We start from the raw sequence: 54,775 nt of genomic DNA, 5'->3' as shown, positions 1-54,775 counted from the left end.
CGCCGGGGTCGTGCCGCAGCGCCTCGTCGAAGGCCGCGATGGCGGGTTCGTCCCGGTGCAGGGTGTACAGCTGGGCGCCCCAGCGGAACCAGAGTTCGCCGCTGCCGGCGGGGGCCGCGGCGGCGAGCAGGGCCTCGGCCTCGGCGGCCCGGTCGGTGTCGCGGAGCAGGGCGGCGCGGGCGAGCACCGGCCAGTCGCGGCCGGGCAGGGCGGCGAGGGCGCGGGCGGTGGCGTCGTCGCGCTGCCCGGGGGCGCCGTCGCGGCACCGGCGCTGCAGCCAGTCGAGGGTGCGGGCGGCGGCGTCGGTCTCCTCGCCGGGCTCGGCGCCGGCGGCGGTGGCCTGGAGGAAGGCGAGCAGCGGTCCCAGGTCGCCGTCCGGGGCCTGTATCCGTTCCTCGGCGAGGAGGCGCAGGCTCCACCGGGGCAGTTGGCGGGCCGGGTCGGGGAGCAGTGGGAAGGCCTCGCGGTGCAGGGCGAGGGTGGCCTGCTGGTCGCCGGTGGGGAGGGTGGCCTCGGCCTGGCCGATCAGCGCGAGGCCGCGCTGCGGGCCCAGTTCCGCGGGCCCGGCGGCCAGTTGTTTCGCCAGCCGGGCGTAGCGGCGCCGGGCCTGGGCGGCCTTGCCGGCGGCGAGCCGTTCGGCGGCCGTGGCCAGGGCTTTCGTCACCGTCGCGGCGTCCAGGGCCCGTCGGCGGCGCGCCAGTACGACGGCGGCCGCTCCGGCCAGTGCCACCACGATCAGCAGCACCGCTAGCAGCGCCATGCACCGTCCCCCTGTGTCAGGATGTCGCCCACTCCATGATCAATGAGGTTCGACCGATCATGAGTTGACGTTGTGTCGTGATGTTGCTCGGGCGCCATCAGAATAGGCCCTCGGTCGGACAGACGAACAGCGAAGAGCACTATCCTGGGCAACGCGTCAGCAGGACGTGAACAAGCGCGTCAACTGCGGTCGGAAGCGGCGGGCGGTCAAAAGCGCCGAGCAGTCGGAAGCGTCGAGCGGTCAGCGTCGAGCGGTCAGCGTCGAGCGGTCAGAAGCGTCGGGGGTCCTGTGTCCGAGTCTCGTTGGGTACCCGGGCTCCGGTTCGGGCCGGAGTTCGACCCCGAGCAGTACGAACTCCTCGAATTCCACCACCGGGGCGGCGAGGCCGAGGTGTGGCGGGCGGTGCGCACCGGCCACAACGGCCGCAAGGAGCTGGTCGCCGCGAAGATCATGCTGGAGCGCGATCCCTCCGAGGTCCGGCGCTGGCTCGGGCGCTGGGACGACGTCTCGCACAACGCGCACCGGCTGGACGTCACCGACCTGGTGGTGCCCAGCTTCCTGCTCGGCCCCTCCCCGCACCGGCCCGGCGCGGTGCCCTCCGGCGCGCTGCTGGGCTACCAGATCTCGCCCTGGGTCGAGGGCGTGCCGCTGCACACCTGGGCCCGCTCCCAGCGCGGCGGTCCGGCGGCGGTGGCCGAGGTCCTGGCCGGGCTCTGCCGGATCGTCGACGAGCTGCACCGCAAGCGCTGGGTGCACCGCGACATCTCCCCCGCCAACGTCCTGGTGGACGGCCAGGGCCACGTCAAGCTGATCGACCTGACCTTCCTCGCCCCGCTCGACCACACCCTGACCGTCGCGGTGTTCACCCCCGGGCACGTCCCGCCGGAGGCCGAACAGGTCGGCGGTTTCCCGACCACCGCCAAGGACCTGTTCGCGGTCGGCACCCTCGCCCGCACCCTGCTGCTGCCCGACCACGGCCGGCTCGACCACCGGCTCGCCGCCGAACAGGCCCGCGCCGAACTGCTCGCGGCCGGTTACCGCGAGGAGCTGGCGCGCTGGGCGTGCGAGCCGCTGGCCCGCGCCCCGGAACGCCGCCCCTCCCCGCTCGGCCCGTGGGCCGGCCGCGGCCGCGAACTGCTCCGCGCCCACCGGCCGGTGGCCCGCACCGCCGGCCTGGCCGTCCTGCCCGACCGGGCCGGGCGCCCCCTGGTGGTCACCGGTGGTGGTGACGGCACCGCGCTGGCCGGCCCCGGCCGCGCCGGGCACCGACTGCCCACCGGCCAGGGGCCGGGCGCCGTACGGGAGTTGATGGCCGGCTGGGCGGGACGCCAGGGCGAGCTGGTGGTCTGCGCCGAGGACCGCGGCAACACCCTGTGGATCGGCACGTCGGCCGGCTGGTGGGAGGCCGCGCGCGGGGTCAACGGGCTGGCCGGAGCGGTCGGTCCGGCCGGGGAGATGACGGTCTGGACGGCCGTCGGCGGCGCGCTGCGCTCCTACCGCTGGGCACCCGGCCTCACCCTCACCGGCCAGGAGCTGCCCGGCTGCCCCGCCGACCGGGTGCTCGCGGCCGTCGAGGAGCGGCCCGGCTGGTGGCTGGTCCTGGTCGAGCACCGCGGCCGGGTCCTGAGCTGGCGGCCCGGTTCCGCCGAACCGCCCGCCCCGCTCGGCCCGAGCGGCGCGCCGCGCGCCGGGGCACTGGCCCGCACCTCCGCCGGATCGCAGGCCGCCACCCTGCGACCCGACGGCTCCGTCCAGTTGCACACCCTCGGCACCGCCGGGCCGGGCACCGAGATCGGCGACGGCGAGCCCTCCCTCGGCATCGCCATGGCGGGCCACCGCGGCGGCCCGACCATCGCGCTGGCCGGTGCGGGCGGCGTACGGCTGCGGCTGCCGGCCGGCGGCGCCTCCCGCCGGCCGCGCTGGTGGCGGCCGACCCTGCGCCCGGCCACCCGCGTCGCGCTCGCGATGGGCGACGACTGGCGGCTCTGCCTGGCGGCGGTGGTGGAGGGCGAGTTGCAGGTGTGGCAGGAGGACGCGGCCTACCGCTGGCAGGCGGTCGAGCTGCCGGAGGAGCCGTAGGGCCGCCCGTCTGCTCAGCGGAGGTCGGCCGCGTCGTTCACCGCGCCGAAGGCGGCCCGGGTCGAGGCCCGATCAGGCCTCCGGCAGGACGTGGACCGGGCCGACCGCACTCACGTACGCCTCGCCGCCGACCGGCCACGGGCGGTCGGCGGAAGCGATCAGCCCGTCCGGCAGGTCGCCAGCCTCGGGTCGCAGTTCGACCCGGTGGTCGTGGCCACGGAAGTCGCTGCCGAGCACCTTGGCCGGGACGGCGCCCGCCACCGGTGTGGCGGTGAGGCGGAGTTGGGCGGGGCGGAGCAGGGCGAGGGCACTTCCGGAGGCGGGGGTGGCGAGCGGGAGGACACCGAAGGCGGTGCGGGCGTCGACTCCCCCGGCCTCGGCGGGGATGAGGTTCGCCTCGCCGAGGACGCCGGCGACGGCGGCGTCGGCCGGGCGGTGGTAGAGCTCGTCGGGGCTGCCGGACTGGGCGATCCGGCCATCCCGCAGCACGGCAATGGTGTCGGCGAAGGAGAGCGCCTCGTCCTGGTCGTGGGTGACCAGGACCGCCGTGGTGCCGGACTGCCGCAGGGTACTGGCGACTTCGCGGCGCAGTTCGGCCCGCAGCGCGGCGTCCAGGGCGGCGAACGGCTCGTCGAGCAGCAGGAGTCGGGGGCGGGGCGCCAACGCTCTTGCCAGGGCGACGCGTTGCTGCTGGCCGCCGGAGAGCTGGTGCGGGCGGCGTTCGCCGAGGCCGGGCAGGCCGACGAGCTCCAGCAGCTCCTCGACCCGGGCACGGCGCTGCGAACGCGGCAGTCCGAAGCCGATGTTGGCGGCGACGCTCAGGTGCGGGAACAGGGCTCCGTCCTGCGGGACGAGGCCGATGCCCCGGCGTTCGGCGGCGAGCCGGCTGCGGCCGTCGTCCAGGACGCGGCCGTGCAGCACGACCTGCCCGGCGGCGGCCGGATGGAAGCCGGCCAGTACGCGCAGCAGGGTGGACTTGCCGCAGCCGGAGGGGCCGAGGACGCAGGCGAGGGCGCCGTCCGGCACGGTCAGGTCGATGCCGTGCAGGACGGGGCTGCGCCCGTGGGCGGCGTGCAGGTCGACGACGGACAACCCGGTCATCGGGTGCTCCCTAGGCTTCGACGGGTCAGCAGCAGGACGGAGGGGACGGACAGTGCCACCATCAGCGCCGCGTACGGCGCGGCCGCCCCGTAGGCGAGGCCGCTGGTGTAGACCCAGAACTGGGTGGCCAGGGTCTGGGTGCCGGTCGGGCGCAGCAGCAGGGTGGCGGTGAGTTCGGTGGAGGCGGTGAGGCCGACCATGGCGACGGCGGCACCGAGGCCGGGCAGGACCAGTGGCAGGGTGACCCGGCCGAGGACGGCGAGGGGCCGGGTGCCGAGCGAGCGGGCGGCTTCCTCGACGCCGGGCGGTACCTGGGCGAGGGCGGCGCGTACCGCGGTCAGGGCGAGGGGGAAGAACAGCAGGACGTACCCGAGGATGAGCATCGGCGGCTGCTGGTACAGGGGTTGGGCCCAGCGGACGGCGAAGAACACCACCGAGAGGGCGACCGCGATGCCGGGCAGCGCCCGGGTGAGGTACGCGATCCGCTCGACGGCGCGGGCGGGCCGGGTGCCGCGCCGCCAGCCGTACAGGGCGACGGGGATGGCGCAGACCGTCGCGACCAGGGCCGCGCCGAGGGCGTACCCGAGGGTGGCGAGGGTGGCACCGAGGACGGAGGCGGAGGGCAGGGTGGTGGAGCTGCCCTTGACCAGCCAGTACGCCAGCGCGTACAGCGGCACGCCGAGCGAGACGCCGACCAGCGTGGCCAGTGCGACCAGGGCCGGGAGCGTCCAGCCGCCGAGGCGTACGGGTACGGCGGGGCGGGCGAGGGCGCCGTGCCGGGTGATCCGGGCCTGGCGGCCGGCCCAGGCCTCGAGGGCGACGAGCAGCAGGGCGAGTCCGACCAGCACCAGGGTGAGCAGGGAGGCGGAGGCCGCGTCGAAGCCGAGCTTGTACTGGGTGAACACGGCGGTGGCGAAGGTGGTGTAGCGCAGCATCGCGAAGGCGCCGTACTCGCCGAGCAGGTAGAGCGAGACGAGCAGGACGCCGCCGGCCAGGGCGGGCCGGGTGAGCGGGAGGGTGACTCGCCACAGGGTGGCGAGCCGGCCGCGGCCGAGCGAGCGGGAGACCTCCTCGGCGGCGGCGTCGCCGTGCCGCAGGGCGGCGGCGACCGGGAGGAAGACCAGGGGGTAGAGCGAGCAGGTCATCACCAGGACCGCGCCCCAGTAGCCGTGGACGGAGCGGAACAGCGAGACCCAGGAGTAGCCGCGGACGAACTCCGGTACGGCGAGCGGCAGGGCGAGCGCGACGGTCCAGGCGCGGCGGCCGGGAATGGTGGTGCGTTCGACCAGGTAGGCGGCGCCGAAGCCGAGGACGGCGGTGGCGAGGGTGACGGCGGCGGCCAGGCCGAGGGTGTGCCCGAGCAGGGTCGCGATCAGCGGGCGGCCGAGCAGCCGCCGGGTCTGACCCCAACCGGCTTGGGCGGCTTGGGCGATGACGAAGCCGAGCGGCGAGGCGACAACCGCGACGACGGCGACGGCGACGGGTGCGAGCAGGCCGGTGGCCCGCCACCGCCGGAGCGGGGACGGGCCCTTGGCGCGAAGCGGGTCGCGGGGGAATGTCACTGGAGCAGTCCGGCGTCCTGCAGCAGGGCCAGGGCCTGCTTGCCGTCGCCGAGCTGGGCCGGGTCGGCGACGGTGCCGAGGCCGTCCAGGGCGGGCAGTTCGGGCTTGCCCTGGACGCCGGGGACCAGCGGGTACTCGTAGCTGGCGGAGTCGGCGATGACGGTCTGGGCCGGGGCGGAGGCGAGGTAGCCGAGGAAGGCCTGGGCGGCGGCCTGGTGCTTGCCGTGCTTGAGGACGCCGGCGCCGGAGACGTCGACCAGCGAGCCCGGGTCGCCCTTGGGGAAGTAGTGCAGGGTCGCGTGGGTCTCGGCGGCGCCCTTCTCGTCGCGCATCCGGTAGAAGTAGTAGTGGTCGATGACGCCGCCCTCGACCTCGCCGCTGTTGATCGCGGCGGAGAGGTCCTCGTTGCTGTCGTAGACCTTGGCGTTGTCCTTGAGGCCCTTGAGCCACTGCTTGGCGGCGTCCTCGCCCTTGGCCTTGAGGACCTGGGTCACGACGGGGGCGAAGTCGGTCTCGCCGGGGGCGATGCCCAGGCGGCCCTTCCACTCGGGCTTGGCCAGGTCGAGCACCGAGGCGGGCGGCGCGGTGTCGGCGCCCTTGCCGGTGCCGGCCAGGAAGGCGGAGGTGCGGGCGGAGATGCCGACCCAGTCGCCGTTGCCGGAACTGTCGGCGGCCGGAACGGACTTGAGGGTGTCGGGGGCGACCTTGGAGAGCAGGCCCTTGTCGCCGAGGACGGTGAGTGCGGGCGGGTTCTCGGCGTAGAAGACGTCGGCCGGGGAGGCGCCGCCCTCCTGGAGGATCTGGTTGGCGAGCTCGGCCTCGTCGCCGGAGCGCAGCTCGACCTTGATGCCGGTGCGCTTGGTGAAGTCCTCGGTGAGGGCCTTGACGGTCTGCTCGTGCTGGCCGCTGTAGACGGTGATGGTCTGGCCGGCCGACGCCGTGCCGGAGTCCGTGGGTGTGTTCCCGGAGCCACTGCTGCCGCAGGCGGTGAGGGAGAGCGCGCAGGCGGCGAGGAGGGACAGGGCCGCGAGGGGTCGGACGGTGCCGGGCAGGGTGGTTCCGGGCATGGTGAGGGTCCTCCGAGGGTGGCGGGGGTCGGCCGTACGGGCCCGCGGTCGACGCGGGGGACCGGGCTGGCGACACCAGAACCTAGGGCAGGGAAGGCTTGCCTAACAAGTGTCGGAGCGTCACATCTCGGTCCGGTCGCGACAGGGTAGGACTTCGGTGAGCGCTACCCCAAGTGAACGCAAAACACCCTTCAAGAACAGGCCGGAACGGGAGGAAGCGCCCACCTGGGAGGAGTCGGCCGGCCATCGCCCCCCGCTACGGTGCGTAACGGCAGCCCCGAGACCCGGCGACCCGGCGACCCGGCGACCCAGGACGCACCGAGGCCCCGGAACCGGTGTCGGTTCCGGGGCCTCGCCCGCAGGAGTCGGACTCAGCGGAAGCGGCGGAGCCGGAGGCTGTTGCCGACCACGAAGACCGAGGAGAAGGCCATGGCCGCCCCCGCGATCATCGGGTTGAGCAGCCCGGCGGCGGCCAGCGGCAGCGCGGCGACGTTGTAGCCGAAGGCCCAGAACAGGTTGCTCTTGATGGTGCCGAGGGTCTTGCGGGAGAGCCGGATGGCGTCCGCCGCGGCCAGCAGGTCGCCGCGGACCAGGGTGAGGTCGCCGGCTTCGATCGCGGCGTCGGTGCCGGTGCCCATCGCCAGGCCCAGGTCGGCCTGGGCGAGGGCCGCGGCGTCGTTGACGCCGTCGCCGACCATCGCGACGACCTTGCCCTCGGCCTGCAGCCGCTTGACGGAGTCGACCTTGTCCTGGGGCATGACCTCGGCGATCACGTGCTCCGGCTTGATGCCGACCTCGGCCGCCACGGCCTCGGCGACCAGCCGGTTGTCGCCGGTCAGCAGCACCGGGGTGAGGCCCAGTTCGCGCAGCTTGCGGATCGCCTCGGCGCTGGTCGGCTTGACCGCGTCGGCGACCTCCAGGACGGCCCGCGCCTCACCGTCCCAGCCGACCGCGATCGCCGTACGGCCGGCGGCCTCGGCGGTGCGCTTGGCCTCGGCCAGGCCCTCCGGCAGGTACTGCGACCACTCGTTGAGCAGCGCCTCCCGGCCGGCCACCACCGCGTGGCCGTCCACCACGCCCTGGACGCCCAGGCCCGGGACGTTCTCGAAGCCCTCGACGGCGGGCAGTTCGCCGGCCTTGGCGGCGGCGTTGGCGACGGCCCGGGCGATCGGGTGCTCGGAGGCGTGCTCCAGGGCGCCGGCCAGGCGCAGCACCTCGGCCTCGGTGGTGGTGCCGGCGGTGTGGACGGCGAGCAGGGTCATCTGGCCGGTGGTGACGGTGCCGGTCTTGTCGAGGACGATGGTGTCGACCTTGCGGGTGGACTCCAGGACCTCCGGGCCCTTGATGAGGATGCCGAGCTGGGCGCCGCGGCCGGTGCCGACCAGCAGCGCGGTCGGGGTGGCCAGGCCGAGGGCGCACGGGCAGGCGATGATCAGCACGGCCACTGCTGCCGTGAAGGCGGCGGTCCAGCCCTCGCCGGTGCCCAGCCAGTAGCCGAGGGTGGCCACCGCGAGGGTGATCACGATCGGTACGAAGACCGCGGAGATCCGGTCCGCGAGGCGCTGCGCGGCGGCCTTTCCGTTCTGCGCGTCCTCGACGAGCTTGGCCATCCGGGACAGCTGGGTGTCCGAGCCGACCCGGGTGGCCTCGACCACCAGTCGGCCGCCCGCGTTGACGGTGGCACCGGTGACGTTGTCGCCGGCCCCGACCTCGACCGGGACGGACTCGCCGGTCAGCATCGAGGCGTCCACCGCGGAGGCGCCCTCGACCACCACGCCGTCGGTGGCTATCTTCTCGCCCGGCCGGACCACGAAGCGGTCGCCCACGGCGAGTTCGGCGATCGGGATGCGAACCTCGGTCGCGCCGCGCAGCACCGTCACGTCCTTGGCGCCCAGTTCCAGCAGCGCCTTGAGCGCGGCGCCGGCGGTGCGCTTGGAGCGGGCCTCGAAGTAGCGGCCCGCCAGGATGAAGGCGGTGACGCCGGCCGCCGCCTCCAGGTAGATGTTGGACGCGCCGTCGCTGCGGGCGATGGTGAATTCGAAGCCGTGGCGCATGCCGGGCATCCCGGCGTCGCCGAAGAACAGGGCCCACAGCGACCACAGGAACGCGGCGCCGGTGCCGAGCGAGACCAGGGTGTCCATCGTCGCGGCGCCGTGCTTCAGGTTGGTCCAGGCGGCGCGGTGGAACGGCCAGGCGGCGTAGGTGACCACCGGGGCGGCCAGGGTCAGGGACAGCCACTGCCAGTTGTCGAACTGCAGGGCCGGCACCATCGCCATCGCGATCACGGGCACGGCGAGCGCCAGCGCGGTGAACAGCCGGGCGCGCAGCGGGGCCAGGTCGTCCGCCGGCTCGGCCGGCTCGCCGGCGTCGGCCCGGCCGTCGGTGGCCGGGGGCTTGGGCAGCGCCGCGGTGTAGCCGGTGGCCTCGACGGTGGCGATCAGGTCGGTGACCTCGACGCCGTCCTCGAAGGAGACCTTCGCCTTCTCGGTGGCGTAGTTGACGCTGGCGGTGACCCCGTCCATCCGGTTGAGCTTCTTCTCGATGCGGGCCGCGCAGGAGGCGCACGTCATTCCGCCGATCGAGAGTTCCACCTCCGCGGAGGCGGGTGCCTGCGTAGTCATCGTCGCTCCTCGTCACAGTCGTCGTGCGGTTCGTTCGGCGGCCGGGCCTTCATACCCAGGAGGGGTAGCGGGCGGTGCCGGGTTCATTTATACCCCCGTGGGGTATCGAGGGCAAGCCCCGGTGGATACCCCTGGCAGGTATTTCTCAAGGCGCCCGACTGCTTGACTTGATACCCCATGGGGGTATTCACTCGAGGGTGTCGAGCCGGGGCCGCGCAGCCCCGCGCCTCCTGCACCCCCGCACACCCCGCCGGAATCCCGAGGAGGACCACATGGCCGGCTACCGCACCGAGAAGGACCAGCTCCTGCGCAGACTGCGCCGCGTCGAGGGCCAGATCCGCGGCCTCCAGCGCATGGTCGACACCGACACCTACTGCATCGACGTACTGACCCAGGTCTCGGCCGCCACCAAAGCCCTCCAGTCCGTCGCACTGCAACTGCTCGACTCCCACCTCGCCCACTGCGTCCACGACGCCATCGCGGGCGGCGGCGACGAAGCCGACGCGAAGGTCGCCGAGGCCTCCCAGGCCATCGCCCGGCTCATGCGCGCCTGAGCCCCTTCCGTTCCGTCCGTACGACCGCCGACACGACCGCCCGAGGAGAACCCGCCATGAACACCGCGCTGCGCATCACCGCCTTCACCGCCGGCCTCGCCGCCGCCTTCGGCCTCGCCCTCGGCGTCGGCAACGCCACCGGCAGCGGCCCCTCCCCCAAGCCCGCCACCGCCGGGCACGCGGGCCACGCGGATCACGACGCCGGTCAGACTGCCGAGCACCTGCCGGGCGGGCTACAGATCTCCGAACGCGGCTACACGCTCAGCGTCGAGAACCCCTTCGTCACCGCCGGCTCCCCCACCGACCTGCGGTTCCGCATCCTCGGCGCCGACGGCAAGCCGGTCACCGCCTACCAGCAGCAGCACGACAAGGAACTGCACCTGATCGTCGCCCCGCGCGACCTGTCCACCTTCCAGCACCTGCACCCGACCCTCGCCGCCGACGGCACCTGGAGCGCCCCGACCGCCGTACCCACCGCCGGGGAGTACCGCGTCTTCGCCGACTTCACCCCGGCCGGCGACGCCGAAGGCCTCACCCTCGGCGCCGACCTGCACGCCGCCGGCGACCTGCGCCCGGCCCCGCTGCCGGAGACCGGACGGACCGTCACCGTCGACGGCTACACCGTCACCCTCGGCGGCGACCTCACCCCCGGGCACAGCGGCCGGCTCACCCTGAACGTCAGCAAGGACGGCACGCCGGTCACCGACCTCCAGCCCTACCTCGGCGCCTACGGCCACCTGGTCGCGCTCCGCGTCGGCGACCTCGCCTACCTCCACGTCCACCCGGACACCACCACCCCGGGCCCGGAGATCGGCTTCACCACCACCGCCCCGAGCACCGGGAGTTACCGCCTCTTCCTGGACTTCCAGCACCAGGACACCGTCCACACGGCGGCCTTCACCGTGACGACGAACGGCACCCCGACCGCCCCCACCCACCCGACCGAGGCGGCCGGCGCCCACCAGCACTGAGCAACACCCGCACGAACAGGGCCGGGCGATCCACACGGGATCGCCCGGCACCGGCGTTTACCCGAACGGGTGTCGGGCGGCTTGCCGGAGCACCGAGCGGAGAAGGGCTTCCGGGTTACCCGGGGTGGCCGCCCAGAGCTGTATCTCGGCGTGGGCGGCCTGGCGGCGGGGGCTGACGGCCCGGACCGGACGGGAGAACTGGGCACTGAGGCACCACCACATCTCGATGCGGGCCCAGATGGGGCGACGGATCACTCGGGGGCCGTCGCGCACAGGCAGATCGGGTGGGCGGACTCGACGCCGATGAAGGCGATCGCACGCACCTCGCCGAACTCGACCAGCTGGTGGGCGATTCGGGCTTCGGAGGCCGGGGAGAAGTAGTCGGCGAGGTAGCCGGCCTGATCGTCGTCCAACGGGAGCCGGGCCAGGCTGGTCCGGATGGCGTCGAGGGCGTCGGCGAGCTTGGCGAAGGTGGCGACCTTCGTGACGCCCTTGATCTCGACGGTGACGGGGAAGGGGAGTTCGACACTCACTGCGCGCCCCCACCGATCAGCGCCCACATCACCTTGCCGACGCCACCCGCACGCGGGCAGCACCCCCAGCCGGACGCCAGCTGGGAGACCAGCCAGAGCCCGCGCCCCGTCTCGTCGTACTCGGCAGCGGGGTGCGGCACGGGCGGCCGGTTGGCGTCGGCGTCGTGCACCTCGATGCGGAGCGAGTCGGGGCACAGCTCGAACCAGATGAAGATGAGCCGCCCCGGCGGGGTCTTGGCGTGGAGGACCGCGTTGGTGACGAGCTCACCGAGCACCAACTCGCCGGCGTCGAGGAACCGTTCACCATCGGGCTGGTTGGTGAGGAAGGTTCGGAGCAGCCGCCGGGCGAAGCCGGCGGACTTGTGGTGCCTGGGCAGCCACCAGGAGTACGGATTGGTGGGAGCGGGCGGCTTCTCCAACGTTCCGGGCATGGCGGGGCCTCCTCCGGGGATGGTGGGAAAGTTCGCGATCCGAAGGGCGGCGAGAGGCATGGGAATGCCCGAGCGATAAGCCGCGAGGATCACGCTGTGTGGTGCATCGCACTACGACGAGTAGCATGCACCCGTATCAGTGCGGCTCGCAACAAGCATTTCTGCATCAGTGCAGATTTACTAGCCTGGATCCAATGCCTCGTCACAAGGCAGACTGGGATGGGCTCAAGAAGGGAACACCGTGACCGACGAATCGAGGCCGACCGTGCGCGGCCGTCGTCTGGGGTCGGAGCTTCGCCGGCTCCGGGAATCGGCGAACAAGACGACCGACGATGCTGCGGGCGCGCTCAAGTGCTCCCGCGCGAAGATCAGTCGGATAGAGACCGGCTCGGTGGGGATCCGGCGCTTGGATCTCGGAATCCTGTTGGACCTCTACGGTGTCACGGAGTCACGCGACAGGGACGCTCTTGAAACGCTCGCCCGGGAAGGCAAGAAGCGTGGCTGGTGGCGTGATTACGGCGACACGGTCCCGCCTGCCTACGCCGACTACCTTGATCTGGAGGGCGACGCCCGGTACATCCGAACGTGGCAACCCCTGGTCATCCCGGGCCTCTTGCAGACCGAGGACTACACCCGGGCTTTGCTGGAGGCGAACCCCGCCGCTGTTCGCCCGGAACGCATCGATCAGCTGGTCAAGGTGCGGATGGAACGCAAGGCGGTTCTGACCAAGCCGGACCCGGCACGCTTCTGGGCAATCATCTGGGAACCGACCCTTCGATGTCCTGTGGGCGGGGCCGAGGTGCACCGAGCACAGTTGCACTCCCTCGCAGAGGCATCGCAACTCCCAAACGTCACGATGCAGGTCGTGCCGCTGGATGTCGGCGCCACGGCCGGAGCCTGCGGTGGGTTTGTGATGCTCGGGTTCACAGACTCGTCGGCCTCGGGCGCGGTGGCTCTCGAAACGCTTACCAGCAGTCACTACCTTGAGAAGGAGGCAGAGCTGGACGGCTACGGGCTCGTCTTCGACTACCTGCGGTCGTCGGCCCTGAACCCGACCCAGTCGCTCGATATGATCACCGCCATCGCGGCAGAGACGTGAGTGCCAGATCAAACAAGAGGGTGAGCGTATGACCATGCCGGAGATCCCCGCCCAGGGCTGGTACAAGAGCAGCTACAGCGCTCAGGCGACGGAGTGCGTAGAAACCGGGCGCGTCGTCAGCAGCGGCATGGCCGTCCGAGACTCGAAGGACCCCCACGGTCCGGCTCTGGCTTTCCCCGCCGACGCCTGGACGGCGTTCATCACCGCCATCAAGGCCGGGAATTTTCCCGGCGCCTGATACATCGTTGCGCGAGAAGTCGAACAGGCCGACTTCTCAGGCAAGCCTCGTCCTCGGTGTTGGACCGTCTTCGAGCAGCGGCCCTCGACGTAGGGCCGTCGCGGCGGCTCGTCACACAGATCGCAAAGGAACTCGAATGATCGACCCGGGTCGGGACAGTCTGAAGCACGCAGCGTGGCGAAAGAGCAGGTTCAGCGCCAACCAGGGGAACTGCGTCGAGGTCGCGGACGGCTTCGTTGACATCGTCCCGGTCCGCGACTCCAAGGACCCCGATGGGCCGGCACTCGCCTTCCCGCCCGAGGCGTGGACGGCATTCGTCACTGCCATCAAGACCGGCGAACTCCCCAACATCTGACCATGCTTGCGCGAGAAGTCGGCCGGGCCGACTTCTCGCGCACACCTCATCAGTGGTGGTTGTGGCCTGCGTGCGCCCCATCGGCCGGGGCGCCGCCCATCATCCGTAGCATCGCGGCGCCGCCGGTGCGGAGGAAGCGGATGAGCAGTCCCAGCGCCAGGAGCAGGAAGGCGATGTTGAGCCAGGTGGTGTAGTTCCACTCCACGCCGGACATCGGGATCTCCGCGTCCCGCTGGTCCGGCACCAGGCCGAGGCCGCCGAAGAGGAACTCGACGGCGTACCCCGCGAGGACCATCGCGACGTAGAAGGTGCCGAGCAGGAAGAGCGCCATCCGGGGGCCGTAGTACTTCCGGTAGATGTTCAGGATCGGCAGGATCAGCAGGTCCGCGAAGATGAACGCGACCACCCCGCCGAAGCTGATGCCGCCGTTCCAGAGCACCACGGCCAGCGGCACGTTGCCGATCGAGCAGACGAACGACGCGATCGCCACCAGCGGGCCGACCAGCGGGCCCCAGAGCTTGCCGGCGAGCGGGTGGTCGACGAAGAAGAAGGCCTGCCAGAAGGAATCCGGCACCCAGGCGGCGATGGCGCCGGCGATGAGCAGACCGATCACCAGGTCCCTGAGGATCGCCGCCCACTCCATCACGAAGACGTGCGAGACCGAGGTCAGCCCCCGGCCGGACAGCAGTCGGCGGGCGAAGGAGCCCTCCCCGGCCACCGACATGTCCATCGCCGCGTGGCCCTCCATCGACCCCGCCCGGCCGTGCTCCGCCTGTTCGCGGGCTTCGCGCAGCAGCCGGTCCCGCAGCAGCAGTCGGAAGAGGACGGCGAGCAGCAGGATCATCACCGGCCCGCCGACGAATTCGGCCGCGGTGAACTGCCAGCCGAGCAACAGGGCCAGGATCACGCCGAGTTCGACGACCAGGTTGGTCGAGGCGATCTCGAAGGCCATCGCGGCGGTGAAGTTCGCGCCCTTGCGGAACAGCGAGCGGGCCAGCGCAACGGCCGCGTACGAGCAGGAGGAGGAGGCCATGCCGAGACCGGCGGCGACGGCGAGGGTGCGCGGGCGGTCGTCGCCGAGCAACCGGACGACGGTGGACTTGCGGACGACGGCCTGGACGACGGCGGAGAGCAGGAAGCCGAGGATCAGGGCCCAGGTGATCTCCCAGGTCATCGACCCGGTGATGGACAGCGCGTGCAGGATCGCGTGCATGGGGGTCCGCCTTCCCGTGGTGCCGGTGCCGGTGCCGGAGCCTGCGGCTGTGCCGTGGGGCTCCGATGGGCGCTGATCACGCTATACCCGCACGGGGTATGGAGAACCCTGGCACGCCCAGCGCCCGGAGCGGCAACGACCAGCCGGGCGTCGCACGGTCTCACCCGACCGTCGCGGACTGCGCCTCAGTAGCCGAGGCGGCCGCAACTCGCTGACCAGGCATGCGGAACGCGCGCTCCGCACGCCGGTCCACGACCCGGCGAGAACGGCGCGAGCATACCCTAGGGGGGTAATGTTTATCCATAGAAGCCCAAGAGCCCAAAGGCGCATCCGGGTAAGGGTATCGCCCCCGCACCCCGGCGGACGGGCGTCTATGCTCGTCGATCGTGCTCGTTCGATCACGGCGAGCAAGGGCCTTCATGGGGGGAGACCAACTGATGACCGGCACCTTGGGGTACACCGTCCAGCCCGGCGCGCTGGATGGCGTAGCGACAGCACTCGAAAACGTCGCGACCGACCTGGCGTCAGCCGACCTTGCCTACACCGGGCTGGTGACCTACGAGTCCAGCGCCTTCGGCGAGTTCGGGATGGACCAGGCGTGGTCGGCCTTCGACGGCAACTGGTCGAAGGAACTGCACGTCACCCAGCGCGCCGTGACCGAGCTGGCGCAGAAGGTGTCCGAGACCAGCGGCAACTACCGCGCCGCCGAAGCCGAGGTCGCCTCGTCGATGACCCCCGAGCACGCCTGATGAGCAAGGTCACCGAGCTCAAACAAGCCCAGCAGGCCATGAAGGCGATTCAACCGCTCAGCGGCGGTGGCGCCGCCGAGCTGATGAAGGCCATCCAGAAGGCGCTGGCCGTGCCCGGGCCGGTCGGCGCTCCGGACACGATCCGTGACCGGGCCAAGGACTACGCGAAGGCCGCCAAGGCATACGAGAAGGCATCCGCCGATCTCGGCACGGTCGCCGACGCCAGACTGCCGAGCGTCTGGACCGGCGCCGTCGCCGAGCACGCAACCGAAGCCGTGCGGGCGCTGGCGAACGAACTGGACGTCTCGAAGAAGACCCTGGAGCTGGCCGTCACCTGGCTGAACTCCTGGGCAGAAGAGCTGAGTACGGCCCGGAACTACGACGAGATCGGCGTGCACGACCTGAATCAGGCGCTGAAGTCGATCGCTTTCAGCCCCTTCGCCGCCGCCGGCCTCACGGACGCCCTGGACGGGGTGTCGTGGCGGCTCATGGGCGCCGAGCGGGCGGAGATGTGCGGCACCCGCACCGCGAGCATGCTCAACCAGTTCGCCGCCCGGGCCCGCGCCGAGCGCGCGGGGCAGGGCAAGACCGATCCGCTCGCCGCGCTGGTCCTGGCCAACGAGAAGGGCCCCGGTGGCACGGACGACGGCGATTACATCCTGACCCCCGACCAACTCTCGCGCGCGAACGGGTTCCTGGCCGGACTCAACGCCGATGACCAGGCCGCGTTCCAGGGCATGCTCTCCGGCGCCAAGTCACCGGAGGAGGCCGCCTACCTCTGGAAGGCCATGGCCGCCGGCCACACACTGGCCGAGGTCCAGCAGTTCGGAGCACTGATCCACCCCCACGGCGACGACCCGACCTGGCTGGCCCAGCACCTGGTCCCGGCCCTCCGTACGGACGACGCCGGCCAGGAGTCCACCACCGACGTCACGGGACTCATCTACCAGGGCAAGGCAGTCCCCACCTCGGGCGTAAGACTCGGCAGCGGCGGCGGCTCGTACAGCCAGGGCGGCGTCGGCGACTGCGTCGCCGCCTCCACCGTTGTCGCCGCCCTCAAGCTGGACCCGGTCACGATGCTCCGGATCACCACCGGCAACACACCCGACGTCCCGGGAGCGGATTCGTCGGCCAACTTCGAGCATCGGCTCCAGCAGCTCTACATCTCGCAGTACCAGCAGTACCAGCAGGGCCAGACGGCCAACGGCGACGAGAAGATCTACCCGCAGTCGAACGCGGGAGTCGGCCCGAAGGGAAACACGTTCCTCGCCAACCAGAACCTCGGAAAGGCGACCGGCGACACGTACGAATACGTCAATCTCAGCACCGAGGACGACCGACGTGCGGCCGTTGCCCGGATCGAGAAGGCCGTGGACGAAGGCAAGCCCGTGCCGTTCTGCGCCCTCGACCCCACCAGCAAGGACGATCCCAAGGCACACCAGATGGTGATCACCGCCCGGGACGGCGACCGGCTCCAGGTCTACAACCCCTGGGGCCAATCCGAATGGATAACGGAAGACCAGTTCATCCACAGTCATGTGAACGACGGACACCTCACGAACAACGCCGCCATCAACATGCCCTACGGTGCGGAGCTGCCGAAATGACGACCGTCCGACTGGATGCCGAGCTGATGACCGGCTACGACGTGGAAGCCGCCGTCACCCGCGGGCTGCTGATCGACGGCACCCCGCGCCGGGTGCTCTTCGACGAGGCCGCGATCGCCGCCTCCTACCAGGCCGAGGCACTGCTCATCGGCCCCCACCGGCTGGGTTTCCTGGCCCAGTACGTCCGCGCCGGCGGCTTCACCGCCGCGCTCGACCTGCCCGAGCCGGTGATCGGCCGGGCGGCGGGCGAGTTGGTCCGTGGCTGGCTGCGCGCGGCCGCCGCCACCGGGGCGGACCTCCAGCGCGAGGTCCTGTTCGCCCGTTGGCTGGCCTCCGTGGCGCTGCTCATCGCCATGCGTCGCCGAGTCCGGGAGGACGGGAACTGATGCGTCGTTTCATCGCCGGTGCGGCGGCCCTCCTGGCCGCCGTGCCGCTGCTCGCCGCCTGCTCCTCCGACGGGCCATCCCTCTGGGCGCCGGTGTCCGGTTCGCCCACCGACCGGCCGACGACGCAGAGTGTCCCATCGGCCGTCCGGCCGGATCAGGAGATCGCCCTCCCCTCCCGGGCCGAGGCCTTCCAAGCCGCCTCCCCGTACCCGCCCAGCACGGTGACGCTGGCCGTCGGGCAGCGGCTCGGCGTTCCTGGAAGTCTGGTCAGCGTCACGGCCGTGACCTGGACGCTCACCTCGCCGGGCGACGGTGCCGTCCTGCGGCGCGGCCCGGACTTCGTCTCCGACCGGTGCCCGGCGGACTCGGTCGGGTGCGACGCGGGGGGCGGCGAGACCTTCCTCGCGCTCGCCCCCGGCAGCACCACGCTGACCTGGGCACTCCACGACCGGGGCCGGTGCCCCGAATCGCGGACGCCGCCGAATCCGGCGTGCGACAGCGTCACCAAGAGCATCCAGGTTACCGTCCGCTGACCCGCTCTCCCCGCGCCGCCACCGGGGAGGCTCAGTCGCCCGCCGGGTGGGGGTGGGGGTGGGGGTGCCGCGTTTCCCGTGAGACCTGCACTGCCCTTCATCCAGAGGCTCGCGCCATCCTGCGATACCCTAGGGGGGTATAGTATATTCAAGCGAAGCAGCCGACCGGGCCAACTCCGGGCGGCATCGGGTACTGACGACAGGAGCACAGCCATGAGCGAGACCACCGTCACCGTCGAGTCGGCCACCACCGAGGGCGCCTCCTGCTGCGGTTCGTGCGGCACCGGCGCCACCGAGGCCCCCGCCGCGTCGGACCTGAACCTGACCTCGGCCTTCCAGGTCAAGGGCATGACCTGCGGCCACTGCGTCACCTCGGTCACCGCCGAGCTGAAGAAGATCGACGGCGTCACCGACGTCGCCGTGGACCTCGCCTCCGGCAAGGTCACCGTCGGCAGCACCCGGCCGCTCGTCGACGCCGACGTGGCCGCCGCCATCGACGAGGCCGGCTACGACCTGGTCGGCCGCCTCGACGGCTGACCTACCGCCATCGGCCCGGACGCCCCCTCGGTCCGGGCCGACTCCCCTGCTACCGCGCCCCGGTAGAGTGAGAGCGCTCCTCACCGCACAGGAACCGGAGACGGCCATGGCCAGCTACAGCCTCCACAAGGACGACTTCCTCAAGCGGCTCCGCCGCGTCGAGGGGCAGATCCGCGGCCTGCAGCGCATGGTCGAACAGGACACCTACTGCATCGACGTCCTCACCCAGGTCTCCGCCGCCAGCCGCGCACTCCAGTCCTTCGCCCTCCAACTCCTGGACGAGCACATCGAATGCTGCGTCCGCGACGCCATCGCCGAGGGCGGCCAGGAGGCGGGCACCAAGATCCGCGAGGCCAATCAGGCCATCGCCCGCCTCGTCCGCTCCTGATCCGGCGAGGACGGCATCCGGAGGACGGCACCCGTTCGACGCGTGGGCCCAGCAGCGAAGTCTGCTGGGCCCCACGCTTGTTCACCACCCGCGGGTAGGGGGTGGGGGTATGCTCAAGGCCCGCCGGACGGGCGGGACGACCGGACACCGACCGGGCAGGACAGACCGAACAAGGGGGGATCCACCGTGTCGACGATCGAATTCGTCCGCCGGCTGGACGGCCTGGTCTACCGCTTCCACGCGGACGGCACCTTCAACGGCAGGCCGTCGTTCAAGCGGACCGACCTCGACATCTGGTGCCGCTGGCTTCCCGAGCGCGGCTGGTGCACGGTCGACGCCGACGGGGTGCCCAACTCCGCGCCGCTGCCCGGCGGAACGGCTGAGGAGCCGTTCCCGCCGCTCTGCCCCTGGCGCAGTTGGAAGGCCGGCAAGTCGTACCTCTACGACCTGCGCCGCAGCGGCCGGGAGCCGTAGCGCCAGCGCGCGGCCCGAAAGTGGCTCGCACCCCCCGGAGCCGTGGCTCCTCAGACCCGGTCGAGCGCCCGGTGCGGCCCGTCCGGCAGCTCGACCGCGATCGCGTCGCCGGGCCGGATCGCGCCGCCCGTACGGACGATGCCCATGATTCCGGCGCGGCGGACGATCGTGCCGTCCTCGGCGCGGCCGACGACCTGCTTGAGCAGGCCCGTGCGGTAGTTGTCGATCTGCGCGCACGGGTTGCGCAGGCCGGTGATCTCCACCTCCGCCCCAGGACCGATCCGCAGCACCGCGCCGACCGGCAGGCCGAGCAGGTCCACGCCCTCGGTGGTGATGTTCTCGCCGAGCGCGCCCGGCGCCACGTCGAAGCCGGACTCGGCGAGTTCGGTGAGGAGTTCGCGGTGGATCAGGTGGACCTGGCGCAGGTTGGGCCGGGTCGGGTCCTGGGCGACGCGCGAGCGGTGCTTGACCGTCACCCCGGCGTGCACGTCGCCCTCCACGCCGAGTCCGGCGAGCAGCGTGATGCCGTCCCGGTTCGGCTTGGTGAACGAGTACTCGGCGTTGCTGCTGACTGCCACCACGATGCCGCTCATAGCTCGGACCTTCCACGCGGACGTACGTTCGATCGGCCCCGAGCATAGGCCCCGCGCGCAAGCCCTGATCACGGCCCCGACCCGGTCAGCCCGTGGTGGGCGCCGTCAGCAGCGGCAGCACGACCTCGTCCAGGATCTCCGCCACCACGCGGTCGGACGGTACGACCCCGCCCACCAGGAACGCGTCCCGCAGCAGGTCGAGCGGGAGCGAGACGACGCGCGGGGTGATCCGGGCCGGGTTGATCTCGCCCCGGTCGGCGGCGCGTCGCATCATCACGCCCAGGCTGCCGACCGGCCCTTCGGCGGTCAGTCCGCCGGTGAAGCCGGCGCGCAGCTCGGGGTCGCGCAGCAGGTCGACCAGGAAGCCGTGGACGGCGTCGGTCGGCAGGTCGTCGAAGCGGTGCAGCAGGCTGCCCAGGAAGCGCGCCAGGTCCGCGCGCAACTCGCCGGTGTCCGGCGGCTCCTGGTAGTCGGGGGCGTTGCGGCCGAGGGCGGCGATGACCAGGGCGGCGCGGTTCGGCCAGCGGCGGTAGAGCACCGGTTTGCTGGTCCGCGCGCGGGCGGCGACGCCCTCCATGGTGAGCCGGTCGTAGCCGTGGTCGGCGAGTTCGGCCCAGACGGCGTCCAGAATCGCCCGCTCCAGTTCGTCGCCGCGCCGCCGCACCGGCTTGTCGCCCACCGCCGAGTCCCCCGCCGAAGCCCGCACCGTGTCTCGCACTGGTCCCGCACCCGACTCTCGTAGATACGTTGCGTTTCTTATCAAGGTCAGTCTACAGTCGAAGGCAAGAAACGCGCCGTATCTTATGGCCGGATGGCCAGGGGGAGATCCGTCATGCGCACTGCTCACACCACCCACACGACTCATGCCACCCAGACGACTCACACCACCCGTACGACCGAGGTCCTGGTGGTCGGCTCCGGCCCGGTGGGCCTCGCACTCGCCATCGGGCTGGCCCGCGCCGGAGTGGGCTGCCGCGTCATCGAGCGGGAGCCGCGGTTCCGCGACCGCGGCGTCCGCGGCAAGGGCATCAACCCGCGCACGCTGGAGGTGTTCGACGACCTCGGCGTCGCGGAAGCGATCCTCGACCGCGGCACACTCGACCTCAAGGTCCGTACGTACGAAGGGAGTCGGCTCCTCGGCGAGGCCGACCCGGCGACCGGCCACCGGCCGACCCCCGACCGCCCGTACGCCGGCATGCTGCTGCTCGGCCAGCACCACACCGAGGAGGTGCTGCGCGGACGGCTCGCCGACCACGGCGTCACCGTCGAGACGGACACCGAGCTGCTCGACTACACCCGGGACGCGGACGGCGTGCTCGCCACCGTCCGGCGCGGCGGCCGGACCGAGCGGCTGAGCGCCCGCTTCCTGGTCGGCTGCGACGGAGGCCGCAGTACCGTCCGCAAGCTGGCCGGTGTCCCCTTCCTCGGCGAGACCTGGGAGGAGGAACGGTTCCTCATGGCCTCGATGGACGTCGACGGCCTGGACACCGACGCCATGCACATCTGGAACGACCCCCGGCTCGGCGTCGGCGCACTGGCGATGATCCCGATGCGGGCGGACACCAACTGGGCCGTACACGCCGCCGTCGACCCGGACGAGCACGGCGAGATCCCCGCCCCGACTGCGGAAACCTTCCGCCACCTGTTCGCCGAACGCGCCGGACTGCCCGGAGTCACGCTGCACGAACCCATCTGGTCCAGCGTCTGGCGGCCGACGGTCCGCATGGTCGAGCGCTACCGCGACGGCCGGGTACTACTCGCCGGGGACGCCGCGCACTGCCAGTCCGCGGCGGGCGGCCAGGGCATGAACACCGGCATCCAGGACGCGCACAACCTGAGCTGGAAGCTGGCCGCCGTCCTGCGCGGCGCGCCCGACGCGCTGCTCGACAGCTACCAGGACGAGCGGCTGCCCGTCGCCCGCGCCGTCCTCGCCGCCACCTCCGCCCAGCACAAGGCGCTGTTCAGCGCCGACGGCGCCCGCGCGCTGACCGACCAGTTCGTCAACCCGGCCGCCACGGGCACCGACTTCACCGGACTCTCCGTCGGCTACCGGGGCGGCCCGCTCGGCCGCGACCTCGACGACACCACCGGCATCCGGGCCGGCGACCGCGCCCCCGACGCGCCCTGCACCACCGCTGACGGCACACCAACCCGGCTGTTCGACCTCTTCCGCGGCCCGCACTTCACCCTGCTGACCATCGGCGAGCACCCGTCACTCACCGGCCTGCCAGGTAACGCCGACCTGCCCGATAGCGCCGGCCTGGCCACCGAAGCCGGCCTGTACGCCGTCCCGGGCCTGCGCCGGTCCGCCGTCCTCGACCCCGACGGCCACGTCGCCCGGGCGTACGGGCTGCGCGGCGACGCCGTCGTCCTGGTCCGGCCGGACGGCTACGTCGCACTCACCGGCGCCACCGCCGACCCGGGCACCATCGCCGGGCAGCTCGGGGGCTACGCCCCGGTGGTGTGAACCCCGCCCGACGCGGACGAGCACGCCCGCTCGTCCGCGTCGGCGAGCCAGAAGTAGACGGCCGGCAGCCCGAGTTCGATCGCCATCAGCACCACCTGGAACCAGTGCGGCCACCCGTCCGCCGCGATGGACAGCACCCGCCCGAGGCCGCCCAGCAGGAACACCGCCGCCAGCCACCGCACCACCCGCGCGGGCACCGGCGTCTGCCGGGCCGTCCAGATCCAGGCCACGCCGTACCCGGCGAAGATCGCGCCCATGAAGCGGCCGAAGCTGTCGACCGTCGGGCCCGCGTGCGCGGCCCCGGGGATCGCGACGTTCCCCAGCAGGAGGTGGAAGAACCCGATCGCCACATCGGCGACCCCCATCATCCATGCGAGCACCCGCAGTGTCCTGGCCATGACCCATCCACCCGTCGTCGGTCCGGTCGGCGCGTGCCCCGATGGACATGCGACCCAGCTGACCCGCGCCTTGGTTGACGCCGCCTTAGTTGACACGCGTCTACTAAGCCAGTGAAAGCCCACAAGTAGACACGTGTCAAGTACCCTGGCGCGCATGTCAGTCCACGAACGGCGCCGCCGGCTCGCCCCCGCCGAGCGACGCGCCCAGCTGCTCTCCGTCGGCGCCCGGCTCTTCGCCGCCCGCCCGTACGAGGAGGTGCTGATGGAGGAGGTCGCCGAGCAGGCCGGGGTCTCGCGCGCCCTGCTCTACCGTCACTTCCCGAGCAAGCACGACCTGTTCGCGGAGGTCTACCGGCAGGCCGCCGACGAGTTGCTCGCCCGGTCCCGGTTCGACCCCGCCGACAGCCTGATCGAGCAGCTGGTCGAGGGCATGGACGCCCACCTGGACTACTTCATCGCCAACCGGCACGCCGTGCTCGCCGCCAACCGCGTCCTGGCCGGCGACCAGGTGATCCAGACGATCATCACCGAGGAGCTCGACGCCCTGCGCGGCCGCCTGCTCGGCGTCCTCCCGCTCGCGGACGAGACGGCGCGGCCGGCCGTGTCGCAGATCCTGCGCAGCTGGCTGGTGTTCGTCCGGGTGCTGGTCATCGACTGGTTGACCGAGGAGAGCTGCACCCGCGACGAGCTGCGCGACGCCTGCATCGGCGCCGTCCTGGGCGCCCTCCGGCCGTTCCTGCCCGCCGGTCCGGCGCCCGACCGGGGGTGGTGACGCATACCATCGGTCCGTAACGGGAAAAACCGCAGAAAGCATCCAACTACGGCCGAAAATATGACAGTTGGATGTGAAGGTCGCACCCACCCCGAAGGGACCCATGGACTCCGCCGCCGACACCCGGACCGCCCTCCCCCCGCTCCACCGGCTCGCCGTCTCCCCCGTCCGACCACCCCACCCGACCACCCTCCCCGACGGCACCCCCGCCTGGCTGGTCACCCGCTACCACGACGTCCGGCAGGTCCTCGGCGACCCCCGGCTCACCCGGTCCGACCTGCACGACGTCGGCACCGCGGGCGCCACCGCCGACGTGGCGGCCAACCCGGCGTCCCTGTTCAACCAGGACGGCCCCGCCCACCGGCGCCTGCGCGGCACCGTCCAGCGCGCCTTCACCCCGCGCGCCATCGCCGGCTGGCAGCCCTGGGTCGCGGCCGCCGTCCAGCAGTCCGTGGACGCGCTGGTCGCCGCCGGACCGCCCGCCGACCTGGTCGCCGCATTCACCCGGCCGGTGCCCTTCGCCGTCACCACCCGGCTGATGGGACTCGACGGCGACGGCCCGGACAGCCTGGACGAGGACCGGCTGCACCGCTGGACGCTTGCACTGCTCGCCCAGGGGGACGGCGGTGAGGCCTCCGGCGACGACGGAGCCGAGAACGGAACCAAGGCCGGGGGCGGGGCCGATACCGGAACCGAAGCCCGGACCGAGGCCGCGGCGCACGCCGAAGCCCTCGCCGAATACGGCGCGTTCACCACGGAGTTGATCGAGCGCCGCCGCCGCGATCCCGGCGACGACCTGGTCAGCCGGCTCGTCCAGGCCGCCGACCACGACGGCGGCATCCCCGAGGAGTCACTCGTCCACCTGGTCGCCGGGCTCACCGCGAGCGGCAACGAGAGCGTCGCCGGCGCCCTCGGCAACGCCCTCGTCTACCTCCTCGGCGAACGCGCCGACCACTGGCCCCGCCTCGCCGACCCGGACACCGCCGAACGCACCGCCGAACGCCTGCTCCACTTCATCCCGCTCGGCGACGACGAGGCCACCATCCGCCGCGCCACCGCCCCGATCGAGCTTGGCGGCGCCACCATCCCGGCCGACGCCGTCGTCGCCATCAGCCTCGGCAGTGCCAACCGGGACCCCGACGTCTACCCCGAGGGCCTCGACGCCGACCTCGACCTCCCCCTCGCCGCTCCCACCCTCGCCTTCAGCGCCGGCCCCCACTACTGCATCGGCGCCTGGCGCGTCCGGCTCGAAATGCGCGAGTCCCTCCACCGCCTGGCCGCCGCCCTGCCCCGCCTCCGCCTCACCACCCCGGTCGCGGACATCGCCTGGCAGCTCGGCAGCACCACCCGGAGCCCGGCCCGCATCCCCGTCGACTGGTGATCAGCGGGCCGTGTCGCTGGTGCCCAGCGGACCGTGCCGCTGATGCCCAGCGAGCCGTGCCAACTGCTGATCAGCGGGCCGTGCCGGGAGGGTTCACCCGAACAACCCCTCCCCCAGCACGCCGCCCTCCGTCACCCCCGGCAGCACGTACACCACCGCCGACGCCGTGTGCTCCAGGAACGGGTTGAGCGCGTCCCGCGCCGCCAGCCGGTTCTGCACCCGGGTGAACTGCGCCGGGTCCCGCACGAAGGCGCAGAACAGCAGGCCCCGGTCGCCCGGTCCGTCGTCGTAGCTGTAGCCGCGCCGCAGCATCCGGGCGCCGCCGTCCAGTCGGGGGCTGGAGAGCCGGACGTGGGCGGTGGCCGGGATGACGTACGAGCCGTCGGGGTTCTTCGCGTAGATGTCCGGCTCGTCGTGCTCGGCCGTGCCGGTGAGCGGGGCGCCGTCGCCTTCCCGGCGTCCCATCGCGAGGTTCCGGCGGTCCTCGGGGAGGGCGGTGAAGGCGGCGGTGTCCATCCGGATCCGCCGGTAGACCAGGGCCGTCCCGTGCTGGTGCGGGCCCGGCGGGCCCCAGACCCACTGCCGGGCGGCGTCCTCGTCGGGGTTCGCCGTGCCGTCCTTGAAGCCGAACAGGTTCCTCGGCGTGGTGCCCGCGGCCGTCCGGGGCAGGAAGCCGGACTGTGTCCACCGCACGGCGGCGCCCGCCGCCGCGGCCGCCGCGCCGACCTGTTCGGCGACGACGGACAGCGGCCACCGGTCCGCCGCGCACAGCTGGACCAGTAGGTCGCCGCCGCCCCGCGCCGGGTCGAGCCGGTCCCCCGGGAAGGCGGGCAGCTCCGCGAGGACCGGCGCCGGAACGTTCAGCCCCAGCCGGGAGGCGAGCCCCGGCCCGACCCCCAGCAGGCTGCTGAGCCGGGCCGGTTCGCCGCCGCGCAGGCGCGCGTCCGCCGACGTGCCGCCGACGGCTTCGGCGAGCACCCGGGTCAACTCTCCGAGCAGGCCCCGCAGGGCGGTCCGGCCGTCCGAGGTCACAGCGGGCGCCAGGTCGAAGGCGAGCAGCTGGGTGGCCGGCTGCTGCGGGGCCGTCACCCCGGACTGCCGCTCGCCGTGGAAGGGGACGGACGGCTCGGGCGGCGGCGCCGCGGCCCGTCCGCCGTCGCCCCCGCGGGCCAGCGCCGTGACCCCGGCGCCGACGCCCGCACCGACCCCGGCGGCCAGCACCGCCCCGCCCGCGAGCAGGGCCCTGCGGTCCACGCCGCTTGGGACAGTTCGGACAGTTCGTGGCCGGTTCTGCGCCTTTCCGTTTTCGGCATGCATGGGCGACATTGGAGACGATAGAACACGCCTTATGCAACTTTTGACCACACGTCAATTTCGCTCGGCCACAACGTCCACCGAAACGCCCGCTACAACGCCCGCCACAACACCCCCACGGGGAACCGCGCTCCGCCACCTCCTCCCCGCCCTGCTCACCGCCGCCGCGCTCGCCGTCTCCGGCTGCTCGTCCACCGGTTCGACCTCGTCCGATGCACAACACCCGGAAGGCACGGTCGTTCGCGTCCCGCAGAACTTCCCGACCATCCAGCAGGCCGTGGACGTGGCCCGCGAGGGCGACACCGTCCTGGTCGAGCCGGGCACCTACCGCGAGAGCGTCCGGATCACCAAGCCCCGGATCGTGCTGCGCGGCACCGACCGCAACACCGTGGTCCTCGACGGCGGCGTGCGGCTCGTCAACGGCGTCACCGTCACCGGCCCGGGTTCGGTGGTCGAGAACCTGACCGTCCACGGCTACCTGGCCAACGGCGTCCTGTTCACCGGCGTCACCGACGAGAAACTGCAGCAGCGCGGCGCCGGCGGCTCCGCCTACGACCCCCTGGACACCGCCCGATTCCCCGTCGTCCAGGGCTTCCGCGCGACCCGCGTCACCGCCTACAACAACGGCCTGTACGGGATCTACGCCTTCGACGCGCGCGGCGGCGTCATCGAGGACTCGTACGCCTCCGGGCAGGCCGACTCCGGCATCTACGTCGGCCAGTGCAAGCCCTGCGACACCCTGGTGCGCGGCAACACCGTCGAGCGCAACGCCGTCGGCATCGAACTCACCAACGCCTCCGACGGGTTGAGCATCCTCGGCAACCGGGTCACCGGCAACCGCGTCGGCGTCACCGTCAACTCCAACGACCTCGAAGCCCTCGCCCCGCAGCACGGCGCGGTCATCGCGGGCAACGCCGTCACCGACAACAACTCCGCCGACACCCCCGAACAGGCCGACGGCGGCTACGGCATCGGGATCGGCATCGGCGGCGGTACGGCGAACCAGGTGCAGCGCAACCTCGTCCAGGGCAACCGCGCCGTCGGCATCGTCATCACCGACCCGCCCGGCCACCCGGCGAGCGGCAACCGCGTCGAAGGCAACCGCGCCACCGGCAACGGCACCGACCTCACCATGGCCTCCGTCGACCCGGGCAACTGCTTCACCGGCAACCAGCCCGCCGTGCAGAGCCCGGAGAACCTGGAGGCCGTGGCCGGCTGCGGAGTCCAGGGTCGCGGCCCGGTACCCGCCGGCCGCACCACCCCGGTCCAGGCGCCGCCCGGCATCCCGTTCAGCCAGGTCCCGGCCCCGCCCGCCCAGCCGTCACTGCCCGACCCGGCCGCCCCCGGCCGCCCCGCGACCGACCTCCCGGGCACCGTCGACCCCGCCGCCTACCCGCTCCCGGACACCGCCGACGCCGTCCCGAAGCACTGACCACCCCCACCCGCACCACCCACCGGGCGGGCCCGCCGCCACCCACACACCCCGGGCCCGCCCCGACAGCCCGCCGCTCTCGGCCGGCCGGGAACGCCGTCAAGAGTTCGCAAACCGGCAGGACAGTCCGGACAGCTCGGGACGACCCCGACTTCCTTGCCGACACGGGCAGTTCGGGACACCACGGGCAGTTCGGAATCCGCCCGAAAGACCCTCCGCGGACATGACATACTGCGTCGGTGACCGCAGCAGACCTGGCCGAGAAGCCACCCAAAAGCCGTCCGCAACTGGGCCGGAAGTTCACCCTGCTGTGGTCCGCCTCGGCGATCTCCTCGGTCGGCGACGGCATGCGGGACTCGGCCCTGCCGCTGCTGGCGGTGGCGGTCTCCGACTCGCCCAGCGCGGTCTCGGTGGTCTCCGTCGCCGCGTCGCTGCCCTTCCTGCTGATGTCGCTGTACGGCGGCGTACTCGCCGACCGGGCCGACCGGCGACGGCTGATGTGGACGATCGACGCCCTGCGCGCCGTCGTCGTCCTGGGCTTCGCCTGCTGGGTCTTCCTCGCCACCCCGCCGCTGGTCGCGCTCGCCGCACTGGCCTTCCTGCTCGGCTGCGGCGAGACGGTCTTCTCCAACGCCGCCACCTCGGCCGTCCCGGAGCTGGTCCGCCCCGACCAGCTGGACACCGCCAACGGCCGGATGCAGGCCAACATGCTCGTCGGCGGGAACCTGATCGGCCCGCTGCTCGGCTCGGTGCTGTTCGCCGTGGCCGCCGGCTTCCCCTTCACGGTGGACGGCGTCTCCTTCGCGCTCGCCGCCGTCCTGGTCGCCGCGACCGGCCGCTCCACCGCCGCCCGCGCCAAGGCCGGCCGCCCGGTGCTCACCGAGATCCGCGAGGGCGTCAGCTGGCTGTTCCGCCACCGCGAGGTGCGGATGCTCGCCGTGCTCTCCACCCTCGGCGCGCTGACCTGCTTCATGGGCACCACCATGATGGTGCTGATGGTCACCAAGGTCGTGAAGGCCCCCGCCGCCTCCTACGGCATCGTCCTCGCGGCCGGCGCGATCGGCGGCACCGCCGCGAGCACCCTGGCCGGCCGGCTCAGCAGCCTGCTCAGCCGGGGCACCCGGATCGCCCTCTCCTTCCTGCTGATGGGCGTCTCGCTGATCCTGATGGCGTTCAGCACCTCGGTGTTCGAGATCGCGGCGCTGTACGGCGTGATCGGCTTCGGCATCGTGACCTGGAACATCCAGGCGCTCTCGCTGCGCCAGCAGGCCATCCCGAAGGAGCTGCTCGGCCGGGTCAACAGCTGCTACATGCTGCTGAGCCGACTCGGCATCATGGGCGGCGCCGCGCTCAGCGGGTGGATCGCCTCCGTCACCAGCATCCGGACCCCGCTCGTCACGGGCGGCACCCTGCTGCTCGTCCTCCTGGTCGCCGTGCTCTTCCTGCTGCCCCGGATGACCGCGATGGAGGCCGCTCAGGCCCAGGCCCCCGAGCCGGAGGCCGCCGCCGCTCCCGCCACCACCTCCGCTCCTTCCACCACCTCCGCCCCTGCCGAAAACGAGGCCAAGGACGAGGTCAAGTAGCCCTCGCCCGGGGGAGGCGGCTCCTCCCCCGGGCGAGGTACGGCAGCCGGGCCTGGGCCTGGCCGGGCCTCAGCTTCCGTCCTCGGCAGAGGCCTTGGCCCACGCGGCCTCGCGCAGCAGCCGCAGCCCGTTGAGGCCGACGATGACGGTGGAGCCTTCGTGGCCGAGCACGCCGAGCGGCAGCGGCAGGGTGGCGACCAGGTCCCAGACCACCAGGGTCGAGATGAACACCGAGGCGATCACCAGGTTCTGCACCACCAGGCCCCGCGCCCGCCGGGAGAGCGCCACCACAGCCGGGACGGTGGCGAGTTCGTCGCGGACGACGACCGCGTCGGCGGTCTCCAGGGCCAGGTCGGAGCCGGCCCGTCCCATGGCGACGCCGGTGTGCGCGGCGGCCAGCGCGGGCGCGTCGTTGACGCCGTCGCCGACCACCAGCACCTTGCGCCCGGCCGCTTCCTGTTCCCGTACGGCGGCGACCTTCTCCCTCGGCAGCAGCCCGGCCCGGACCTCGTCGATGCCGACCTCGGCGGCGACCCGGGCGGCGGCGCGCGGGTTGTCGCCGGTGAGCAGCACCGGCGTGCGGCCGGTGAGCCGGGTCAGCGCGGTGACGGTGGCGGCGGCGTCGGGGCGCAGCCGGTCGGCGAGTCCGAGCAGGCCGACCGGGATGCCGTCGACCTCGACCAGGGCGGCGGTACGGCCGGCTTCCTCCAGTTCGGCGGCGAGTTCGGCGGCTTCGGTGGAGGCGGTGTCGGTCCGGTCGTTGATCAGCCGCGCCGGCGCGCCGACCGCGACGACCCGCCCGCCGACGGTGGCGGTGACGCCGGCCCCGGGGACGGCGGCGAAGTCCTCGGCGGGCGCCGGGGTGAGTCCTCGGGCGCGGGCGGCGTCGACGACGGCGCGGCCGAGCGGGTGTTCGCTGGCGTGTTCGGCGGCGGCCGCGAGTGCGAGCAGGTCGTCGTCGGAGAGGCCGGATCCGCTCAGCGGGTGGATGTCACTGATCCGGGGTGTGCCTTCGGTCAGGGTGCCGGTCTTGTCCAGGGCGGCGGCGTCGGTCTGTCCGAGGCGTTCCATCACCACAGCGGACTTCACCAGTACGCCGTGCCGTCCGGCGTTGGCGATGGCGGAGAGCAGTGGTGGCATGGTGGCCAGGACGACGGCGCACGGCGAGGCGACGATCATGAAGGTCATCGCCCGCAGCAGTGAGCCGGTGAAGGCCGCGCCGAGGGCGAGGGGCACGGCGAAGACGGCGAGGGTGGCGATCACCATGCCGATCGAGTAGTGCTGCTCGACCTTTTCGATGAACAGCTGGGTCGGCGCCTTGGTCTCGGAGGCCTCTTCGACCATCGCGACGATCCGGGCGATCACCGAGTCCGAAGCGTCCCGGTCGACCGTGACGCGCAGCGCGCCGGTGCCGTTGAGGGTACCGGCGAACACCTCGTCGCCGATCTGCTTGGCAACGGGAAGTGGTTCGCCGGTGATGGTGGCCTGGTCGACGTCGCTCGCGCCGTCGAGCACCCGCCCGTCGGCGCCGATCCGCTCTCCCGGCCGGACCAGGACGGTGTCGCCGACGGCCAGTTCCCCGGTCGGCAGGGTCTCCTCCCGGCCGTCGGGCAGCAGCCGGGTGGCGGTGGCCGGGGCGAGGTCGAGCAGCCCGCGCACGGAGTCGGCGGTACGGGCGGTGGCGAGCGCTTCCAGGGCGCCGGAGGTGGCGAAGATGACGATCAGCAGCGCGCCGTCCATGACCTCGCCGACGGCGGCGGCGCCGAGCGCGGCGACGATCATCAGCAGGTCGACGTCGAGGGTCTTCTCGCGCAGCGCCTGCAGGCCCGCCCAGGCGGGCTCCCAGCCGCCGGTGGCGTACGCGAGCGCGGCCGGCGGGCCCCAGGCCCAGGCGGGGGCGCCGGTCAGCTGGAGCGGCAGGGCGATCAGGAAGAGCGCCGTCGCGGTGGCGGCCCAGCGGGCTTCGGGCAGCGAGAGCACCCGGGTGCGCCGCCGGGGTGCGGGGTCCGGGCGCCGGGCGGCCGGGGGTGCGGGGCGCTCGGTCAGGGTGGAGGAGGGCATGGCGGGGAGGACCTTCGGGGCAGGGCGAGCCAAGGACTCATCCACCATACATGAACATATGAACGCTCCTTCATGGATGAGTTGTAGTATTGGCCGCATGGGTCATGGAGCCGCCCCCGCCACCGCCGTCCAGCACACACGCCTGGACGCCGTCAGCGCTGCCCGGGTGGCCACCACCCTCCAGGCCCTGGCCACCCCCTCCCGCCTGCTGATCCTCTCCCGCCTCCGCGAGGGCCCCTGCGCCGCCACCGAACTCGCCACCGAGGTCGGCCTCGAACAGTCCGCCTGCTCCCACCAACTGCGGCTGCTGCGCAACCTCGGCCTCGTCGTCGGGCAGCGCCAGGGCCGCTCGGTGGTCTACGCGCTGTACGACAACCACGTCGCGGCACTCCTCGACCAGGCCGTCTACCACATCGAGCACCTGCGGCTCGGGCTCAGCGACGCACCGGACACCACGGAGTAGCGCACGAACGAGTAACACCCGAACGAGTAACGAGTAGCGCGCGAACGAGTAACACCCCAAGAGACGACCGCTACGCGATGGCAGGGCCATGCTTCGGCCGCCCGGCGGGCCCGGCCGGGCGGCTGGAGTCGGGCTGTGGGTCAGGCCACCGATCGGCGCTCGCGGTCGGGGCGGTGGGGCATCCCCCGGGCGGCCACCGCGCCGAGCGCGACGACCGCGATGGCGAGGAACGCCGCGAGGCCGATCAGGAGTCGCACGGGGCCTCGGCCTTCCCGTGCTCCCGAAGGAGGGCGAGCAGGTTCAGGACAGTGCCGGCCGGGGCGTTGCCGAAGCGGACGAGCACGCGGCCGTCCACGACGCTGTCCGTGGTGGCGGACGGCCAGAGCAGGCCGAACTTCCGGCCGCGCTCCTGGAGTTCGGCGATCAGGTAGGCGACCTCCGGTTCGGTGCAGGTCCGCATCAGCGGGTCGGCCGGCTCGATCGGGCGGCCATCGGCGGCGGTCACGCGGCGGCGTCCAGCTCGAACCAGCAGGACTTCCCGGACTTCCGGGGCCCGGTGCCGAAGCGGTGGGTGAGGAAGCGGACGAGGTGCAGCCCCCGGCCGGAGACGGCGTAGGGGTCCGAGTCGTCCCGCTGGATCGGGAGGACGGGGCTCGCGTCGCTGACGGAGACCCGGAGGACCCGGTCGAGCACCACGATCACGACGAGCGGCGACGGACTGCCGCCGTGCCGCCAGGCATTGACGAACAGTTCGAGCAACGCGAGCTCCGCGTCGGCGCCCAGGTCGGACTGCCACCCGGTGCGCGCCGTCGCCTCGCGCAACTCCTCGCGCGCGGCCGACCAGTCAGGGGGAAGTTCGAGGGAGAACACGAAGAGACCTCCACTCGCATATATACAAATCGAACCTGAATTCGGCGGCCCAGGCTGCCAGTTGTTGGTAGCGCTGGTGCCGTTCACACAGGCAGACTGGTCAACTGACAGCTCAGGAGGGGACAACATGGCAGTCTCGACCGTTCGGCGGCGGAGGCTCGGCGGCATGCTGCGGAAGCTTCGCGAGGAACGGAAGCTCACCGCAGAGGTGGTCGCAGAGGCCACCGGGATGAGCCAGCCCAAGCTCACTCGGATCGAGACAGCTCACACTGCGGCCAAGATCGAGGACGTCAACAAACTCCTCGACTACTACGGATGTGACGACGAGGACTTCCGGGCCGGACTGATCGCCATCACCAAGGACGGGAGCAAGCGAGGTTGGTGGCTGAGCTACCGAGACGTCCTTCACGCGACCGCAACGGATCTGATCCTGCTGGAGTCCGACGCCTCGACGCTGAGGACATACGAGCCGGCGTTCATCCCCGGACTGTTCCAGACTCCCGAGTACGCCCGCATCGTCATCGACCGGCTTCGAACCGAGTCCAGCGGCACGGTCGAGGACATGGTTCAGGTCCGGATGGCGCGGCAGTCGATCCTCACCCGGCCGAATCCCGTCCAGGTCTGGGCCGTCATTCATGAAGCCGCACTCCGGACGAATGCCAACTGGCCCGACATCATGTCCGGCCAGCTGGACAAGCTGATCTCGTTGAGCCGCCTGTCCAATGTCAACATCCAGGTCATGCCGGCAGGAGCAGCAGTCCATCCCGGCATGGCCGGTGCGTTCGCCCTGCTCGGGTTTCCCCAACGTGCGGACCTGGACGTCGTCCTCGTCGAAGCTCTGATCAGCAGCCTTTGGGTTGAGGAACCAGCCGACGTCGAGCTCTACCGAGCGAAGTTTCAGGAGATCACGGCCGAGGCCCTGTCAGTCGACTCATCGCTCGACTTCATCACCGCACAGAGGGACGAGATCAAGTGACTCACCACCACCCCGACGCCTCTACCACCGGGTTCGCCTTCAAGAAGTCGAGCTACAGCGGGGGTAACGACAACTGCGTCGAAATCGCCATCCCGAACGAATCGACCACGTGCATCCGTGACTCGAAGGACCCGAGTGGCCCCGCCCTGTCCTTCGACCGCGCCGCCCACTCCGCCTTCGTCAACGCCGTCGCCACCGGGGAGTTCGACTTCGGGCTCCTCTGAGCAGTCCCGCTGAGCGGTGCCTCGCCCGGGTCGGGCGAGGCACCGCCTTCTCATGGCGTTCTGAGGTCGGGTCAGCAGAACTGGACCCTTGCGTCGTACGTCGCACCGGTACGCTGGGCTGCCCCGGTCGCGTCAGTCATTGACAGTCAGGTCAGTCACCTCAGTGACGTCAGAGGAGTTGCGATGGATGAACGGCTGCTCCACAGCTCGTCGTTCGGCGCGGCGGCGGGCGCCTACGCCGAGCACCGCCCGGACTACGCGCAGGCCGCCGTGCGCTGGGCGCTCGAACCGGCGCCCGGGCCGCGGGTGCTCGACCTCGGTGCCGGGACGGGCAAGCTGACCGGCACGCTGCTCGCGATGGGCGTCGACGTCGTCGCGGTCGAGCCCGACCCGGCGATGCTGGCCGAGCTGCGCCGAGGCCTCCCGGCCGTGCGCGCGCTGCCGGGCAGCGCCGAGGCGATCCCGCTCCCGGACGGGTCCGTCGACGCCGTGGTGTCCGGCAACGCCATGCACTGGTTCGACATGGACCTCGCGGGCCCGGAGATCGCCAGGGTCCTCTCCCCCGGCGGGGTCCTGGCCGGGCTGTGGAACGTCTTCGACGACGGGGTCGACTGGGTGGCCGGGCTCGCGCGGGTCAGCGGCAGCGCGGCCGTCGGCCCGCGCGACGTGCCCGCCGGCTGGCGTGCCGAGACGGCCGGCCTGCACCATCCCACGGCGGGTGGGGACGCCCGGTTCGACTCGCCGGAGCAGGCCGAGTTCCCGCACGGGCAGCGCCGGACCGCCGACTCCCTCGTCGCGACCCTCGGGACGAAGGCGGGCATGCTGGTCATGCCGGAACGGGAACGGGAGGCCGCGCTGGCCCGGACCCGCGCCTACCTCGCGAGCCGACCGGAAACCGGCGACGGCGAGTTCACCCTGCCCATGCTGACCGGCGTGCTGCGCGTCCGGCGGATGTGACGCCCGATCCTCGGGGCGCCTCGGGCGAATTCTCGGGAATCAGCGCCCGGCCTGCGTGAATCCGCCACCGAGGTAGCGGAACTCCGGGTCGTCTGCGGGCAGCTCACCGAGCTTCGCGATCAGCTCGGCGGCGAACACCTCGGCGTCGTCGAGCGGTTGGTAGCCGAGCGCCCGGGCCGACGCGAGGTCCCACCAGGCCCGGGTGTTGGCGGAGATGCCGTAGGCCACGGTGTGGCCGGCCACCGGCCCGGTGAGCGCGGCGTGCACCAGCCGGGCGCAGTCGCCGGGGCTGAGCCAGGTGGCGAGCATCCGGACACTGCGGGGCTCGGCGGTGAAGGAACCGATCCGCAGCGAGACCGTCTCCATCCCGTGCCGGTCGGCGTACAGCGAGGCGAGGTTCTCGCCGAAGCACTTGGAGAGCCCGTAGTAGGTGTCGGGCCGCTGCGGGGTGTCCACCGGCACGGTGCCGCCGTCGGCGGGCCGCTCGGTGAAACCCACCGCGTGGTTGCTGCCGGCGTTGACGATCCGCCGCACGCCCGCCGCCCGGGCGGCGTCGTAGAGCCGGTACGTGCCCTCGATGTTGGCGGCGAGGATGTCGGCGAACGGCGCCTCCCCCGGGATCCCGGCCAGGTGGACGACGGCATCGACGCCGTCCATCGCCGAGGCCAGCGCCGCGGAATCCCGCAGGTCGGCGATGATCGCCTCGGGTTCACCGGGCACCGGGGCGCGGTCGAAGCAGCGCAGCCGGTAGCCGTAGGCGGGCAGGAGCTCCCGCAGGCAGGTCCCGATACGGCCGGCGGCACCGGTCAGCAGCACCTCGCGCGGCTGGTCCACCCTCTGTTGCGCGTCCATGGTTCCTCACAGACTCTTCGAACTGACGCTCGGATTTCAGCGAGGTGCGACGATACCTGATGGAACGACAGAGGTCCTTGCAGTAAATGGAGTCCGTGCCAACACGGCGGAGTCAGGTACGGCGCTGCGAAGGGCGCCTGGCGCTGGTGGAACGGCCGGGGCCGCCCTTTGCACTGCGCGTGCGGGCACGCGCTGCGTCAGTAGTGGAAGCGGAGCCGGATCACCAGGCAGTCCCCCGGCAGGGTCTCCAGGTAGTCGTCCGCGAACCGGTGGTAGTCACCGGACCGGCCGAGTTTCCGACCCCAGTCCTCGACGGTGCCGTCGATCCACTGACCGTCCAGGAGCAGCAGGTAGTTCGTCGGGATGACCCGTTCCGTCTCACGGCGGACGAACTCCGCCAGGTCGCCCCGGAAGTGGTGGAGCGGGTCGGTCAGGCGCGGGAAGAGGCCGCAGACCTCGGGCGAGTCGTTGGCCGCCCTGATCAGCGGCTGCTCGTAGTAGTCGGCGCGGGCGCGGGCGACGGGGTAGCCGACGAGGTCCTGGCGGGCGCGTTCAGCGAAGACCTCGAACGGCACGGCGGGCGGGAACCCCGCGGCGAACGTCTGCCATGCCCGCCCGCGTTCGGCGGCGCGCGCGGCCACGGGGGCCCGGGCGGCGCCGTTGCACGGCTCACCGGCGTTGTTGCCGAACACCGGGACGGTGTAGACGGACTTGGTCTCCGACTTGCCGGCGCTCCAGTTCGGCAGACGGTTGTAGGTGAACGAGCCGCTGTTCAGCGCGGTCGACCAGGTCGACGCGGAGGACAGCGGGGTCGCCTTGTAGTCGCCGCTCGGCCCGGAGCTGCCGGTCGTGGCGGCCAGCACCATCGCCCCCGGAGCCGACGCGAGCCGCATCGACCCGGCCGGGGCGCTGGTCAGGGCGTCCGCGGCCACCGTCTGGCGCTCGACGTCGTTGCCGCCCGGCAGCGAGGTCTGGACCCGGCACTCGGGCCGCTTGGGCGTGGTCAGCGCGCACTCGGGCAGGCGCACCAGCTTCAGCCGCGAGCCGAAGCCGGAGCCGGCCGCCTGGGCGAAGGACGAGTAGTCGACGGCCAGGCCGCTGTTCTCGTCGGCGCCGGAGACGGTCAGCAGCACGCCGTGGATCCCGGCCTTGGTGGCGGCGTCCTGGCCGAGCAGCTCGACCTTCGCCTTGCCCACCGAGCCGGCGGAGGAGACCGCGACCGGCAGCGTGCCGGCCTTGACCGCCTTGCCCTTCTCGCCGGGGACGTCGACGGTGGCACTGCCCGCTCCGGGCGGTTCGCCGTGCTTGCCGTCGACCTTGCTGACGGTCGTGTCGGCCTTGCGCCCCTTGACCTTGGCGTCCGAGCCCTTGACCGGCTTCTCCGGCCGAACTGCACGCCGCCGCCCGCCTCGTAGGGCTGCGGAACACCCGGAGGCCCAGGAGATGTGCGAGGTGCAGGTCTTGTCGCCGTCCGCGCAGCGCTGGTTCTCCGGCTGACCGTTGACGTACAGCACCAGCCGGTCCGCGAAGGCGTCGTAACTGACCGCCAGGTGCGTCCAGTTCTCCAGGACGGAGGAGGCCGGGGTGTGAGTGGTCAGGGTGCGCACCGCGCCGTTGGCGTCGGAGTCGCGCACCTCGGCCTGCCACTGGCCGGTCGGCTGCCCGTTGGCGTCGTTGCCCAAGGCGTGCCAGCGCAGGGTGACCGCGCTGTTGTTGGAGCCGGCCACCGACAGGACCGTCATGTCCCGGGTGGGGATGCCCGCGGTGTTCGCCCAGCCGGCCAGGGTGAAGCTCCGGCCGGTGTGCAGCGGGACGGCGCCGGTGGCGGCGTAGCCGGTGGAGCCGTCGAGCAGTAGGGTGCCCGGGTTGGGCAGCACGCCGCCGTCGGCCTTGATCGAGGCGCCGCCGCCGAGCTGGGCACCGGCCTTGGCCGGGCCCTCGTCCGGAGTGGTGGCCGGGGTGCCGGTGGCCGCGTTGAGCTTCCAGCGGCCGGCCAGCTGCGGGCGCTGCTGCACCATCGCGGTGGCCTCCGGGCTGGTGACGACCCGGTCGTAGAGCCGCACGTCGTCGATGTCGCCGCCGAAGAACTCGGCGTTGACGCCCTCGCGGTTGACCGCCCCGATCTGCAGCGGGCCGGGGTTGGCCCACGGCGCGTTCTGGGTGTAGTCGGACTCGCCGACCAGGTAGCCGTTGATGTACAGGCGCAGCTTCTTGGCGGCGGTGTCGGACACGCCCAGCAGGTGGGTCCACTCGCCGGTGGTGCCGGCGAAGCACGGCACGCCGTTCACCTGGGTGTTCGGGGTGCAGTCGGCCTGCCAGGTGCGCACCAGGGTGTCGGCGGAGGCGTCCTCCTTGTAGCGGCCGAAGATCCAGCGCTTCCAGTAGGGCGAGTAGTACAGCGAGAACTCGTTGTTGTGCTGGCCGATCTGGGTGACCGCCATCTTGGGGTTGGTGTCACCGGCGGTGGGCGCGGGCAGCTTGACCCAGGCGGAGACGGAGAAGTCCCGGCTGCCGTCCACCTGCGGGCGGGTGCCCCGCAGGTAGTCGTCCACGCCGTCCAGGTGGGTCCACTGGTTGAGCGCCACCGGGGTGTCCGAGTAGGCCGGTTCCAGCGTGTAGACGGCGTTGGTGTCCTAGCTGGAGGTCCACATGGCCCACTTGCCGCCCATCAGGCCGAGGGCGAAGCGAGCAGCGAAGTTGCCGTTCTCACTGACCGCGACCCGGTTACGGGTGGTGTCGGCGAGGTTGACCCAGGCGGACACGGCGAAGCCCCGGGTGGTGTCCAGCACGTTGCCCTGGGTCTCGGCGTAGCCGTTGGGGGTTCCGTCCAGGGCGAGGGCCTCGCCGAGGTGACCGGGTGCGCCCGGGGTGGCGCCGGAGTCGGGGGTGGCCTCGAAGCCGCCGCCGGCGCCGGAGACGCTGGTGCCGCTCGCGTCGTCCATCGCCCAACCGATGCGCTGGGTCTGCCCGGAGAGCACGCTGAAGTAGTACGTCTCGGACTGCGAGGCGTTGCCCGCGCCGTCGATCGCCTTGGCGGAGAACATGTGCACTCCGGCGGTCTGCGGCTGGACGCGCACGGTCTGCGCGGCGCCGCCGCTGGTCGCCACGTCGGTCGGCACCGAGCCGTCGAGGGCCCACTGGTACCTGACCACGTCGGTGGCGGCCGACTTCAGGGTGAACAGGCCGTTCTTGCCGACGCCGTCGGTCCACGGCAGCATCGCGGTGGCGTCCTTGGAGCCCGGGTAGGCGTCCGAGGTGATCGCCGGGCCGCCGACTTCGGGTATGTGGACGAAGTTTGGAGCGGATTTTAATGGAAATTTAAAAGGACTGTCAAAGGTAAATCAGAAGACCCTGACGGGGCTGGCCCTGATACCGCGCCATCCAGAGGTGGATCAGTCCTGTTAAAAACGGATGAACCCCCCCCTTGCGCCTTTGAGGAAAATCACGCAGCAGAAAGGTTTCGCCAGGGCCATCACCCCTGGCCATCAAGGGTTTCAATGACGCCTGCGGCGCACCCTTGCTCGGCCTCACCCACGGAAAATCACGAAAGCCCGAGTTCCCGACAATTGATGTGACATCAAGAACTGACGAAACCTCATTTACCTTATCCGGCACGCAGATTCTTCTTTTCCACCGGACCGGACTGCCCGCCGACAGCCCGGCCCGGCACCCCGGGGTGCGCGCACCCCGGAGGTCTGACAGGTGCCCAGCCATCGGTCGGTGGCGGACGCGGCGGGGCCGACGGCTGTGCGGCGGTCGTCTGCCCCGTTCCGTCCGGTTCATTCCTCTTCGTGCCGCCGGGCGCCGGCGCCACCCCTGCCGCCCTCGCCGCCCACCGCCCGCGCCCCGCGCAGCGTCACCCCGAAGTGGGTGCGGAGCCGCCGGATCTCCCACCAGGCGACGGCGGTCACCGTCGCCGGGCCGCCGACGACGGCGCCCAGCTCGACGGGCAGCGGGCCGGGCGGCAGGCCTCCGAACAGCAGCCCGATCGCGGCGAGTTCCCACACCAGGACGCCCGTCAGCACCGGCGGGAAGACGGCGTGCACCCGGTCCAGGGTGAAGGCCGTGCGGACGACGGTCGGCGAGGCGAACGCCACGAACATCAGCGCCCAGATCGGCGCGGCCAGGAGCAGCAGGTCGGCCAGCGCGCCGACCAGCACCACCTGGACCGAGCCGCGTGCCTGGGCGACGAGCCAGAGCAGCACCGGCACCACCGTGCAGGCGCCGACGTACTGCAGTGCCTTCAGCACGGCCGGCCGCACCTGGGCGCGCATCGCGGGCCGCAGGGCCGGGCCGGCGAGCCGGAACAGGATGCCGACCACCACCGGGGCCGTCACCAGTACCAGCCAGGGCGTGATCACCAGCCGGAGCTGGAACTGGTCGTTGGCCTCGCTCCAGTCCTCCGGCGAACCGTAGACCGCCAGCACCAGGAAACCGGCCACGAGCGCCAGCCACCCCCGTATCCGCTGCACCCGCAGCACCACCGGGTCGGTGATCCCCCGCGGGCCCGGCACGGCGAACACCCTCCGGGCCAGCCGTCGCGCCGAGCGCGCCATCGGGTAGAGGCCGAGGAAGACCAGGAACGGCCACAGGCAGAAGAGCAGCGGTAGTACCCAGCAGCCGGTCGCCTTGCGCGCGGGCGCCAGCAACTCCCGCAGCGTGGGCCACTCCTCGCCCCGGAAGCGCTGCCACAGCGGCACCCGCGGCTGTTGACCGTGGCCGTAGCCGTAGTCCTGCCCATGGCCGTAGCCCTGCCCGTACCCGTAGCCCTGCTGCTGGTACGGGTTCTGCTCTCCGTAGGTCATGCCGAGGTCCTCACGCGGTCGCCCCCGTCGACCGGAGACCCGGCCGACTACCGACCGCCGCACCCTACTGCCGCACACCCACCCTTCGTCCACCCACTTCGTCCACCCGCCCCCGTGCCGCGCTACGGCAGCTGGATCGCGGGGAAGGTGCCGGCCGGGGTGCCGTCGAGGGCGCCGTCCATGGCGTCGCGCCAGATCGGGCCGGCCAGGGTGCCGCCGAAGGCCTGGCCGACGACCTTGCCGCCGATCCGCTGGCCGTCCAGCGGCTTGGGGTTGTCGGTGTCGCTGACGACGGTGGCGCCGGCCATCTCCGGGGTGTAGCCGACGAACCAGACCTGGCGGCTCTCGTTGGTGGTGCCGGTCTTGCCCGCGCTGTCGCGGCCGGTGAGGCCGGCCGCCTTTCCGGTGCCGTCCTCCACGACGCCCTTGAGCATCGCGGTGACGGTGTCGGCGGTGTCGGCGGACATCACGGCGGAGCAGTTCGCCTGCGGCACGGCCAGCTGCTTGCCGTCGGGGCCGGTCACCGAGGTGATGGCGGTCGGCGCGCAGTAGGTGCCGTGGGCGGCGAAGGTCGCGTAGACGCCCGCCATCTCCAGCGGGGTCAGGTCGTTGCTGCCGAGCGTCATCGACGGCACCACCTGGAGCTTCTCGCCGCCCGCCTGCTCGGTGATGCCGAGCTTGTTGGTCATCTGGGCGACGTTGCAGAGCCCGGTGTCGGCCTCCAGCTTCGCGAAGTAGGTGTTGACCGACTGGGCCATCGCCGTCTTCATGGTGAACTGGCCGGTGAGGGACTGGCTGTCGTTGTGCACCTGCCCGGCCGACGGGAACTTCCCGCCGGAGCAGTCCTTCATCGCCGGCCACGGGATGCTGTAGTCGGTGGTGTAGCTCTGGCCCGGCGTGAGGCCGTTCTCCAGGGCCGCCGCCGCGACGATCGGCTTGAACGTCGAACCGGTCGGGAAGCCGAGCCCGCCGCCCATGGCCTTGGTGGCGTTGTAGTTGATCTGGGTCTGGCTCTGCTTGTCATCGACACCGTACGGGCGGCTCTGGCCCATCGCGAGGATCCTGCCGGTGCCCGGCTCGACGATGCTCATCGCGGTCGCCGCCTGGTCGCCCGCGTTGACGTGGCTGGTGACCGAGGAGTTGAGGGCCGCCTGCGCCTTGGGGTCGAGCGTGGTGTGGATCTGCAGCCCGCCGCGCTTCCACACGGCCTGCCGCTCGGCCGCCGACTTCCCGAAGGCCGGGTCGGTGAGCACCACCTTGCGCACGTAGTCGCAGAAGAAGCCCTCGCCCTGCTTGGCCAGGATGCAACCCTGCTGCGGGGCCTGGACGTTGAGCCCCAGCGGGGTGGCGATGGCCTGCTGGGCCTCCTCCTTGGTGATGTGCCCGTACTCGGCCATCTTGCGCAGCACGGTGTCGCGCCGGTCCGTGGCCGCCGTCGGGTCGACCACCGGGTCGTAGCCGCTGGGCGACTGCACCAGGCCGGCCAGCATCGCGGCCTGCGGCAGGGTGAGGTCCTTGGCGTGGACGCCGAAGTAGCGCCGCGCGGCCGACTCGATGCCGTAGGCCTTCTCCCCGAAGAAGGTGATGTTCAGGTAGTTGGTGAGGATCTGGTCCTTGCCCAGGGTCTCCTCGACCTTGATCGCGTACTTCAGCTCCTGGATCTTGCGGCCGATGGTCTGCCGCTGCGCCTCCTGGACCTTCTTCGGGTCGTCGCCCGCCTCGTCGACGAACACGTTCTTCACGTACTGCTGGGTCAGGGTGGACGCACCCTGAGCGGTGGTGCCCGAGGAGGCGTTCTTGTCCACGGCGCGCAGCACCCCCTTGAGGTCGATCGCGCCGTGCTCGTAGAAGCGGTTGTCCTCGATGTCCACCAGTGCGGTCTTCACCAGCGGGGATATCTGGTCCGCCGACACCACGGTACGGTCCCGGTCGTACACGGTGGCGATCGTGCCGCCCTGGGCGTCGAGGATCGTCGAGGCCTGGGACAGCGCCGGCGTCTTGAAGTCGTCGGGCAGGTTCTGGAAGTCGTCCGCCGCCGACTGGGCCCCCAGCCCGGCCGCCGCCACCGCGGGCAGCGCGATCCCCGCCGCCACGGCACCGGCGACCACGCTGATCCCGATCAGCCGCAGCCCGTGCCCGAACTTCCGCATACCCGTCCCCACCAGCTTCTCTGCCATGCGAGGACCCTACGTGCACGTCATGAGGAACTCGTAAGGGATCCGGCACCGCTCTGTCACAGCTCTGCGACAGGGCGGCAGCCGGACCCCTGGGCTGCCGGTCTACGGGCGCTCGGGCTTACGGGCGGCGGGTTTACAGGCGCTCGGCGAGGGCCTGGTGGACGCGGTGCCAGGCGTCGGCGGTCGCGGCGGCGTCGTGGTCGGCCGGGCGGTCGGCGGCGAAGCCGTGGCGGGCGCCCGGGTAGGTGATCAGTTCGTGATCGACCTTGGCGTCGGTCAGCCGCTGCTCGGCCGCCTGCCACTCCTCCTGCGGGAGGATGTGGTCCAGCTCGCCGCAGAAGCCGAGCAGGTACACGCCGTTGGCGGCGATGCGCTCGGCCGTCTCCAGCGGCGGCACCGGGCCGACCAGCGGGAAGCCGGAGTTCAGCAGCCAGCCGGGGTAGAACACCGCGGCCAGCTCGAAGCGCAGCTCGGTGGCGGCGCGCACGGCGATGTGCCCGCCCATGCTCGTTCCGACGAACGCCACGCCGCGCCCGTCGGCCAGGGTCCGGGCCTCCGCCAGGGCCGCGGCGGCGTCGGCGACCAGTTCGTCGCGGTCCAGGGCGCGCATCAGCACCAGGCCCGCCTCCCGCTCCTCCGCGCTGTACCCGAGTTCGGTGCGGCGGGCGTTGCGCCAGTAGAAGTCCGGCGCCACCGCCACGTACCCGAGGCCCGCCAGCTCGGCGCAGACGCCCCGCAGGTACGCATTGACCCCGTACAGCTCGGAGCAGACCACCACCGCCCCGCGCACCTCGCCCTCCGGGCGGTGCACGTACGCCTCGATCCCGCCGGGCGTGCCCAGCTCCTGCCACTGACCTGTCATCAGATCCCCCGTTGAGTCGGCCGGAAAGTACCGCTGCGCATCGTAGTGCCACCCGGGGCCGGGACAGGGAGCAGGACAAGGGCTGAGACAACGACAAGAGCTGAGACAAGGGCAAGGACAAGGACTTGGTATGACCGCGGCAAACACTTCCCCCCGCCGCCTCCGCGCATCTGGACGGGCCCACCGTCGGGTTGATGTGGTGTCGGGGCTCCGATCTCGCACGTACGGACCTCCCACACCCTCACACTCGGGAGCACACGCATGCGCAAGTCGTTCAAGGCCGCCGCCCACACCCTGGCCGCGCTGGCCCTGGCCGCCGTCGGCACCACTTCGCTGGCCACCGGAGCCGAGGCGCAACCCGCCCCGGCGCCCGCCCACTTCGGGGCCAAGCCGCTCGTCCCTGCCGCCCCCGCCGCCGCCTCGCAGCAGCGGGCCGCCTCGGCCGCCTCCGGCAACACCCTGAAGGTCGGCTCCAGCGCCGGCCAGGGTGTGGTGTCCCCCACCCCCAAGGTCTACCTGGTCTTCTGGGGCTCGCAGTGGTCCTCCGACCCCGCCGGGGTCGCGCCCGACCTGCAGAACATGTTCAAGGGCCTCTACGGCAGCCAGGACACCTGGGGCACCATCCTCGACCAGTACTGCGAGGGCGTCGCCAAGGGCACCGTCACCTGCGGTACCAAGGGCGTCCACGTCCAGCACCCCACGTCCTCGCCGCTGGCCGGCGTGTGGTTCGACAACGCAGCCGCCGCACCCACCCAGGCGACCTCCACGCAGATCGCCGCCGAGGCCGTGAAGGCCGCCGGCCACTTCGGCAACACCACCCAGGCGCCCAACCTCAACGCCCAGTACGTGGTCGTCTCCCCCACCCACACGCACCCGGACGGCTTCCCCAACACCGGCTTCTGCGCCTGGCACGACAAGACCAGCGCCTCGTACGGCACCCTGGCCTACACCAACCTCCCGTACATCCCGGACAACGGGGCGGGCGCCTGCACGACGTTCACGGACGGCCGGCTGCTCTCCGGCATCGAGTCCACCGAGACGCACGAGTACGCCGAGACGGTCACCGACTTCTGGCCCAGCATCGGCTGGAACGGCGGCGGCGGGGAGATCGGCGACGCGTGCGTCGACCTCGACGCCTACGTCGCCCTGAGCACCGGCACCTTCGACCTTCAGGGCCTGTGGTCGAACAGCGCCAACAAGTGCGTGACGCGCGGCCAGTAGCGTTCACCCGGAGCCCCGTTCCCGTCCGCCGGACGGGGGCGGGGCTCCGCACCGTCGGCAGCCGGTGCGCCGGCCGGCCCCGGTCTCCCCCGGCGTCGTCGGCTCACTCGCGGTAGAGCAGGACGGTGACCCCGGCGAGGGCCGCGCTGGCCACCAGGGCCCAGGCGAGCTGCCCGTGCAGGACCAGGACCGCACCGGGGGCGGCGCCGGCGAGCATGGTGGCGACGGAGAGGATCCGCCTGGTCCGGCGGGGGGCGGTGCCGCCGGCCAGGCGGGAGTCGGCGGCCAGGCCGGTCAGGGTGAGGGTGAGCACGGTGGTGGTGAGGTCCGGTATCCCGAGGCCGCGGACCGTGCCGTTGCGCAGGCCCATCGCCAGGGCGAGCAGCGCGATCACGCCGTACTGCGCGGGCCCGTCCGCGCTCCAGGCGAAGACCACGGCGGCGGCCGCGCCGTGCAGCGCGACCTCCAGGACCAGGGCCGTGCGCACCAGGCGCGGGCGCCGGGTGCCGGCGTGCCGCGCGGCGAGGCGCCCGGCCAGGACGGCGCCGAGGAGGAAGGCGGCGAGGGAGGTCAGCGAGCCGACGACGGAGAAGCCGGGCGCTCCGGCGAGGGCGAAGGCGATGACGACGACATTGCCGGTCATGTTCGCGGTGAAGACGTGGCCGAGGCCGAGGTAGCTCACGGCGTCGATCAGGCCGCTGACCATGGTGAGGCCGAACAGGGCCAGGGCCAGCGGGTGGCGGTCGCGGATCTGCGCCCCGGGCAGCTGCGGCGGGGACGCGGTGCGGGACTCGTGCGCGGGCACGGACTCGGGCACGGACTCGGGCGCAGGCGCAGGCTCGGGCGCGGACTCGGGCGCGGGCGTGGTCACGACGGCTCCTCGTGTCGAGGTAGGGGGAGGTGGGCGAGGGCAGCGCCACGGTCCGGCGCTGCCCGCTCGCAGAATTGACGATCGGTCAGAGGAAGCACGGGTCCGTCGGCAGCGCGGGCTGCCCGGGGAGGGTGGCGAGGCCTCGGGCCGCGCGCCAGGCGTGCTGTTCGCCGGAGGCCGCCACGGCCTCCAGGACGCTCTCGGCCTGGTGGACGCCGGCCGGGCCGGGGGTGGGGGTGGGGGTGGCGTGGTAGCCGCCGAACCGCACGACCGGGCTCCAGGGCGGCGTCACCGCGGGCAGGTCGGGGGCCAGGCCCTGGTGCTCCTGCGTCCCGTGGACGATGCGTCCGCCGACAACGGTGAGGACGGACTCGATGTGCGGGATGTCGGCCTCGGGCACGGTGAAGTAGTCGGCGCTGAGCAGCGCGATATCGGCGTAACTTCCCACTGTCAGACGTCCCTTGACGTCCTCCTCGCCGGTGAGGCGGGCGCCGCCGAGGGTGTAGAGCTCCAGGGCCTGTTCGCGGCTGAGCCGGTTGCGCTCGGCGGCGAGGCGGCGCCCGCTGACCGTGCGGCCGGAGACCAGCCAGTGCAGGGCGACCCAGGGGTTGTAGGAGGAGACCCGGGTGGCGTCGGTGCCGGCGGCGACGGTGAGGCCGCGGTCCAGCATGGCGCGCAGCGGCGGCGCTTCGGCGGCCACCGGGGCGCCGTAGCGGGAGACGAAGGCCTCGCCCTGGAAGGAGAGGCGGTTCTGCACGGAGACGGCGCCGCCGAGGGCGGCGATCCGGTCGAGGCTGTCGGGGCTGACGGTCTCCGCGTGGTCGAAGAGCCAGCGGTTGCCGTGTGGGAAGAGGCCTTCGGCGGCGAGCTTCTCGAAGACGGCGAGGTCACGGCGGATGGTCTCGTCGTAGGTGGCGTGCAGCCTGAATCCCCAGCCGTGCTCCATCAGCAGGCGGACGGCCTTCTCGAACTCCGTCTCATAGGAGCCGAGTCGGGGGCGTGGTTCGGCGAAGTTCTCGAAGTCGGCGGCGGCCCAGGTGAGGTTCTCCCCCGCGCCGTTGAGGCGCAGCCACTCGTCGCCTTCGCCGGGGCGCACGGTGTCGACCCAGCGCCTGAGGTCGTCGAGTTCCTGCCCGGCGGTCTGCGGGAAGAGGTGGTAGGCGATGCGCAGGGTCAACTGGCCCTGGCGGGCGAGTTCCATGACGGTGCCGTAGTTCTCGGGGAAGCTCTGGAAGCCGCCGGCGGCGTCGATCGCGGAGGTGAGGCCGAAGCGGTTGAGCTCGCGCAGGAAGTGCCTCGTTGAGCCGACGCGGTCGGCTTCGTCCAGGGTCGGCGCCTTGGCGAGGGTGGAGTAGAGCAGTAGAGCGCCCGGCGCGGCGATCAGCAGGCCGGTCGGTTCACCGTCGTGTCCGCGGACGATCTGGCCGCCGGCGGGGTCGGGGGTGTCGCGCGTGAAGCCCGCGGCGCGCAGCGCGGCCTTGTTGAGCAGGGCCGACTGGTAGAGGTGCAGTACGAAGACGGGGGTGTCGGGCGCCGCGGCGTTGAGCTCGGCCAGGGTGGGCAGGCGCCGCTCGGCGAACTGGTCGGCGGACCAGCCGCCGACCACCCGGACCCACTGGCCGGGCGGGGTGCGCTCGGCCTGCAGCCGGAGCATGGCCAGGGCTTCGCGCAGTGTCGGGACGCCGTCCCAGCGCAGTTCCAGCACGTAGTTGAGGCCGCCGCGGATGACGTGCAGGTGCGCGTCGTTGAGTCCGGGGACGGCCCGGCGGCCGAGCGCGTCGACGACCCGGGTGTCGGGGCCGACCAGCGGGACCACGTCCGCGTCGTCACCGACCGCCTGGATCAGCCCGTCCCGGACGGCCAGCGCGCCGGCCCGGGGGCGGCGCGGGTCGTTGGTGTGCACCTTGGCGTTGCGGATGACCAGGTCGGCGGGCAGGGCGGGGGCGCCGGGACGGATCCCGGCGACGGGCATGCTGGACAACGAGGGGTCCCTTCGTGCGGTGGTCTCGGCCCGACAGGGCCACCCGGCGAAACCTAGGCAGCAGACCGGCACCCGACGCACTTCGCAGCGCATCGCGACTTGCCCCGCAGCGCACTGCGGTCGGGGCCGGACGCGGCGCCGACCTACCGTGCGTTGTCGGAACAGTCCAGGGCGCACAGCGAGCAGAACCACCGGCCGATCGCCGACTAACGTCGCTGTCGTGCCGCCCCGGATGATCCGGATCGCGGCTGACACAGCCGGAACTGATGCAGCGTCAATGAATCGCCTTCCCAGGCGAATTCCCCGCTGACTCCCCGCAGACCCGCTGCAGATGCGCGGCAGATGCGCTGCCAATCCGCTGCCGATTCCCTGCAGATTCCCTGCATCCCTCAGAAGAGAGAAGAACCATGGTCGACTTCACCCAGGTCCACGCCGCTCCGAGCCCCGACCTGCTCACCCCGGACAACGCGATGATGCTGTTCGTCGATCACCAGCCGCAGATGTTCTTCGGCACCGGCAGCGGTGACCGCACCTCCATCATCAACTCCACCGTCGGCCTGGCGAAGGCCGCGAAGATCTTCGACGTCCCGGTGGTGCTGTCCACCGTCGCGGCCGAGTCCTTCTCCGGACCGATCCTCCCGCAGTTGCAGGCGGTCTTCCCCGAGCAGGAGGTCATCGACCGGACCAGCATGAACGCCTGGGAGGACGAGGCGCTGGTCGAGGCGGTCAAGGCGACCGGCCGCCACAAGATCATCCTGTCCGGCCTGTGGACCGAGGTCTGCCTGGTCCTGCCGGCGCTCTCGGCGCTGGAGCAGGGCTACGAGGTGTACGTCGTCGCCGACGCCTCCGGCGGCGTCAGCCCGCGGGCCCACGAGCACGCCCTGCAGCGGATGACCGCCGCCGGCGCCGTGCCCGTCACCTGGGTGCAGGTGCTTCTGGAACTCCAGCGTGACTGGGCCCGCGCCGAGACCTACGTCGCCGTGACGGACCTGGTCAAGGAGCACGGCGGCGCCTACGGCATGGGCATCGTCTACGCCCAGTCCATGATCAACCCGCACGCCGCCGGCTGACGGCCCGCCACCGACCCCGACGGAGTCCGACATGAACACGGGTCTTCTCCTGCTGCGCCTGGTCGCCGGCCTGCTGATCGCGGGCCACGGCGTCCAGAAGGTCAGCTTCCACCTCGGCGGCAGCGGACTGGACGGCGGCACGGCCGAATTCCGGGGTGACGGCTTCCGCGGCGGCAAGCTCACCGCGATAGCCGCCGGCGGCACCCAGATCGGGGCCGGGCTGATGCTGGCCCTCGGTCTGCTCACCCCGCTGGCCGCCGCCGGCGCCACGGGGGTGATGACGGTCGCCCTGACCGTCAAGTGGCCCCACGGGCTGTGGGTGCAGCACGACGGGTACGAGTACCCGTTCGTCCTGATCACCATCGGCGCGGCGCTGGCCGCCACCGGCCCCGGACAGTGGTCGGTCGACGGCGCCCTCGGCCTGGCGCACTGGCCGCTGTGGTGGCTGCCCGTGGCTGTCCTCGCCGGCGTGGGCGGCGGCCTGGCCACCCGGCTCGCCCTGCACCGGGCCTGACGGCAGCGGCGCCCCCGACGAGCTCGGGCCCCTGGACACGCCCGTGTCCAGGGGCCCGAGCTCGTTGCGGTTCGAACCCTTCGGCGCCACGAACCCGGAAACCCACGCAGAGGCCCGGACCCGGCGGTGACGCAACGCATCGGGACCCGGCTGTGCGCGCACCCGCCCCTGGGGTACGCGCACAGCCGGGTCCCGGTTCCCGGTTCCCGCACAGCCGCCGGCCGAGGCCGGGCCCGCCATCGGAGGGCCCGGCCTGCCGTCACACCCCCGTCTCGGGGGTGACGACGAGGTGCTCGGCGAGGAACCAGACCTGGGTCTCGCCGGTGCGGATGATCTGGGAGACCAGGAGGTCCTGGGTGCCGTCGTCGCCGAGCCGCGCCGTGCGGGTGGCGGCGTCGCGGGCGTCGGCGAGGATGGTCTCGTGTGCGTCGAGGAGGCGCGAGAGCATCGACGGCACGCCCTCGATGCCGTCCGGCGGGCGCGGGACGCCCGTGATCTCGGCGGCGTGACGGGGGTCGCCGACGGCGACACCGCCGAGCATCTGCACCCGTTCGGCGAGCGCGTCGACCAGCTCCAGCTGTTCCTGGGCGTGCTTGTCGAAGAGCAGGTGCAGCTGGTAGGCGGTCGGCCCGCGCATGCCCCAGTGGTACTTCTTGTACAGCGCGTACAGGAACTGGGTGTCCGCGAGGACGCGGTTGAGCCGCTGGGCCGAGTACTGTCGGGCGTCGTGGGAGAGCGCGATCGGCAGCTGGGTGACGGTGCCGAACTCCTGCATCTCGGGGCCGTGTTGGTGGAGGCGTGGCTGGTTGGTCATGGTGCTCCTGTCACTGTTTCGGGGGGGGTGTCAGTTGTCCACGGACCGGACGGCTTCGCGGATCACGTCGGCGACCCGCCCGGGGTGGGAGAGCATCACCAGGTGCGAGGAGTCGACCTCGACCGTGGCTGCCCCGGCGCGCCGGTAGCCGAACCGCTGGACGTCGGGGTTGATGGTCCGGTCGGCGCCGGCCACGATCCCCCAGGAGGGCTTGGTCCGCCACGCGGCGGTGGGTGCGGCCTCGCCGAACGCCGCTGCGGCGAGCGGCCGCTGGGAGACCGCGAGGACCCGGGCCCGACCGGGGTCGACGTCGGCCGCGAAGATCGCCGGAAGACGGTCGACCTCCACCGAGACGTCGGTGCCCTCGCCGTCCCCGCCCTCCAGCGGGAAGGGGGTGTACACCAGGGCGGAGGCGAGCTCGGACGCGGGGAAGCGGCCCTGCAGCTCACCCAGGCTCTCGCCCTCCTCCAACGCGTAACCCGCGAGGTACACCAGCGCCTTGACGTTCTCCTCGGCGCCCGCCACGGTGATCACGGCGCCGCCGTAGGAGTGGCCGACCAGCACGACCGGCCCGGGGATCTGCCGGACCACCGACGCGATGTAGGCGGAATCGCCGACCAGACTGCGGTTGGGCACGGCCGGCGCCACCACCTTCAGCCCCTCGGCCAGCAGCTCGGGGATGACCCGGGCGAAGCTGGAGGCATCGGCGAAGGCGCCGTGCACGAGCACGACGGTGGGTGTGTCATTCGTCGTCATGACTGAATCCTCAAGATCGCTGCTTTCTTCGGGGCATGCGCACCGCGCCGGAGGTCCGACGCCGTGCGCGAGGCGGCATCAGCGTAGAAACGCCCCGGCCCGGGGCCTGTTCCGACGGCGCACCGCCCACAGCCGGTCAGCGCACAGTGGCTGACACTGCGTCAGATGCGCTGGATCATTGCAACGCCGGTCGATCCGTCTGCGGCACTCTCGGACGACACCGTGTGCTCTCACAGGCCATCGACCGCCACCGGCCGCCCCTAACGTGAGGCCCATCAGCAGCCCACACGCTGTCCGAGAGAAACGGGAAAACCCATGCCGTTCATCACCGTTGGCCAGGAGAACTCCACCTCCATCGACCTTTTCTACGAGGACCACGGCACCGGTCAGCCGGTCGTCCTGATCCACGGGTTCCCGCTGGACGGGCGCTCCTGGGAGCGGCAGAGCGCCGCGCTGCTCGACGCCGGCTACCGGGTCATCACCTACGACCGTCGCGGCTTCGGCCAGTCCTCGCAGCCCACCACCGGCTACGACTACGACACCTTCGCCGCCGACCTGAACACCGTGCTGGAGACCCTGGACCTGCGGGACGCCGTACTGGTCGGCTTCTCCATGGGCACCGGCGAGGTCGCCCGGTACGTGTCGACCTACGGCTCCGAGCGGGTCGCCAAGGTCGCCTTCCTGGCCTCCCTGGAGCCGTTCCTGCTCAAGACCGACGACAACCCCGACGGCGCCGCCCCGCAGGAGTTCTTCGACGGCATCGTCGCCGCCGTGAAGGCCGACCGGTATGCCTTCTACACCGACTTCTTCAAGGGCTTCTACAACCTGGACGAGAACCTCGGCACCCGGATCAGCGAGGAGGCCGTCCGCAACAGCTGGAACACCGCGGCCTCCGGCGGCTCCTACGCCGCCTCGGCCGCACCGAGCACCTGGTACACGGACTTCCGCGGTGACATCCCCCGCATCGACGTGCCCGCCCTGATCCTGCACGGCACCGGCGACCGCACCCTGCCCATCGAGAACACCGCCCGCGTCTTCCACCGGGCCCTGCCCTCCGCCGAGTACGTGGAGATCGAGGGCGCGCCGCACGGCCTGCTGTGGACCCACGCCGAGGAAGTGAACACCGCGCTGCTGGCCTTCCTCGCCAAGTGACCCGGACGGCCGCGGCTCCCCCGACCGCGGCCGTCCGCCCGCCCGCCGGTCCGCTGACAGCACAGCCTGACCGACCGACCGACCAGAGACCCGCGCCCGGCGTCCCCTTCCGTGGACGCCGGGCGCGGGTCTCGAACCACGACCAGGAGGTCACCCGTGAAGCTTCGTTTCACCCGCCGCATGGTCCCGCTGGTGGCGGCGATCGCCGCACTCACGGCGGTCCCCACCGCCTCGGCGGCCCAGAGCACCCCCGGCCCCGCGAAGCCGCCGGGCTCGCACCGGCAGTTCGCCGTCGGCCCGCAGTACGACTCCACCCACGTGTACGTCGCACCCGGCACCGAGCAGGCGTTCGTGGCCAGTTGGGTGTCCACCTTCGGCGGCACCACGATCGGGCCCGTCTCCACCCAGGTGACCCCGACGCCCAGCCGGACGCTGTCCGAACTGGTCGTCTCCCCGGTCGGCACCCTGTCGGTGTTCGACTACACCACGCCCGTCCCGTACCCCTTCGGCACCGAGCGCACCGGCTGGCTGGTGACCGACCTCGACCAGGCGGTCCGGGCCGCCCGCGCCGACGGCGCGGCCGTGACCGTGGCCCCCTTCGCCGACCCGATCGGGCGCGACGCCGTCGTCCAGTTCCCCGGCGGGATCAACGCCCAGCTCTACGTGCACACCACCCCGCCGTCCTACCCCGGCCTGACGAGCGTGCCGGAGAACCGGCTCTACCTGTCGCCGGACTCCGTAGGCGCCTTCCTGGACAGCTACCTCGCCTTCACCAAGGGCCGCATCGTCTCCGACGACCGGCGCGCCGACGGCGCCGCGATCGGCCTGCCCGGGACGACGTACCGGCTCGTCCGCCTCACCTCCGGTTTCGGCGCCACCACGGTCACGGTGACGGACGGCCACCTGCCGAGCCCCTTCGGCCGGGAGCTCACCGGCTACGGCGTGCCCGACCTCGGCGCCACCCTGGAGCGGGCCGAGGCCGCCGGCGCCTCGGTGCTGTGGGGACCGGTCTCGGCGGGCGGCCGGGACAGCGCCGTCGTCCAGTTCCCGGGCGGCTACACGGCGGAGATCCACACCGACCGGTGATCAGCCCCCGGACCGTCACCGGCTACGGCATCCGGAAGCCGACCTGACGGCGTCGTGGATGAGTTCGGCGACCGTCGTCGGCTGGGAGACAGCCACGGCGTGGGAGGCGTCGGGCAGTTCGAGGACGGTGGAGCCGGCGCGACTCGCCGTGAACCGCTGGACCGGCGGGGGCAGTGCCTGGTCGGCGCCGGTCACCAGGGCCCACGACGGCTTGGTGCGCCAGGCCGCCGCCGTGGGCGTATCGGTGAGCACCCGCTCGGCGACGGGGCGTTGGATCGCGGCGAGCACCTGCGCGACCTCCCGGTCGAGGTCCGCGGCGACGAGCGGCTGGAAGCACTCCCTGGGCACGGTGAGCTCCGTCGCCCGGCCGGCGTCGGTCGTGGTGAGCGCGGTGCGCCGCAGTTGCGCGAGGACCGGCGAGGGGGTGAAGCGGCCCGCGAGCGCGTCGTAGCTCTCGCCCACGTCGGGGAGGTAGGCGGCCACGTACACCAGCGCGACGACGCTGGGGTCGGTTCCGGCCTCCGTGATCACGGCGCCGCCGTAGGAGTGGCCGACCAGGACGACGGGACCGTCGATGTCGGCGAGGACGGAGGCCAGGTAGGCGGCGTCGTGGGCGAGTCCGCGCAGCGGGTTCGCGGCGGCGAGGACGGTCAGGCCGCGCCGGTGGAGTTCGGCGATGACACCGAACCAGGTGGTGGCGTCGGAGCAGCCGTCGTGGACGAGCACGACGGTGGGTTTGGTGGAGTGCATGAGTGCCTTCCGGATCAGGAGGCCGGGTGGCGGCCGTCGGTCTCTGCGGCGTAGGCCTGCCACTGCCGGGGGGAGACCCCGTAGGCCTCGCGGAACGTCCGGCTGAAGTGGGAGTGGCTGACGAAGCCCCACCGGTGCGCGACGGCGGAGACGCTGCTCTGTCGGCGGGACGGGCGCTCCAGCTCCCGGCGGCAGGCGTCGAGGCGCCGCTGCCGTACCCACTGGCCCACGGTCGTCCCGTCCTGCTGGAAGAGCTTGTGCAGGTAGCGCACCGAGATGTGCTGCGACCGGGCGATCGACTCGGGCGAGAGGTCCGGGTCGGCGAGGTTCTCCTCGATGTGGGCGCGGATCCGGGCGAGGATCTCGGCCGCGCCGGTCGGGTGCTCCGGGTTCTCCCGTTCGAGCAGGTCGGTCACCAGGATGGCGACGATGTCGGAGACGCTGCGCGCGAGGTGGTTGCCCGGCCGGGCGCGGTGGGCGCGGGCCTGGGTGGCGAGGGTCCGCAGGAACTGGGAGGCGAGCGAGCCGATGCCCTCGACTCCCCGGGCCATCAGACCGCCCGTGCGCCGGACGTCGCTGGGCCGGACGCCCAGGTAGAAGCAGGGGACACGGAACCGGACCATCCGGCATTCGGCGTCCTGCAGCAGGCCGGCCGGGTGCGGGGTGGTGCCGATCAGCAGGTCCCCGGGGGCCAGGACGGTGCTGACGCCGTGGCGGCGGACCGAGGCCGCGCCGTGGACGTGCAGGGCGACGTAGAGGCAGTCCTCGGGGTCGGCGCCCGGCGGTGGGGAGAGGATGTCGATGCAGCCGTTGCCGCCGCCGGGGGCGGCCTGGTCAGGCTGGTGGACTTGGGCTTCGGGCGCGGGGGTTTCGGGCATGGGTGAGGGACCCGACGGGATCACGGGAGGCTCCGACCGGTTCTTGTGGTGCTGTACGGGTGCTGGGAAGGGTGTTTCACCGCTCGGCGGTCGGTGGTGGTACCTCCGGCGGCGGGGCGTTCAGGAGAGGAACCTCTCGACGACGGCGTTGAACTCTTCGGGGTTCTCCAGGAACGGGAAGTGCGAGCTCGCGACGTCCGCCGGGAACACGTGGAGGCGGGCAGCGGGGATCCGCTC

The 54,775-nt window shown here is 72.2% G+C and carries 56 protein-coding genes (2 of these 56 running past the window's edge); 27 read left to right on the top strand and 29 right to left on the bottom strand.

Annotated features, from left to right (window positions below):
• On the bottom strand, positions 1 to 760 hold the beginning of the coding sequence (locus tag ACZ52J_RS10135) for a CHAT domain-containing protein (protein ID WP_465617347.1). Its footprint begins 3,401 nt before the window's first position; only the first 760 of its 4,161 coding nucleotides appear in the window; it begins with the start codon at positions 758 to 760; the stop codon falls past the left edge of the window.
• A 288-nt stretch (positions 761 to 1,048) separates the two neighbouring features.
• Between ACZ52J_RS10135 and ACZ52J_RS10130 the strand changes: the two genes are divergently transcribed.
• Entirely contained in the window at positions 1,049 to 2,839 is a 1,791-nt protein-coding gene (locus ACZ52J_RS10130; RefSeq protein ID WP_465617345.1) for a protein kinase domain-containing protein, read from the top strand.
• A gap of 72 nt (positions 2,840 to 2,911) precedes the next feature.
• Here ACZ52J_RS10130 and ACZ52J_RS10125 read toward each other — a convergent pair whose 3' ends face one another.
• The 4 genes from ACZ52J_RS10125 to ACZ52J_RS10110 all read right to left on the bottom strand — a co-directional run bounded on the left by ACZ52J_RS10125 (position 2,912) and on the right by ACZ52J_RS10110 (position 9,190).
• Positions 2,912 to 3,940: an ABC transporter ATP-binding protein gene (locus ACZ52J_RS10125; protein WP_465617343.1), complete on the bottom strand. Its 1,029-nt coding sequence runs from the start codon at positions 3,938 to 3,940 to the stop codon at positions 2,912 to 2,914.
• Positions 3,937 to 5,502, bottom strand: coding sequence for an ABC transporter permease (locus tag ACZ52J_RS10120; RefSeq protein WP_465617341.1), 1,566 nt, complete (start codon positions 5,500 to 5,502; stop codon positions 3,937 to 3,939). The genes ACZ52J_RS10125 and ACZ52J_RS10120 overlap by 4 nt, the downstream gene beginning before the upstream one ends.
• The gene (locus ACZ52J_RS10115) at positions 5,499 to 6,569 is read right to left on the bottom strand and encodes an iron ABC transporter substrate-binding protein (protein WP_465617339.1); all 1,071 of its coding nucleotides are present in this window, start codon (positions 6,567 to 6,569) and stop codon (positions 5,499 to 5,501) included. Before ACZ52J_RS10115 ends, ACZ52J_RS10120 begins: the two co-directional genes overlap by 4 nt.
• A 371-nt stretch (positions 6,570 to 6,940) precedes the next feature.
• Positions 6,941 to 9,190, bottom strand: coding sequence for a heavy metal translocating P-type ATPase (locus ACZ52J_RS10110; protein ID WP_465617337.1), 2,250 nt, complete (start codon positions 9,188 to 9,190; stop codon positions 6,941 to 6,943).
• 272 nt (positions 9,191 to 9,462) lie between these two features.
• Here ACZ52J_RS10110 and ACZ52J_RS10105 point away from each other — a divergent pair, with 272 nt between their 5' ends.
• A complete protein-coding gene (locus tag ACZ52J_RS10105) occupies positions 9,463 to 9,744 on the top strand; it encodes a metal-sensitive transcriptional regulator (RefSeq protein ID WP_360492073.1) in 282 nt (93 codons plus the stop codon).
• A gap of 56 nt (positions 9,745 to 9,800) precedes the next feature.
• Positions 9,801 to 10,715 (top strand): hypothetical protein, encoded by a 915-nt coding sequence (locus ACZ52J_RS10100; RefSeq protein ID WP_465617335.1) that lies wholly within the window; start codon positions 9,801 to 9,803, stop codon positions 10,713 to 10,715.
• A 251-nt stretch (positions 10,716 to 10,966) separates the two neighbouring features.
• Here the strand turns inward: ACZ52J_RS10100 and ACZ52J_RS10095 are convergent, their stop codons facing one another.
• The gene (locus tag ACZ52J_RS10095) at positions 10,967 to 11,248 is read right to left on the bottom strand and encodes a hypothetical protein (RefSeq protein ID WP_465617333.1); all 282 of its coding nucleotides are present in this window, start codon (positions 11,246 to 11,248) and stop codon (positions 10,967 to 10,969) included.
• A complete protein-coding gene (locus ACZ52J_RS10090; protein ID WP_465617331.1) occupies positions 11,245 to 11,679 on the bottom strand; it encodes an ATP-binding protein in 435 nt (144 codons plus the stop codon). Before ACZ52J_RS10090 ends, ACZ52J_RS10095 begins: the two co-directional genes overlap by 4 nt.
• Positions 11,680 to 11,920: 241 nt before the next feature.
• Between ACZ52J_RS10090 and ACZ52J_RS10085 the strand changes: the two genes are divergently transcribed.
• From ACZ52J_RS10085 to ACZ52J_RS10075, 3 genes are all read left to right on the top strand, one after another.
• Positions 11,921 to 12,778, top strand: a complete 858-nt coding sequence (locus tag ACZ52J_RS10085; protein ID WP_465617329.1) for a helix-turn-helix domain-containing protein — start codon at positions 11,921 to 11,923, stop codon at positions 12,776 to 12,778.
• 34 nt (positions 12,779 to 12,812) lie between these two features.
• Positions 12,813 to 13,016, top strand: a complete 204-nt coding sequence (locus ACZ52J_RS10080; RefSeq protein WP_465617327.1) for a DUF397 domain-containing protein — start codon at positions 12,813 to 12,815, stop codon at positions 13,014 to 13,016.
• 136 nt (positions 13,017 to 13,152) lie between these two features.
• The gene (locus tag ACZ52J_RS10075; protein WP_465617325.1) at positions 13,153 to 13,371 is read left to right on the top strand and encodes a DUF397 domain-containing protein; all 219 of its coding nucleotides are present in this window, start codon (positions 13,153 to 13,155) and stop codon (positions 13,369 to 13,371) included.
• Positions 13,372 to 13,420: 49 nt separating this feature from the next.
• Here the strand turns inward: ACZ52J_RS10075 and ACZ52J_RS10070 are convergent, their stop codons facing one another.
• Positions 13,421 to 14,584 carry a permease gene (locus tag ACZ52J_RS10070; protein WP_465617323.1) on the bottom strand — a complete coding sequence of 388 codons (1,164 nt, stop codon included), beginning with the start codon at positions 14,582 to 14,584 and terminating at the stop codon, positions 13,421 to 13,423.
• Between the two features lie 437 nt (positions 14,585 to 15,021).
• On the opposite strand from ACZ52J_RS10070, the gene ACZ52J_RS10065 reads away from it, so the two are divergent.
• The 7 genes from ACZ52J_RS10065 to ACZ52J_RS10035 all read left to right on the top strand — a co-directional run bounded on the left by ACZ52J_RS10065 (position 15,022) and on the right by ACZ52J_RS10035 (position 19,258).
• Entirely contained in the window at positions 15,022 to 15,333 is a 312-nt protein-coding gene (locus ACZ52J_RS10065; RefSeq protein ID WP_465617321.1) for a type VII secretion target, read from the top strand.
• Positions 15,333 to 16,940: a hypothetical protein gene (locus ACZ52J_RS10060; RefSeq protein ID WP_465617319.1), complete on the top strand. Its 1,608-nt coding sequence runs from the start codon at positions 15,333 to 15,335 to the stop codon at positions 16,938 to 16,940. Before ACZ52J_RS10065 ends, ACZ52J_RS10060 begins: the two co-directional genes overlap by 1 nt.
• Positions 16,937 to 17,326 (top strand): hypothetical protein, encoded by a 390-nt coding sequence (locus ACZ52J_RS10055; protein ID WP_465617317.1) that lies wholly within the window; start codon positions 16,937 to 16,939, stop codon positions 17,324 to 17,326. Before ACZ52J_RS10060 ends, ACZ52J_RS10055 begins: the two co-directional genes overlap by 4 nt.
• Positions 17,326 to 17,859 (top strand): hypothetical protein, encoded by a 534-nt coding sequence (locus ACZ52J_RS10050; RefSeq protein ID WP_465617315.1) that lies wholly within the window; start codon positions 17,326 to 17,328, stop codon positions 17,857 to 17,859. The genes ACZ52J_RS10055 and ACZ52J_RS10050 overlap by 1 nt, the downstream gene beginning before the upstream one ends.
• Positions 17,860 to 18,072: 213 nt before the next feature.
• Positions 18,073 to 18,396 carry a heavy-metal-associated domain-containing protein gene (locus ACZ52J_RS10045; protein WP_465617313.1) on the top strand — a complete coding sequence of 108 codons (324 nt, stop codon included), beginning with the start codon at positions 18,073 to 18,075 and terminating at the stop codon, positions 18,394 to 18,396.
• Positions 18,397 to 18,502: 106 nt separating this feature from the next.
• A complete protein-coding gene (locus ACZ52J_RS10040; RefSeq protein ID WP_360492100.1) occupies positions 18,503 to 18,784 on the top strand; it encodes a metal-sensitive transcriptional regulator in 282 nt (93 codons plus the stop codon).
• A 186-nt stretch (positions 18,785 to 18,970) separates the two neighbouring features.
• Positions 18,971 to 19,258, top strand: coding sequence for a hypothetical protein (locus ACZ52J_RS10035; protein WP_465617310.1), 288 nt, complete (start codon positions 18,971 to 18,973; stop codon positions 19,256 to 19,258).
• Between the two features lie 50 nt (positions 19,259 to 19,308).
• On the opposite strand, the gene ACZ52J_RS10030 is transcribed toward ACZ52J_RS10035, so the two are convergent.
• Together ACZ52J_RS10030 and ACZ52J_RS10025 are read right to left on the bottom strand one after the other, a co-directional pair.
• Positions 19,309 to 19,851 (bottom strand): MOSC domain-containing protein, encoded by a 543-nt coding sequence (locus tag ACZ52J_RS10030; protein ID WP_465617308.1) that lies wholly within the window; start codon positions 19,849 to 19,851, stop codon positions 19,309 to 19,311.
• An 85-nt stretch (positions 19,852 to 19,936) separates the two neighbouring features.
• Positions 19,937 to 20,530 carry a TetR/AcrR family transcriptional regulator gene (locus ACZ52J_RS10025; RefSeq protein ID WP_465617306.1) on the bottom strand — a complete coding sequence of 198 codons (594 nt, stop codon included), beginning with the start codon at positions 20,528 to 20,530 and terminating at the stop codon, positions 19,937 to 19,939.
• Positions 20,531 to 20,683: 153 nt separating this feature from the next.
• On the opposite strand from ACZ52J_RS10025, the gene ACZ52J_RS10020 reads away from it, so the two are divergent.
• Positions 20,684 to 22,318: an FAD-dependent monooxygenase gene (locus ACZ52J_RS10020; protein ID WP_465617304.1), complete on the top strand. Its 1,635-nt coding sequence runs from the start codon at positions 20,684 to 20,686 to the stop codon at positions 22,316 to 22,318.
• Here the strand turns inward: ACZ52J_RS10020 and ACZ52J_RS10015 are convergent.
• Positions 22,300 to 22,716: a DUF4345 domain-containing protein gene (locus ACZ52J_RS10015; RefSeq protein WP_465617302.1), complete on the bottom strand. Its 417-nt coding sequence runs from the start codon at positions 22,714 to 22,716 to the stop codon at positions 22,300 to 22,302. The two genes, ACZ52J_RS10020 and ACZ52J_RS10015, sit on opposite strands and share 19 nt — an antisense overlap.
• Positions 22,717 to 22,870: 154 nt before the next feature.
• Here ACZ52J_RS10015 and ACZ52J_RS10010 point away from each other — a divergent pair, with 154 nt between their 5' ends.
• Positions 22,871 to 23,488: a TetR/AcrR family transcriptional regulator gene (locus tag ACZ52J_RS10010; RefSeq protein WP_465617300.1), complete on the top strand. Its 618-nt coding sequence runs from the start codon at positions 22,871 to 22,873 to the stop codon at positions 23,486 to 23,488.
• A gap of 103 nt (positions 23,489 to 23,591) precedes the next feature.
• Positions 23,592 to 24,869, top strand: a complete 1,278-nt coding sequence (locus tag ACZ52J_RS10005) for a cytochrome P450 (protein WP_465617298.1) — start codon at positions 23,592 to 23,594, stop codon at positions 24,867 to 24,869.
• 93 nt (positions 24,870 to 24,962) lie between these two features.
• Here the strand turns inward: ACZ52J_RS10005 and ACZ52J_RS10000 are convergent, their stop codons facing one another.
• Positions 24,963 to 26,123: a Dyp-type peroxidase gene (locus ACZ52J_RS10000; protein ID WP_465617296.1), complete on the bottom strand. Its 1,161-nt coding sequence runs from the start codon at positions 26,121 to 26,123 to the stop codon at positions 24,963 to 24,965.
• A gap of 94 nt (positions 26,124 to 26,217) precedes the next feature.
• On the opposite strand from ACZ52J_RS10000, the gene ACZ52J_RS09995 reads away from it, so the two are divergent.
• Positions 26,218 to 27,615 (top strand): right-handed parallel beta-helix repeat-containing protein, encoded by a 1,398-nt coding sequence (locus ACZ52J_RS09995; protein WP_465617294.1) that lies wholly within the window; start codon positions 26,218 to 26,220, stop codon positions 27,613 to 27,615.
• A 239-nt stretch (positions 27,616 to 27,854) separates the two neighbouring features.
• Complete coding sequence (locus ACZ52J_RS09990) at positions 27,855 to 29,198, top strand: MFS transporter (RefSeq protein WP_465617292.1); 1,344 nt, start codon at positions 27,855 to 27,857, stop codon at positions 29,196 to 29,198.
• 69 nt (positions 29,199 to 29,267) lie between these two features.
• Here ACZ52J_RS09990 and ACZ52J_RS09985 read toward each other — a convergent pair whose 3' ends face one another.
• Positions 29,268 to 31,259 carry a heavy metal translocating P-type ATPase gene (locus ACZ52J_RS09985; protein WP_465617290.1) on the bottom strand — a complete coding sequence of 664 codons (1,992 nt, stop codon included), beginning with the start codon at positions 31,257 to 31,259 and terminating at the stop codon, positions 29,268 to 29,270.
• A 97-nt stretch (positions 31,260 to 31,356) separates the two neighbouring features.
• On the opposite strand from ACZ52J_RS09985, the gene ACZ52J_RS09980 reads away from it, so the two are divergent.
• A complete protein-coding gene (locus ACZ52J_RS09980) occupies positions 31,357 to 31,722 on the top strand; it encodes an ArsR/SmtB family transcription factor (protein ID WP_465617288.1) in 366 nt (121 codons plus the stop codon).
• Between the two features lie 244 nt (positions 31,723 to 31,966).
• Here the strand turns inward: ACZ52J_RS09980 and ACZ52J_RS09975 are convergent, their stop codons facing one another.
• Together ACZ52J_RS09975 and ACZ52J_RS09970 are read right to left on the bottom strand one after the other, a co-directional pair.
• Positions 31,967 to 32,227 (bottom strand): hypothetical protein, encoded by a 261-nt coding sequence (locus ACZ52J_RS09975; RefSeq protein ID WP_465617286.1) that lies wholly within the window; start codon positions 32,225 to 32,227, stop codon positions 31,967 to 31,969.
• Positions 32,224 to 32,592, bottom strand: a complete 369-nt coding sequence (locus ACZ52J_RS09970; protein ID WP_465617284.1) for an ATP-binding protein — start codon at positions 32,590 to 32,592, stop codon at positions 32,224 to 32,226. The genes ACZ52J_RS09975 and ACZ52J_RS09970 overlap by 4 nt, the downstream gene beginning before the upstream one ends.
• A gap of 127 nt (positions 32,593 to 32,719) precedes the next feature.
• Here ACZ52J_RS09970 and ACZ52J_RS09965 point away from each other — a divergent pair, with 127 nt between their 5' ends.
• From ACZ52J_RS09965 to ACZ52J_RS09955, 3 genes are all read left to right on the top strand, one after another.
• On the top strand, positions 32,720 to 33,568 hold the full coding sequence (locus tag ACZ52J_RS09965; protein WP_465617282.1) for a helix-turn-helix domain-containing protein: 849 nt from the start codon (positions 32,720 to 32,722) through the stop codon (positions 33,566 to 33,568).
• Complete coding sequence (locus ACZ52J_RS09960) at positions 33,565 to 33,792, top strand: DUF397 domain-containing protein (protein ID WP_465617280.1); 228 nt, start codon at positions 33,565 to 33,567, stop codon at positions 33,790 to 33,792. The genes ACZ52J_RS09965 and ACZ52J_RS09960 overlap by 4 nt, the downstream gene beginning before the upstream one ends.
• 183 nt (positions 33,793 to 33,975) lie before the next feature.
• Positions 33,976 to 34,749, top strand: a complete 774-nt coding sequence (locus tag ACZ52J_RS09955; RefSeq protein ID WP_465617278.1) for a class I SAM-dependent methyltransferase — start codon at positions 33,976 to 33,978, stop codon at positions 34,747 to 34,749.
• 39 nt (positions 34,750 to 34,788) lie between these two features.
• Here ACZ52J_RS09955 and ACZ52J_RS09950 read toward each other — a convergent pair whose 3' ends face one another.
• The 7 genes from ACZ52J_RS09950 to ACZ52J_RS09920 form a co-directional block, all read right to left on the bottom strand.
• On the bottom strand, positions 34,789 to 35,583 hold the full coding sequence (locus ACZ52J_RS09950) for an NAD-dependent epimerase/dehydratase family protein (protein ID WP_465617431.1): 795 nt from the start codon (positions 35,581 to 35,583) through the stop codon (positions 34,789 to 34,791).
• Between the two features lie 215 nt (positions 35,584 to 35,798).
• Positions 35,799 to 38,186, bottom strand: a complete 2,388-nt coding sequence (locus tag ACZ52J_RS09945; RefSeq protein WP_465617276.1) for a LamG domain-containing protein — start codon at positions 38,184 to 38,186, stop codon at positions 35,799 to 35,801.
• A gap of 48 nt (positions 38,187 to 38,234) precedes the next feature.
• Entirely contained in the window at positions 38,235 to 38,819 is a 585-nt protein-coding gene (locus ACZ52J_RS09940) for a hypothetical protein (protein ID WP_465617274.1), read from the bottom strand.
• A gap of 112 nt (positions 38,820 to 38,931) precedes the next feature.
• Positions 38,932 to 39,216, bottom strand: coding sequence for a hypothetical protein (locus tag ACZ52J_RS09935; RefSeq protein WP_465617272.1), 285 nt, complete (start codon positions 39,214 to 39,216; stop codon positions 38,932 to 38,934).
• A gap of 164 nt (positions 39,217 to 39,380) precedes the next feature.
• The gene (locus ACZ52J_RS09930) at positions 39,381 to 40,406 is read right to left on the bottom strand and encodes a hypothetical protein (RefSeq protein WP_465617270.1); all 1,026 of its coding nucleotides are present in this window, start codon (positions 40,404 to 40,406) and stop codon (positions 39,381 to 39,383) included.
• A 122-nt stretch (positions 40,407 to 40,528) separates the two neighbouring features.
• A complete protein-coding gene (locus ACZ52J_RS09925; RefSeq protein ID WP_465617268.1) occupies positions 40,529 to 42,583 on the bottom strand; it encodes a transglycosylase domain-containing protein in 2,055 nt (684 codons plus the stop codon).
• 133 nt (positions 42,584 to 42,716) lie between these two features.
• The gene (locus ACZ52J_RS09920; protein WP_465617267.1) at positions 42,717 to 43,445 is read right to left on the bottom strand and encodes a dienelactone hydrolase family protein; all 729 of its coding nucleotides are present in this window, start codon (positions 43,443 to 43,445) and stop codon (positions 42,717 to 42,719) included.
• Between the two features lie 261 nt (positions 43,446 to 43,706).
• Here ACZ52J_RS09920 and ACZ52J_RS09915 point away from each other — a divergent pair, with 261 nt between their 5' ends.
• Complete coding sequence (locus ACZ52J_RS09915) at positions 43,707 to 44,666, top strand: hypothetical protein (RefSeq protein WP_360492160.1); 960 nt, start codon at positions 43,707 to 43,709, stop codon at positions 44,664 to 44,666.
• 103 nt (positions 44,667 to 44,769) lie between these two features.
• On the opposite strand, the gene ACZ52J_RS09910 is transcribed toward ACZ52J_RS09915, so the two are convergent.
• Positions 44,770 to 45,537, bottom strand: coding sequence for a YoaK family protein (locus ACZ52J_RS09910; protein WP_465617266.1), 768 nt, complete (start codon positions 45,535 to 45,537; stop codon positions 44,770 to 44,772).
• Between the two features lie 85 nt (positions 45,538 to 45,622).
• Positions 45,623 to 47,509 (bottom strand): amidohydrolase, encoded by a 1,887-nt coding sequence (locus ACZ52J_RS09905; RefSeq protein WP_465617429.1) that lies wholly within the window; start codon positions 47,507 to 47,509, stop codon positions 45,623 to 45,625.
• Between the two features lie 416 nt (positions 47,510 to 47,925).
• On the opposite strand from ACZ52J_RS09905, the gene ACZ52J_RS09900 reads away from it, so the two are divergent.
• Both ACZ52J_RS09900 and ACZ52J_RS09895 read left to right on the top strand, forming a co-directional pair.
• Complete coding sequence (locus ACZ52J_RS09900; protein ID WP_465617265.1) at positions 47,926 to 48,588, top strand: hydrolase; 663 nt, start codon at positions 47,926 to 47,928, stop codon at positions 48,586 to 48,588.
• A gap of 31 nt (positions 48,589 to 48,619) precedes the next feature.
• Positions 48,620 to 49,102: a DoxX family protein gene (locus ACZ52J_RS09895; RefSeq protein WP_465617264.1), complete on the top strand. Its 483-nt coding sequence runs from the start codon at positions 48,620 to 48,622 to the stop codon at positions 49,100 to 49,102.
• Between the two features lie 259 nt (positions 49,103 to 49,361).
• Here ACZ52J_RS09895 and ACZ52J_RS09890 read toward each other — a convergent pair whose 3' ends face one another.
• Positions 49,362 to 49,916, bottom strand: coding sequence for a Dps family protein (locus ACZ52J_RS09890; RefSeq protein ID WP_465617262.1), 555 nt, complete (start codon positions 49,914 to 49,916; stop codon positions 49,362 to 49,364).
• A 30-nt stretch (positions 49,917 to 49,946) separates the two neighbouring features.
• A complete protein-coding gene (locus tag ACZ52J_RS09885; RefSeq protein ID WP_465617260.1) occupies positions 49,947 to 50,672 on the bottom strand; it encodes an alpha/beta fold hydrolase in 726 nt (241 codons plus the stop codon).
• A gap of 315 nt (positions 50,673 to 50,987) precedes the next feature.
• On the opposite strand from ACZ52J_RS09885, the gene ACZ52J_RS09880 reads away from it, so the two are divergent.
• Together ACZ52J_RS09880 and ACZ52J_RS09875 are read left to right on the top strand one after the other, a co-directional pair.
• The gene (locus tag ACZ52J_RS09880) at positions 50,988 to 51,824 is read left to right on the top strand and encodes an alpha/beta fold hydrolase (RefSeq protein WP_360492174.1); all 837 of its coding nucleotides are present in this window, start codon (positions 50,988 to 50,990) and stop codon (positions 51,822 to 51,824) included.
• A 156-nt stretch (positions 51,825 to 51,980) separates the two neighbouring features.
• The gene (locus ACZ52J_RS09875; protein ID WP_465617258.1) at positions 51,981 to 52,910 is read left to right on the top strand and encodes a VOC family protein; all 930 of its coding nucleotides are present in this window, start codon (positions 51,981 to 51,983) and stop codon (positions 52,908 to 52,910) included.
• A gap of 15 nt (positions 52,911 to 52,925) precedes the next feature.
• On the opposite strand, the gene ACZ52J_RS09870 is transcribed toward ACZ52J_RS09875, so the two are convergent.
• The 3 genes from ACZ52J_RS09870 to ACZ52J_RS09860 form a co-directional block, all read right to left on the bottom strand.
• Positions 52,926 to 53,660, bottom strand: coding sequence for an alpha/beta fold hydrolase (locus tag ACZ52J_RS09870; protein WP_465617256.1), 735 nt, complete (start codon positions 53,658 to 53,660; stop codon positions 52,926 to 52,928).
• A 14-nt stretch (positions 53,661 to 53,674) separates the two neighbouring features.
• Entirely contained in the window at positions 53,675 to 54,538 is an 864-nt protein-coding gene (locus ACZ52J_RS09865; protein WP_465617254.1) for a helix-turn-helix domain-containing protein, read from the bottom strand.
• Positions 54,539 to 54,658: 120 nt separating this feature from the next.
• A protein-coding gene (locus ACZ52J_RS09860) for an alpha/beta fold hydrolase (RefSeq protein WP_465617252.1) crosses the window boundary here: on the bottom strand, positions 54,659 to 54,775 show its 3' portion. It continues 714 nt past the right edge of the window; only the last 117 of its 831 coding nucleotides appear in the window; its start codon lies beyond the right edge, outside the window — the gene reads right to left on this strand; the stop codon is at positions 54,659 to 54,661.

Source organism: Kitasatospora sp. NPDC034035 (assembly GCF_055575755.1).
Note: the sequence above shows the minus strand (reverse complement) of the source record. Positions and strands in the feature narration are given on the sequence as shown.

Excerpts from the sequence above, each read along its gene's own strand:
- ACZ52J_RS09965 (WP_465617282.1), top strand. The coding sequence starts at position 32,720 with ATGGCAGTCTCGACCGTTCGGCGGCGGAGGCTCGGCGGCATGCTGCGG.
- ACZ52J_RS09900 (WP_465617265.1), top strand. The coding sequence starts at position 47,926 with ATGGTCGACTTCACCCAGGTCCACGCCGCTCCGAGCCCCGACCTGCTC.
- ACZ52J_RS10030 (WP_465617308.1), bottom strand. The coding sequence starts at position 19,851 with ATGAGCGGCATCGTGGTGGCAGTCAGCAGCAACGCCGAGTACTCGTTC.
- ACZ52J_RS10020 (WP_465617304.1), top strand. The coding sequence starts at position 20,684 with ATGCGCACTGCTCACACCACCCACACGACTCATGCCACCCAGACGACT.
- ACZ52J_RS09985 (WP_465617290.1), bottom strand. The coding sequence starts at position 31,259 with ATGCCCTCCTCCACCCTGACCGAGCGCCCCGCACCCCCGGCCGCCCGG.
- ACZ52J_RS10015 (WP_465617302.1), bottom strand. The coding sequence starts at position 22,716 with ATGGCCAGGACACTGCGGGTGCTCGCATGGATGATGGGGGTCGCCGAT.
- ACZ52J_RS10105 (WP_360492073.1), top strand. The coding sequence starts at position 9,463 with ATGGCCGGCTACCGCACCGAGAAGGACCAGCTCCTGCGCAGACTGCGC.
- ACZ52J_RS10045 (WP_465617313.1), top strand. The coding sequence starts at position 18,073 with ATGAGCGAGACCACCGTCACCGTCGAGTCGGCCACCACCGAGGGCGCC.
- ACZ52J_RS10060 (WP_465617319.1), top strand. The coding sequence starts at position 15,333 with ATGAGCAAGGTCACCGAGCTCAAACAAGCCCAGCAGGCCATGAAGGCG.
- ACZ52J_RS09905 (WP_465617429.1), bottom strand. The coding sequence starts at position 47,509 with ATGCCCGTCGCCGGGATCCGTCCCGGCGCCCCCGCCCTGCCCGCCGAC.
- ACZ52J_RS10005 (WP_465617298.1), top strand. The coding sequence starts at position 23,592 with ATGGACTCCGCCGCCGACACCCGGACCGCCCTCCCCCCGCTCCACCGG.
- ACZ52J_RS09920 (WP_465617267.1), bottom strand. The coding sequence starts at position 43,445 with ATGACAGGTCAGTGGCAGGAGCTGGGCACGCCCGGCGGGATCGAGGCG.
- ACZ52J_RS10110 (WP_465617337.1), bottom strand. The coding sequence starts at position 9,190 with ATGACTACGCAGGCACCCGCCTCCGCGGAGGTGGAACTCTCGATCGGC.
- ACZ52J_RS09925 (WP_465617268.1), bottom strand. The coding sequence starts at position 42,583 with ATGGCAGAGAAGCTGGTGGGGACGGGTATGCGGAAGTTCGGGCACGGG.
- ACZ52J_RS09895 (WP_465617264.1), top strand. The coding sequence starts at position 48,620 with ATGAACACGGGTCTTCTCCTGCTGCGCCTGGTCGCCGGCCTGCTGATC.
- ACZ52J_RS10090 (WP_465617331.1), bottom strand. The coding sequence starts at position 11,679 with ATGCCCGGAACGTTGGAGAAGCCGCCCGCTCCCACCAATCCGTACTCC.
- ACZ52J_RS10050 (WP_465617315.1), top strand. The coding sequence starts at position 17,326 with ATGCGTCGTTTCATCGCCGGTGCGGCGGCCCTCCTGGCCGCCGTGCCG.
- ACZ52J_RS10125 (WP_465617343.1), bottom strand. The coding sequence starts at position 3,940 with ATGACCGGGTTGTCCGTCGTCGACCTGCACGCCGCCCACGGGCGCAGC.
- ACZ52J_RS09870 (WP_465617256.1), bottom strand. The coding sequence starts at position 53,660 with ATGCACTCCACCAAACCCACCGTCGTGCTCGTCCACGACGGCTGCTCC.
- ACZ52J_RS09865 (WP_465617254.1), bottom strand. The coding sequence starts at position 54,538 with ATGCCCGAAACCCCCGCGCCCGAAGCCCAAGTCCACCAGCCTGACCAG.
- ACZ52J_RS10075 (WP_465617325.1), top strand. The coding sequence starts at position 13,153 with ATGATCGACCCGGGTCGGGACAGTCTGAAGCACGCAGCGTGGCGAAAG.
- ACZ52J_RS09955 (WP_465617278.1), top strand. The coding sequence starts at position 33,976 with ATGGATGAACGGCTGCTCCACAGCTCGTCGTTCGGCGCGGCGGCGGGC.
- ACZ52J_RS09940 (WP_465617274.1), bottom strand. The coding sequence starts at position 38,819 with ATGCTGCCGTGGACCGACGGCGTCGGCAAGAACGGCCTGTTCACCCTG.
- ACZ52J_RS10080 (WP_465617327.1), top strand. The coding sequence starts at position 12,813 with ATGCCGGAGATCCCCGCCCAGGGCTGGTACAAGAGCAGCTACAGCGCT.
- ACZ52J_RS10065 (WP_465617321.1), top strand. The coding sequence starts at position 15,022 with ATGACCGGCACCTTGGGGTACACCGTCCAGCCCGGCGCGCTGGATGGC.
- ACZ52J_RS09995 (WP_465617294.1), top strand. The coding sequence starts at position 26,218 with ATGCAACTTTTGACCACACGTCAATTTCGCTCGGCCACAACGTCCACC.
- ACZ52J_RS10070 (WP_465617323.1), bottom strand. The coding sequence starts at position 14,584 with ATGCACGCGATCCTGCACGCGCTGTCCATCACCGGGTCGATGACCTGG.
- ACZ52J_RS09980 (WP_465617288.1), top strand. The coding sequence starts at position 31,357 with ATGGGTCATGGAGCCGCCCCCGCCACCGCCGTCCAGCACACACGCCTG.
- ACZ52J_RS10115 (WP_465617339.1), bottom strand. The coding sequence starts at position 6,569 with ATGCCCGGAACCACCCTGCCCGGCACCGTCCGACCCCTCGCGGCCCTG.
- ACZ52J_RS09880 (WP_360492174.1), top strand. The coding sequence starts at position 50,988 with ATGCCGTTCATCACCGTTGGCCAGGAGAACTCCACCTCCATCGACCTT.
- ACZ52J_RS09930 (WP_465617270.1), bottom strand. The coding sequence starts at position 40,406 with ATGACCTACGGAGAGCAGAACCCGTACCAGCAGCAGGGCTACGGGTAC.
- ACZ52J_RS09885 (WP_465617260.1), bottom strand. The coding sequence starts at position 50,672 with ATGACGACGAATGACACACCCACCGTCGTGCTCGTGCACGGCGCCTTC.
- ACZ52J_RS09890 (WP_465617262.1), bottom strand. The coding sequence starts at position 49,916 with ATGACCAACCAGCCACGCCTCCACCAACACGGCCCCGAGATGCAGGAG.
- ACZ52J_RS10055 (WP_465617317.1), top strand. The coding sequence starts at position 16,937 with ATGACGACCGTCCGACTGGATGCCGAGCTGATGACCGGCTACGACGTG.
- ACZ52J_RS09915 (WP_360492160.1), top strand. The coding sequence starts at position 43,707 with ATGCGCAAGTCGTTCAAGGCCGCCGCCCACACCCTGGCCGCGCTGGCC.
- ACZ52J_RS10010 (WP_465617300.1), top strand. The coding sequence starts at position 22,871 with ATGTCAGTCCACGAACGGCGCCGCCGGCTCGCCCCCGCCGAGCGACGC.
- ACZ52J_RS10100 (WP_465617335.1), top strand. The coding sequence starts at position 9,801 with ATGAACACCGCGCTGCGCATCACCGCCTTCACCGCCGGCCTCGCCGCC.
- ACZ52J_RS10040 (WP_360492100.1), top strand. The coding sequence starts at position 18,503 with ATGGCCAGCTACAGCCTCCACAAGGACGACTTCCTCAAGCGGCTCCGC.